This is a genomic window from Nonomuraea sp. NPDC047529, from assembly GCF_040642995.1.
Lineage (GTDB): Bacteria > Actinomycetota > Actinomycetes > Streptosporangiales > Streptosporangiaceae > Nonomuraea.
Genome location: NZ_JBEYTJ010000025.1, coordinates 70334 through 126133, shown reverse-complemented (window position 1 = coordinate 126133; position 55800 = coordinate 70334). Strand labels below are relative to the sequence as shown.

Here is a 55800-nt window from a genome sequence, read left to right as displayed (position 1 = left end):
ACGAACCGGTCGAGCTCGTTCAGGTCCTCGCTCTCGGTCGGCTCGATCATCAGCGTGCCGGCCACCGGGAACGACATGGTGGGCGCGTGGAAACCGTAGTCGATCAGGCGCTTGGCCACGTCGTCGACGGTGACGCCGGTCTCCTTGGTGATCTGGCGCAGGTCCACGATGCACTCGTGCGCCACCAGGCCGCCGCGGCCGGTGTAGAGCACCGGGTAGTGCGGGGCCAGCCGCCTGGCCAGGTAGTTGGCCGACAGGATGGCCTGCTCGGTGGCCGCCGTGAGGCCCTCGGCGCCCATCATGCGCACGTACGCCCACGAGATCGGCAGGATGCCCGCCGAGCCGTACGGGGCGGCCGAGACCGGGCCGACCGGGCCGCCGTCGCGCAGCGGGTGGCCGGGCAGGTAGGCCGCCAGGTGGCCGCGGACCGCGACCGGACCGACGCCGGGGCCGCCGCCGCCGTGCGGGATGCAGAACGTCTTGTGCAGGTTGAGGTGGGACACGTCGGCGCCGAACTCGCCGGGCTTGGCCAGGCCCACCAGGGCGTTGAGGTTGGCGCCGTCGACGTAGACCTGGCCGCCGGCCTCGTGCACCTTGGCGCAGACCTCGGTGATCGACTCCTCGTACACGCCGTGCGTGGACGGGTACGTCACCATGATCGCGGCCAGCCGCTCGCGGTGCTTGGCGATCTTGGCGTCGAGGTCGGCCAGGTCGACGTTCCCGTCGCTGTCGCAGGCCACGACCACGACCCGCATGCCCGCCATGACGGCGCTGGCCGCGTTCGTGCCGTGCGCCGAGGACGGGATCAGGCACACGTCGCGCTCGGTGTCGCCGTTGGCCTGGTGGTAGGCGCGGATGGCCAGCAGGCCGGCGAACTCGCCCTGGGAGCCCGCGTTCGGCTGGATGGAGACCGCGTCGTAGCCGGTCACCTCGGCCAGCCAGCCCTCCAGCGTGCCGATGAGGTCCCGGTAGCCCTCGGTCTGGGCCTCCGGCGCGTACGGGTGCACGCCCGCGAACTCCGGCCAGGTGATCGGCTCCATCTCGGTGGTCGCGTTCAGCTTCATCGTGCAGGAGCCGAGCGGGATCATCGAACGGTCGAGCGCGATGTCCTTGTCCTGGAGCCTGCGCAGGTAGCGCAGCATCGCGGTCTCGGAGCGGTGGCTGTGGAAGACCGGGTGGGTCAGGAAGTCCGACTCGCGCAGCAGGTCGGCCGGCAGCGCGTCGGCCGCCAGGTCCACGTCCGCGTCCGCGCGCTCGACGCCGAAGGCGGCCCACACCTTGACCAGCTCGGCCGCGCCGGTCTTCTCGTCACAGGCGACGGAGACGTGGTCGTCACCGGCCTGCCACAGGTTGACGCCCCGCTCGGCGGCGGCGGCGACCACCTCGGCGGCCCGGCCGGGCACGCGGACGAGCACGGTGTCGAAGAACTCTCCGTGCACGACCTCCAGGCCGGCCTCGCGCAGCCCGCCGGCCAGCGCGACGGCGTGCCGGTGCACCCGCCGGGCGATCCGGCGCAGGCCCTCGGGGCCGTGGTAGACGGCGTACATGCCGGCGATCACGGCCAGCAGGACCTGGGCGGTGCAGATGTTGCTGGTGGCCTTCTCGCGGCGGATGTGCTGCTCGCGGGTCTGCAGGGCCAGCCGGTAGGCGGGGTCGCCGTCGACGTCGACCGACACGCCGACCAGGCGGCCGGGCATCTGCCGCTGCAGGCCCTCGCGTACGGACATGTAGGCCGCGTGCGGCCCGCCGAAGCCGAAGGAGACGCCGAAGCGCTGGGAGGAGCCGACGGCGATGTCGGCGCCCAGCTCGCCGGGGGCGGCCACGAGCGTGAGGGCCAGCAGGTCGGCGGCGGCCACGACGAGCGCGCCCGCCTCGTGCGCCCTGGCGGCCACGTCGCGGAAGTCGCGCAGGCGGCCCGAGGCGCCCGGGTACTGCACCAGCACGCCGAAGCACTCGGGCAGGTCGCCGTCGAGGTCGTGCTCGACCAGCGTGATGCCGAGCGGCTCGGCGCGGGTGGCCAGCACGGCCTTGGTCTGGGGCAGCGTGTCGGCGTCGACGACGAACACGTCGCTCTTGGACCTGCCCGCCCGGCGGGCCAGCGTCATGGCCTCGGCCGCGGCGGTGCTCTCGTCCAGCAGGGAGGCGCCGGCGACGTCGAGGCCGGTCAGGTCGGAGACGACCGTCTGGAAGTTCAGCAGCGCCTCCAGGCGGCCCTGCGAGATCTCCGGCTGGTACGGCGTGTAGGCGGTGTACCAGCCCGGGTTCTCCAGCAGGTTGCGCCGGATGACGGCGGGCGTGACGGTGTCGTAGTAGCCCAGTCCGATCATGGACGTCAGCACCCGGTTGCGGGAGGCCAGCTCGCGCAGCTCGGCGATGGCCTCGGTCTCGCTCGCGGCGGGCGGGAGCTGGAGCCGGTCCTTGGCCCTGATGGCCTCGGGGACGGCCACGGCCACCAGATCGCCGACGGACTCGAAGCCCACGGCCTCGAGCATGCGCTGCTGCTCGGACTCCGATGGGCCGATGTGCCGGGACGAGAACGGCGGAGCGGACAGGTCGGTCATGGAGGTTGCCTCCTGAGGCGTGGAGACCGGCGCCGGGGCGCGGGCGAGTGCCGGATCTCCCCCTCTGTCAGCGCGACGTCATCGCGACCTGAGAGCTTCACCCCGCCGTGGGGCTTGCACCGTCGGTGAGGTGCGCCTGGCGGACGCACCTGCTTTCCAGAGTTGCCTCGCCCGAGCGGTACGGGATGCCTGAGAGATTCCGGGGAGGGTTGCTCCTTCGGCGCCCCAGGACCGAAGCCCAGGGACTCTCCCGCACGGGGTCGTCAGCCTTACTCTGTCCTAGATTACTACGGTGTGTTCAGCGGTTCAGCTCACCCCGTGCGGCGTGCGCGACGCCGCTTGGCGAGCTCGTCAGTGGGATGGTCGGCCGGGACGCTGTCCTCGACCGCCGCCCGTTCCCCCGGCAGCTCCGCGAGGGAGCCCTCGACCTCGCGCCAGACCCGACCGAGCGCGATGCCGAACACGCCCTGCCCGCCCTGGAGGAGATCGATCACCTCGTCGGCCGAGGTGCACTCGTAGACGCTGACTCCGTCGCTCATGAGCGTGATCTGCGCGAGGTCGGCGACCCCGCGGTCACGCAGGTGCTGCACCGCGGTGCGGATCTGCTGCAACGACACGCCCGTGTCGAGCAGCCGCTTGACGACCTTGAGCACCAGGATGTCGCGGAAGCTGTAGAGCCGCTGCGAACCCGAGCCGTGCGCGGCTCTTATCGTGGGCTCCACCAGGCCGGTACGCGCCCAGTAGTCGAGCTGCCTGTAGGTGATGCCGGCCGCCGAGCAGGCCGTGGGCCCGCGGTATCCGATGTCGGCGGGCAGCGTCGTGGGCTGCTCGTCGAAGAGCAGGCCCTGCTCTCCGGCACGCTGCCGCGCGCTCTCGCGCCGCACCGGATCTTCCTGGCCGGCCGTCTTTCCCTCGCCGCTGCTGACCGCCACGCGGACCTCCGGCTTTCTCTCATCCCGCGGCCTGATCTGGGGGTTCGTAAAGGGCGACCACGGGTTTCACTTGCACCGTAGGACCGTGACCATGCTCAGTCAACGATCCGGCTCGGCGCGTCGTGAAGCGTAAATGCACTGAAATACCTACCCCGCCCTGCCGAAGTCCTCGGGAGTGATCGTGTCAAGGAACTCCCTGAACTTCTCCACCTCGTCCTCCTGGTCGTCCGGGATGATCACACCGGCCTCCTGGACCACCTCTTCGCTGGCGAAGATGCGGGCGCCGGTGCGCAGGGCCAGGGCGATCGAGTCGGACGGCCTGGCGCTCACCTCCACGCCGTTGGAGAACACAAGGTCGGCGAAGAAGATACCGTCACGCAGGGCCACGATGTTGACCGCGCGCAGCCCGACGCCGAGCGCGCTCAGCACGTCCCTGAACAGGTCGTGGGTGAGCGGCCGGGGCGGCGGCTCCTCGGCCTGCGCCAGGGCGATCGCGGTCGCCTCGGTCATGCCGATCCAGATCGGAAGGAACCGTTCCCCGTGTGCCTCCTTGAGCAAGACGATCGGCTGATTTGTGGGCATCTCAACTCGAACGCCCACGACCTCCATCTGCAACACGGGCTGCTCCGTATTCGACCGGCCGGTCGCCCGGCACAGCTGTTGACTGGGTCGCTTCTGCTACACGCTTATGCATTTCAACGTAACACCCGGCAGGCCTGGAATGTGCCCCGGCCTTCCAGCTCTGTGCCCTCAGCGGCCCAGGACAGACCTGACCCCGCTGCGCACCAGAGAGGCGTGCAGGTCGAGCAGGAGCTGGGACAGCTCCCTGGCGGCCTCGTCGGCCTCGCCGATGGCTCCGGGGGCGCGCCGCTTGAGTATGGGCGCGACGGTCTGCTCGACCAGGCCGCACTCCCGCTCGGCGGCGGCCTTGACCGCGCGCAGGTGGCGGGCGTGCAGGCCGAAGCGGGCCAGGGCGCCGACGCTGCGCGCGACCTTCAGCGCCTCCTCGTCGTAGCGCCTGGCCACGGGGGCGAGCAGGCCGTAGTCCTCCAGCTCGGCGAGGGTCTCCTCGTCGATGCCGGCGGCCTCCAGCAGCTCGGCCCGGTCGAACCGGATCTCCTGCGTCTGCTGCACCGCGCGCGGAAGGCCGAAGCTCTCCGCCATCCTGTCCTTGATCACCCGCAGCGGCAGGTAGTGGTCACGCTGCTCGGTCAGGATGAAACGCAGTTGCTCGACGTGGAGGTGGGTGAACTTGCGGTAGCCCGAGGGGCTGCGCTCGGGCTCGATGAGCCCCTCACCCTCCAGGAAACGGATCTTGGACACGGTGACGTCGGGGAACTCGCCCTGCAGCAGGGCGAGCACCTCCCCGATGCTCATGTGCGAGCGTGCCGCCTGTGAGCTCATGCGCCGGCGTTGACCCTCATCAGGAAGACGAGGCGGAACTTGCCGATCTGCACCTCGTCTCCGGAGTGCAGGGGGACCTCCTCGATGCGCTCCCGGTTGACGTAGGTGCCGTTGAGGCTGCCGACGTCGCGCACGGAGAACTGGCCGCCGCGATGGCGGTAGAACTCGACGTGGCGGCGGGAGACGGTGATGTCGTCGAGGAAGATGTCGCTCTCCGGGTGGCGCCCGGTCGTGGTGAGGTCCTTGTCGAGCCGGAACCGGCTCCCCTGGTTGGGCCCCCTGGTCACCGAGAGCAACGCCGTGCCGGGCGGGAGCTGTTCGACCAGCGCCCGTTCGGCCAGGAGCATGTCGCCTGTCTCAGCCTCGTACGCCTCGATTCCCGCGACCGAGATCGTCGATGTGGTGTCCCCGGCGACCTCGGGTCTGGTCAGCGGTGACCCACAGCGGGAACAGAAACGGGCATCCTCGGGGTTGGCGTGCCCGCACTGCGTGCAGTAGACGCTCGGCATCGATCGGCTCGGCCTCCTACCGCGAAGACGCGGCGACGGTGCTGGGGACGCGCCTGCCTTCGCTCTTCAAGTTTGCGAATGCCGCAACTTACGCTGATCAGCGGCAAAGGTCAAGGCGGGGCGCTGGACTGTTGGTTCGGACGCTGACAAAGTTACCGCCGCCCCCACCCCGTGGTCCATGCCGCCGCGCGTTTCTACATTACGATCTTGCGGCACTCCGCGCGCACATCGCGTGCGAAGGGTTTTTCGCTACTCTACGTGATCAGACGGCTGCCTGTTCGACCACGCGGGCCCAGCGTTCGAGCAACGCCTGGGCGCCGTCCATGTCGGGGGCCTCGGCCCACAGGTCGGTGACGGGCTCGGCGGCGGCGGGCAGGATCAGCACCCACGAGCCGTCGTCGCGGGCGACCCGCACGCCGTCGGTGGTGTCCACGCGCCAGCCGCCGGGCTCGGCCTCGGCCGCCTCGATGACCGAGCGCATGACCGCGCCCTTGGCCGCCCACTGGGTGGGGACGCTCCGCCGGAGCAGTTTGACCTCGGGGATCCTGGCGTCGATCTGGCTGAGCGACAGCCGGGTGCGGGCCACCAGCCCCAGCAGGCGCATGAACGCGGCCAGGCCGTCGATGGCCGGGCTGAACTCCGGCACGACGAACCCGCCGCGCCCGTCCGCCGCGAAGATCATGTCGGGGCCCTGGGCGGCGGAGGTCAGGGCGTCCAGGGCGGTCGAGGTCCACTGCACCTGCACGCCGTGGAAGCGGCAGACCTGCTCGGCGACGCGCGTGGTGGTGACCGGCAGGGCCACCCGGCCGCCCCTGCGCTCGGCCGCCACCAGGTCCAGCACGACGAGCAGGGCACGTTCCTCGCTGATGAGCTGGCCGGTCTCGTCCACCAGCGCGATGCGTTCGCCGACCGGGTCGAAGCGCACGCCGAAGGCCGCCCGCGAGGAGCTGACCAGCTCCGACAGGCGTTGCAGGCCCCGTCGGCGCTCGGCCAGCGTCTCGGTGGGCGAGACGTCGTCCAGGCGGGCGTTGACGGTGAGCACCTCGACGCCGGCCCGGCTGAGCAGCGTGGGCATCACCAGGGAGGAGGTGCCGCCGGCGCAGTCGACCACGACCTTCATGTCCTTGACGCCGGTCACGCCGATGGCCCGCATCAGCTCGTGCGTGTAGCCCTCGACGGCCCTGGCCGGGTAGTGCAGCTCGGCGATCTCGCCGGGGAAGGCCCGCCGGTACTCCTGGCGGGAGAAGACGCGCTCCAGCTTGCGCTGGGCGGCCGGGGGCAGGTCGGCGCCGCGGTCGTCCATGATGACGATGTCGGCGCTCTGCGGGTCGCCCGGCGTGGTGCGCAGGGCGATGCCGCCGGCGGCCGACTCGCGGGCGGTGTGGAAGCGGGCCACCGGCAGCGGCGCGGCCTCCAGGTCCAGGACGTTGATCGCGGCGGCGGTCAGCGCGCCGATCACGGCCCGTTTGAGCGCCCTGGCGGCCAGGGAGCAGTCGCGGGAGGTGACGACGTAGGCACCCTTGCGCAGGGTGGTGGCGTAGGCGCCGGCCAGCCGGACGCACAGCTCGGCGGTGATCTCGACGTTCACCAGGCCGCTGACGCCGCGGGGGCCGAACAGGTTGCGCTGGCCGCGCGACTCCCAGATGACGCTGGTGTTGACGACCGCGCCGGCCTCGATGGTCTTGAACGGGTAGACCTTGACGCCGCTGGAGACGTACGCCTCGGCCTCGATGACGCATTCGTCGCCGATGACGGCGTCCTCCTCGACGCGGGCGCCGCCCATGACGTCGGTGCTCTTGCCGATCACACAGCCGCGCAGGTGGGCGCCGGGGCCGAGGTAGACGTTGTCGTGGACGACCGCGCGGTGCAGGAAGGCGCCCTCACGCACGACCGCGTTGTTGCCGAGCACGGTGAACTCGCGCAGTTCGGCGCCCGCCTCCACCTTGGCGTAGTCGCCGATCAGCAGCGGGCCCTTCAGGACGGCGTCGGGGTCGACCGTGGCGGAGTCGGCCACCCAGACGCCCGGGGAGAGCTCGAAGCCGCCGATGTCGAGGCGGACCCGGCCGGACAGGGCGTCGGCCTGGGCCTTGAGGTAGCTGGCGTGGGTGCCGACGTCCTCCCAGTAGCCGTCGGCGACGTAGCCGTAGATGGGGGCGCCGCGTTCCAGGAGGGCGGGGAAGACGTCTGATGACCAGTCGACCGGTTCGCCGTCGGCCACGGCGTCGAGGACCTCGGGCTCCATGACGTAGATGCCGGTGTTGACGGTGTCGGAGAAGACCTGGCCCCAGGTGGGCTTCTCCAGGAAACGCTGCACGCGCCCGTTCTCGTCGAGGATGATGATCCCGAATTCGAGCGGGTTGGGGACGCGTTTCAGGCCGATGGTGACAAGAGCCGAATTTTCGCGATGAAAACGGATCATGTCGGATAAGTCGATATCCGTGAGGGCGTCGCCGGAGATGACCAGGAAGCGGTCGTCGCGGAGGCGGTCGGCGGCGTTCTTGACGCTGCCCGCGGTGCCCAGGGGCAGGTCCTCGGTGGCGTACTGGAGGTTCATGCCCAGCTCGTCGCCGTCGCCGAAGTAGTTGCGCACGAGGGCGGCCAGGAACTGGAGGGTGACGACCGTCTCGGTGATGCCGTGCCGTTTGAGCAGGCGCAGGACGTGTTCCATGATCGGGCGGTTGACCACGGGAAGCAGGGGCTTGGGCTGGTTGGCAGTCATCGGACGCAGCCGAGTACCCTCCCCGCCCGCCATGACGACCGCCTTCACCCGATCACTCCTTCGTGGTCGCGGTTACGAGTTGGCGCACCTGCACCACGTACAGGATCCCTGCCCACCAATACAGGCCCGTGCCCCACAACGCGAAGGCCCACCCGGCAATTCGCGCTATTTCGGCATACCACCCGGTGTGGGAGGCGAGGAAGAGCAGCGGGAAGGCGTACATGAGGTTGAACATGGCGGCCTTGCCCAGGAAATGCACCTGAAGTGCCTTATAGCCGTGTTTGCGTAGTACGGGGAACGAACAGGCGACGAAGAGCTCCCGCGCCACGATGACGGCCACCAGCCACCACGGGATGACCTCCCGCAGCAGCAGCGCCAGGATGGTGGCGAAGACGTACAGCTTGTCGGCGGCCGGATCGATCACCCGGCCGAGCTTGCTGGTCTGGTTGAACGCGCGAGCGATCTTGCCGTCGAGCCAGTCGGTGAACCCGGCCACGACGAGGATGCCGATGGCCCACCCGTCCGCCCGGGGGCCCAGGACCAGCCAGAGGAACACGGGGACGCCCAGGAGGCGCAGGAAGCTCAGCAGGTTGGGAACCGTCCAGATCCGGTCCTCGGCGGAAGTTTCGCTCACGCAGAGACCCTACTGCGTGGAACTCCGGCACAGACGCCCCACCAGCGACCATTCCCCGCACGCGGGGAGGACGGGGCGGGAGGAGTGGGCGTTTCGCGGCTTGTGACGGCGGGAAAAGGCTGGGTGATCGATCCCCCCGCGGTGCCGGCCTGGCTTGGGGGGATCGGATGTGGCCCTGGGAGTCCGGCGTGCTGCGGGGCGCGCCGGAGATCGCCTTGTTCCTCTGCCTGGCCCTCGGGTTCGCCCTGGGCCGGATCAGGTTCCGCGGGGTGGCGCTCGGAGGCGTGGCCGGGACGCTGGCCGCGGCGCTGGCCGTCGGGCTGCTGACCGGCGGCGTCACGGTCCACCAGCAGGTGCGCGTGATCGCCTTCGCGATCTTCGCCTTCACCCTCGGCTACACCCTCGGGCCCGCCTTCTTCGCGGCGTTCGCCGGGCGCAACCTGCGGTACCTGTGGTTCACGGTCGCCGAGGTCGTGGGGGCGCTGGCGGTCACGGCGCTCGTGGCCGACGCGTTCGGGCTGGATCCGGGCACCACGGCCGGACTGATCGCGGGGGCGGCGGCCGGGCCGGTGGCGCTGGGGACGTCGGCCGACGCCCTGCAGGCCGCCGGGGTCGCGCAGGGCGCGCTCGGGCCCGCGTACGTCCTGTCCTATCTCTTCGCCCTGGTCACGATCGCGCTGCTGACCGGCCGGGCCGCGCCCGCGGTGCTGCGGTTCGACCCCGGCGAGGAGGCCGCGGCGCTGTGGCGGCGGCTGGACGGCGCGGAGGAGACGCCGCCGCCGGCGGTGCTGGGCAAGGCCCACCAGGTCACCACCGGCGAGGGCAGGACCGTCGGGCAGGCGGAGATCGCGATGGGCACCCGCGTCTCGGTGGAGCGGCTGCGCAGGAACGGCCGGCCGATCCCGTTCGGCCCGGACACGCTGCTGCAGCGGGACGACGAGGTCGTGGTCGTGGGCGTGCGGCAGGACGTCGTCAACGCGGGCGCGGTGGTCGGGCCCGAGGTGCCCGGCGGGCGGGAGCTCGACCTGGACCTGGAGGTGGCCGACGTGACGCTCGCGGGCCGGCCGCCGGCGACCGTGCGGGACCTGCGCGCCGGGCTGTCCGGCCAGGGGGTGCAGGACCTGCACGTGTGCGAGGTGACGCGGGTGGGGTGCCGGTTGCCGGTCCGGCCGGGCACGGAGCTGTGCGCCGGTGACGTGGTGCGGGTGACCGGGATGACACGGGACGTGGACCGGGCGGCCGCCTGGCTCGGGGCGCGGACGGACGCCGGACGCCGGGCCGACGTCGTCTACCTGGCCGCCGGGCTCGTCGCCGGGCTCGTGGCGGGGGTGGCGGGCGGCCTCACGGTGTCGATCGGCTGCCTGGTGGCCGGGCTGGTGTTCGGCCGGGCGCGGGCGGGACGGGCCCGCTTCGGGCAGTACGACGCGGGCGCGGCCCGGGTGGTGGGCGAGGTGTCGCTCGGCGTGTTCGTGGCGGCCCTCGGGCTGTCGGCGGGGCCGGCGGCGGTGGAGCTGGTGGGGCGGCACGCCTGGCAGGTGGCGCTCGGCGCGGTCGCCACGGCCGCGGTGCCCGTGGTGATCTCGCTGGCCATGGGGGCCAAGCTGATGATGTTGCCGCCGCCGCTGGTGCTCGGCGCGGTGACCGGGCAGCACGGCCTGACGACCGTCCTGGGCGCGGTGCGGCGGATGTCGGGGAACGGGACGCCGCTGCTGGCGTACACGGTCGTGCACGCGCTGTCGGGAGCCGTGCTGGCCCTGCTGGGCCCCGCCGCGGTGGCCCTGGCCCGCTCGGTGGGCGCCTGACCGGGCCGCCGGCTTCGCGGAAGGGTCAGGTGCGCAGGAAGGCGTGGGTGTGGCCCACGGGGACGAAGCCGAGCCGGCCGTAGAACTCGCGCGGCCAGTCGTCGGCGTCGGCGACCAGGAACGTCAGCTCGGCGCCGGCCGTGGCGGCGAGCAGCGCGGTCAGCAGCGTGCGGGCGAAGCCCCGGCCCCGGTGGCGCTCGCCGGTGTAGACGTTCTCGATCTGGGCGACGCCCTCGTGGACGTAGAGGTCGGCCCGGGCGGCGACCTGCCCGTCGGGGGCGCGTACGGCGTGGAACTCGACCAGGTCGGCGCCGGCCGGGCGGGCCGCAGCGCGCGCGGCGAGCCCTTCGACCACGCCCTCCTCCGCCTGCGGCAGCGACTCGCGCCACTCCTCGCGCAGCACGGGCACCAGCTCGGCCAGGTCGAGCCGCTCGGTGGCGGCGGCGGGCGCGGCGGGGCGGGGGCCGTGGAAGGCCATGACGACGTTCGTCTCGTGCTGGTAGCCGGCGGCGCCGAACGCGGGCCGGAACTCCTGCCCCTGCCGGTCGTCGTCGACGCACACCAGCCGGTGGCCGAGCCCGGCGAGCCGCTCGTCGGCCGCCGCGAGCACCGGCCCGGGGGCGCCGCTCCAGACGATCAGCCTGTTGTCGTCGTGCGACATCGGGTAACGCTCGTCGAGCACCGCGAACCCGCCCGGGACCGGCGTGACGACGGGCGCCTTGCGACGGGCGAAGTCGTGCACGAAGCCCAGGGCCCGCGACAGCTCGTCAGCCACCGCGGGCGGCCCGGAGGAAGGCCCTGATCAGGGCGGAGTCCTTGACCCCCGGCGCGGTCTCGACGCCGCTGGACACGTCGACCCCCCACGGGCCGGCGGCCTCGACGGCCTCGGCCACGTTCGACGGGTCGAGCCCGCCGGCCAGCATCCACCGGCCGGACGGGCGGCCGCGCACCGCCGCCCAGTCCCACGGCTCCCCCGAGCCGGGGCGCGGGGCGTCGACGATGAGCAGGTCTTCGTCGTGGGCGCCGCACCGCAGGTCGGCCGCGGCGTCGACGGCGCGCACGAGCGGACGGCCGAGGTCTTTCAGCGCGGTGAAGTCGGCGTGGGGGTGGTTGCCGTGCAGCTGGACGGCGCGCACGCCCGAGGCCAGCGCCGCGGCCCGGACCGTCTCGGGGTCCTCCCCCCGGAAGACGCCCACGGTGAGCACGTGGGCCGGGATCGCCGCGGCCAGCTCGGCCGCCCACTCCGGCGTCACCCTGCGCGGGCTCCGGGTGAGCACGAACCCGATGGCGTCGGCGCCGGCCTCGACGGCGGCCTCGACGTGCTCGGGCTCGCTCAACCCGCAGATCTTCACATACACACCACAGACCTTAGCGGCGCCGGGACGCCGACGGCGACCAGGACCAGATCAGCAGCGCACCGATGAGGCCGAACAGCAGCACCCCGTTGGGCACGTGGGCGCCCAGCCAGGACCAGGTGAAGTGCTGGAGGAGGCCGACGACGAGCAGTGCGACGCTGGCCCACACCGGCCAGCCGGCGCCGCGGCCCGGCCGCCAGACCAGGACGGCCAGCACGATCTGCACGAGCGCCACCAGGTGGACGACCATGCCCGCCATGACGTGCGTCTCGGACAGCGCGCCGCCGCCCGCCGCCACGGCCTGTCCGGCGAACGAGGCGGCCACGAGCAGCGCGGCGGCCTGGGCGATGATGACGACGCGCAGGCTGTACAGCAGCCCCGCCGGCACCTGTCGTGTCGTGCCGGGGCGCGGCATGACCTGAGTCTCCCCCATGATGTGCATCCTTTCTGCGAACGAAGGACCCACATCGTGTCGAGGGCGGCCCCACAAGGTCGTCAGCCTGCGGGATGACCCCCCGGTCCCCCACGTGGCGGACGGACCGGGCGGAAGGCGGCGTCCACCAGACCGGCGCGGTGGGCGACCACGGCGGCCTGGATGCGGTTGCGCAGGCCGAGCTTGTCCATGGCGGCGGCGATGTGCGTCTTGACGGTGGTGACGCCGACGTGCAGCTGCTCGGCGATCTCGGCGTTGGACAGGCCGGTGCCGACCAGGGCGAGCACCTCCAGCTCGCGTTCGGTCAGCCCGGACGGCGGCGGCACGGCGGCCTGCTCCTCGGAGGCGAGGAACCGTTCGACGACCCGGCGCAGCACCGAGGGGGCCAGCAGCTGCTCCCCCGCGGCGGCCCTGCGCACGGCGTCGACCATGCGTTCCGGCTCGTCGTCCTTGACCAGGAAGCCGACGGCCCCGGCGCGCAGGGCGGCGTGCACGTCGGCGTCCTCGGCGAACGTGGTGAGCACGACGACGCGGGCCGCCGGGCGGGCCGCCAGCACCCGCCTGGTCGCCTCCAGGCCGTCGACGCGGGGCATGCGCAGGTCCATGAGGATGACGTCGGGCACGTGGCGTTCGGCCAGGCGGACGGCCTCGGCGCCGTCCTCGGCCTCGCCCACGACCTCCATGTCGCCCGCGGCCTGCAGCAACATGCGCACGCCCGCGCGGACCAGCGCCTGGTCGTCGGCCACCAGCACGCGGATCACGCGGCGCTCCTGGCGGGCAGGCTGGCCAGCAGCAGCCAGCCGCCGTCGCCGTCCGGGCCCGCGCTGAGGGTGCCCCCGAGGGCGCGCACGCGCTCGCGCATGCCCGCCAGGCCGCGGCCGGAGGAGGGCAGGCGCTCGATGACGGTGGGCGGGCGGCCATTGCGGATCTCGATGGACAACCCTTCCTCGGCGGGGGCCACGATGACCCGGACCCGGGTGCCGGGTCCGGCGTGTTTGAGCACGTTGGTGAGACCTTCCTGGACGATGCGCGCGGCGGAGGCGCGGGCGATGAGCGGGGCGCGGTCGCTGGCCGGGTCGAGGTCGAGGTCGACGACGAGCCCGGCGGCGGCCATGCGTTCGGCGGATTCGCGGACCACGTCGGCGGGGTTGGCCAGCAAGTCGGGGCCGCGGTCGGGGTCGCGCAGCAGGTCGAGCAGGTCGCGCAGGTCCTGGAGCACCTGGTGGCCGGTCTCGCGGATGTCGGACAGCGCGTCGGCGACCGGCCCGTCGGGCGCGGTGAAACGGGCGGCGCTGGCGCGCAGCACCATGGCGCCGACGTGGTGGGCCACGATGTCGTGCACGTCGCGGGCGATGCGCTCGCGCTCGGCGAGCTGGTCGGCGCGCACCTGGGCGACCGCGAGCCGGGCCGACTCCTCGGCGCGCAGGCGTTCGGCGGCGGCGGCGGCACGCCGCATGCCCAGGTAGCGGCCGATCGCGATGGGCGTGGCCACCAGGGTCATCAGCACGCCGACGCGGACCGGGGTGATCTCGGTGCCGTCCCCGACGACGGCGATGGCCGACAGCAGGCAGCCGGTCAGGTACGCGGCCGCCGTCCAGGCCCAGGAGGCCACGCGCATCGCGAACACGCCGATGGCGATGAGCGTGAGGATCAGGCAGGTGTTGACGGCGTCGTTCAGATAGCTGTCGGCAGCGATCAGCAGCACGGCCTGCAGCAGGAGGACCAGGCCGGGCAGGCGCCTGGCCACGCCCAGCGACAGCCCGCCGACCACGGCGAGCAGGCCGATCACCCACACCGGAAGGGCTCCGCTGTGCCAGGAGGTCCAGGTGCTGAGCACGGTGATCGCCACGCCGCCGGCGGCCAGCAGCGCGTCGGGCGTGACGTCGCGCTCCTCCAGCCGCTCGGCCGAGCCGCGCAGGTAGGCGCCGAGCACGGTGGGGAAGACGGGCAGCAGCACCGAGTAGATCCAGGTGTTGCCGGTCAGCGCGATGCCGGGGTCGGCGATGTTGACCGCGGTGGCCAGGACGGTGGCGCCCACGCCGAGCAGGGCGGGCTTCCAGGCGACGCGGAAGCCGACCACGCCGAGCGCGACGCAGATGAGGATCTGCGCGGTGTTGGAGGTGTAGGAGCCGAGCTGGTCGCTGAGGACGAGGAAGACGGCCAGGTAGAGGGTGACGGGCAGCGGCCATCGCCGTACCATCCCCATGGGCAGGCCCACCAGGAAGGCCATGGGGATGTTCATCGCCGCCGGCAGGTACGCGGTGTCGCCCGCGTGGGCCGTCGTCAACAGGTCCAGGCCCACACCTGATACCGCGAGCAGGACATCGAGCGGCACACCACGCCAACGCATGGGCTCACGCTATCCACCCTCGACCGTTAGCTGATCCTCCGCGCGGAGGACCCCGTCTCCTCCTAATGGCCGCCGGTTCGTCCAAAGGAGGGAGCACAGGGGGTGATCTTCCCTATACGTTCGGGGCCATGTCCAACGACACCGCAATGTTCCTCGGCCAGTTCCTGCGCGCCCCCGCCGTGATCGGCGCCGTCGCCCCGAGTTCGCGCCGACTGGCCTCGGCCGTCTGCGCGCCGGTCCCGGAGCGCGGCGAGCCGACCGTGGTGGAGCTCGGCCCCGGCACCGGCCCGTTCACCGCGGAGATCCAGCAGCGGCTCGGCGGGCGTGGCCACCACCTGGCCGTCGAGGTGAACGGGCGGCTCGCGGCGCTGCTCGCCGAGCGTTTCCCCGGCGTGGACGTGGCCCACGCCGACGCGGCGCGCCTGGGTGAGCTGCTGAGCGGGCGCGGGCTGAGCCACGCCGACGTGGTGGTGAGCGGGCTGCCGTGGGCGGCCTTCCCCACGGGGCTGCAGCACGAGCTGCTGGACGCGGTGACGTCGGTGATGAGCCCCGGCGCGGCCTTCACCACCTTCTCCTACATCCACGCCATCCCGCTCAGCTCGGCCCGCCGGTTCCGGGCGTTGCTGGCCGAGCGGTTCGAGGAGGTCGTGCCCGGACGTACGGTGTGGCGCAACACCCCGCCGGCCTTCGTCTTCCACGCCCGCAGACCTCGACCCTGAACAGAACGAACTTCTACGATGGCGTGATGGATTTCACCCTTCCCGAGAGCGCCCAGGCCGTCCAGCGCGGTGTCGCCGAGATCTGCGCCCGCTACGACCTCGACTACTGGCAGCGGTGCGAGAGCGACAAACGCTGGCCGGAGGAGGTCTGGGCCGACCTCGCCAAGGGCGGCTGGCTGGGCCTGGCCGTGCCGGAGGAGCACGGCGGGGGCGGGCAGGGGCTGCTGGAGCTCGCGGTGGCCACCGAGACGCTGGCGAGCTCGGGCGCGGCGGGCGGCTCGGCCTTCACGTACGTGCTGACCCCCGGTTTCGGCGCGCTCACCCTGGCCCGGCACGGCACCGCCGAGCAGCGGGCCGAGCTGCTGCCCCGGCTGGCCACGGGCGAGATCGAGACGTGCTTCGCCCTGACCGAGCCGGACGCCGGCTCCAACTCCCTGGCGATCACCACCTCGGCCCGCCGCGACGGCGGCGACTACGTGCTCAACGGCCAGAAGATCTGGATCACCGGCGTGCAGCGGGCCACCTGGATGTTGCTGGTGACCAGGACGGTCCCGGCGTCGGACGCCAAACCGCGCACCCACGGGCTGACGGTGTTCCTGGTGAACGTGCCCGAGGCGGTCGCCGCCGGGCAGCTCTCCTACCGGCCGATCCCCAAGATGGGCGCGAACACCACGCCGTCCAACATGGTCTTCCTCGACGACCTGCGGGTGCCCGCCGCGAACGTGGTCGGCGAGGTGGACGGCGGCGCGGCCGTGCTGTGGGACATCCTCAACCCCGAACGGGTGCTGCTGGCCGCCTCCGCGCTCGGCGGCGCCGAGGTGGCGCTGCGGGTGGCGGTCGGCTACGCCAAGGAACGCGAGGTGTTCGGCCGCCCGATCGGCGCCAACCAGGCCATCGCGTTCCCGCTGGCGCAGGTCAAGGCCAAGATCGAGCTGGCGCGGCTGATGCTGTACAAGGCGGCCTGGTCCTTCGACCGGCGGCTGCCGTGCGGCACCGAGGCCAACATCGCCAAGCTGACCGCCTCCCAGGCCGCGTGGGAGGCGGCCGACGCCGCGTTCCAGACGCACGGCGGCATGGCGTACTCGCTGGAGTACCCGGTGGCCAGGTTGCTGGCCGACGCCCGTATCGGAAGGGTGGCACCCGTGACGGAGGAGCTTCTGCTCAACTTCCTCGCGACACAGGTGCTCGGGTTGCCCCGGAGTTTCTGACGGCTCTCAGGCCCTGCCCGTCGCCTTGCGGATCACGTCGCGGGCCCTGTCCATGATCGCGGCGGGCGGGCCCGCCAGCAGGTTCTCCGGCGCGGTCTCGACGCCGGCGTGCGGGTGCGTGGGCGCGATCGCCTCGGCGGCCTTGACCCCGATCGCCATCGCGCGCAGCTCCTTCTCGCCGGCGGCCTGCCTCAGCCTGGGGAACTCCTCGCGTTCCTCGGCCTCGGCGTGCTCGACGACGGCCTTGCGCAGCGTGGCCAGGTCGGCCGCGAACTGCGGGTCGTCGACGCCCGCCCGCTCCATCTGGGTGAGCATGTCCTTGGCCGCGTTCTCCTCGGCCAGGCGCTCGTCCACCAGGTCGTCGCCGTCGTCGACGTGGCGGCGCGCATACGGGTGGACGATCTCCTCCTCCGCTGTCTCGTGGACGGCCAGCAGGCGCACCAGCCTCTGGAAAGCCGCTGCTTTGTCCTCGGGGGCAGCGTTCTCGACCTCCGTGAACTGGCTCCTGATCTGCTCGTGCTGGCGCACCAGCAGGTCGACCACATCGTTGTCCGTCATGAGGGTGCGCCTACCCGAGGCCCGGACAAGCACACGCGCCCGCTCAGCCGAACGACGGCGGCCGCTTCTCGCGCACCGCGCGCACGCCCTCGACCACGTCGGGGCCGGTGAAGCCGAGGAACTCCATCGCCAACGAGGCGTCGAAGGACGGGCCGGCCAGGCGCAGCCAGTTGTTGAGCGAGTACTTGGTCAGCCGGATGGCCTCCTGGGAGCCCTGGGCCAGGCGGACCGCGATCTCCATCGCCTTGTCGTACACCTGGTCGTCGTCGACGCACAGGCTGACCAGGCCCATGCGCTCGGCCTGCTCGCCGGTGACGGGCTCGCACAGCAGCAGGTGGTACTTGGCCTTGGCCATGCCGCACAGCAGCGGCCAGATGATCGCGGCGTGGTCGCCGGCGGCGACGCCGAGCCGGGTGTGGCCGTCGATGATCCGGGCGGTGCGGCCGGCGACCGAGACGTCGGCCAGCAGCGCCACCGCGAGCCCGGCGCCCACGGCGGGGCCCTGGACGGCCGAGACGATCGGCTTGGAGCAGTTGAGCACGTTGTAGACGATGTCGCGGGCCTCGGCGAACACCCGCATGCGGGTGGCGTGGTCGCGGGTCATCTCCTCGATCATCGACAGGTCGCCGCCGGCCGAGAACGCGGTGCCCTCGCCCCGGACGACGATCGCCCTGACGGAGTCGTCGCGGTCGGCCTCGCGCCAGATCTCGCTCAGCTCGCGGTGGCCGGTCATGTCGACGGCGTTGAGCCGGCCGGGCTCGCTGATCGTGACGCGCAGCACGCCCTCGGCCGGGGTGTCGAGCTTGAGCTTGTCGAAGGTCACAGGTGCTCCCGCAGACGGTCGGCGATGTACTGCCTGGCCTCGGTCGCCTGGTCGAACAGGCCGGGCAGGCCGAAGAAGCCGTGGACGGCGCCGTCGAACCTGCGCGCCTCCACCGGCACGCCGGCGTCGGCCAGGCGGCGGGCGTAGTGCTCGCCCTCGTCCCTGAGCACGTCGCACTCGGCGGTCAGGACGGTCGCGGGCGGCAGGCCGGTCAGGTCGGCGATGCGCAGCGGGCTCAGCAGCGGGTCGGCCGGGTCGGCGCCGGAGGCGTAGCGCTCGGCGAACCAGGCCATCTCGGCGGCGTCGAGCCCGAAGCCCTTGGCGTAGGCGTGGTAGCTCGGGGTGTCCATGGCGGCGTCGAGCACCGGGTAGACCAGCGCCTGGTGGGCCAGCCGGATGCCGGACCCGGCGGCCCGCCAGGCGGCGACGGCGGCCAGGTTGCCGCCCGCGCTGTCGCCGACGACGGCCACGCTGCCGTTGCTCTGGTAGAAGGCGGGCCTGGCGAAGACGTCGCGGACGACGGTCCAGGCGTCGTCGGCGGCGGCCGGGAAGGCGTGTTCGGGGGCCAGCCGGTAGTCGGCGGAGACGACCACGGCGCCGGTGCGCAGGGCCAGGTCGCGGCCGAGGGCGTCGTTGCGCCTGACGCTGCCGAAGACCCAGCCGCCGCCGTGGAAGTAGACCACGACGGGCAGCAGGCCGTCGCCGGGGTCGGCGCGGTAGATGCGGATCGGCACGTCGCCGGCGAGCTCGTCGCGGACGAACGGGAGCGTGGTCAGGGGGCCCCGCTGGGCCGCGAAGCCGTCGTGCGCGCGCATCTCCTGGATGGTGGCCAGGTCGAGCGTGGCCAGGTCGGCGTTGAGGTCCGACGGGTAGAGGGCGACGTAATCCCGCGCCTGGGGGTGCAGCGGCATGAGCGCAGCCTAGCGGGCCGCCTCGACGAACGCAGCGAAGAGCCGATTGTCCCCGCCGCGTTCGGGATGCCACTGGAGGCCGACGGCGAACCGGTGGCCCTGCAGCTCGACGCCCTCGACGATCTGGTCCTCGGCCCAGGCCACCGCGAGCAGGCCGCCGCCCAGCCGGCGGACGGACTGCCGGTGCGGCGCGACGGTCCTGACGTGCTCGCCGACGGCCTTGCCCAGCCTGCTGGACACGCTCACCCGGAGGTCGTGGACCCCGCCGGGCTCGCCGTGCCGGTCGTGGCCGAGCACCTCGGGCAGCCACGGGATCAGCGTGCCGCCCTGGGCGACGTTCAGGACGTGCATGCCGCGCGCGATCGCCAGGATCGGCAGGTCGGCCCGGATCGCGGCCCCGGCCAGGGCCAGCTCGAACCGGTCGCGGTGGGCCTGCGGCTCGGGGGCGCGTTCGTCCGGCTCGCCGCCGTAGGTGCCGGCGCCGAGGTCGACGCCCCCGGCCAGCAGGACGCCGGACAGGCCGCCGACGTAGTCGCCGATGCCTCGGGGGCCCAGCGGCGGCAGCACCACGGGCGCGCCGCCGGCCCGCTCGATCGCCTTGGCGTAGGAGGGCGGTGACAGCACGGCCTCGCGTACCCAGTCGCCCCAGCGGGCGGCCTCCAGGTAGGCGGTGATGCCGATCAGCGGTCGGGACATGCGGATCTCCAGGGGCGAGGTCAGGGCCGGCGGGTGCGCGCGCCTTCCCAGGTCACCCGCCTGGGGTGGAGGACCGCCATGGCGGGATGCTACGCCTCCGTCGCGCGGCGGGAAACAGCGGAAACAAAATGCGAAAATCACTTTTATTCGTTTTCTTCGCCAGAAAACCCCATACCGCATTTCGGGTGAATCGGTTGCGACGCATCAGAGGTGGTGTAAGGCTCATTTTCGAGCGCGCCGGAAGTGCCGGGGCACGCCGCGCGTTCACGACCCGGAGCTGCCAGGAGGTGGAGGAGGCGGCCGGAATCGAGTGTCCGGCCCAATAGCGTGGGGTTGAGTGCATGTCGTTGAATCCGCGACTGGTGAAGGAGAGCTTCTCACTCGTCGAGCCCGTGGCCGACAAGGCGACCGCGTACTTCTACGGACGGCTGTTCGCCGCGAGCCCGCACCTGCGAGGGATGTTCCCGCCCGCGATGGACGTCCAGCGCGACCGGCTGTTCGGCGCGCTGACCCGGATCGTGTGGAGCCTGGACAGCCCGGACGGCCTGGCCGCCTATCTGGGGCAGCTCGGCAGGGACCACCGCAAGTACGGCGTGGTCGCCGAGCACTACACGGCCGTCGGCAACGCCCTGCTGGCCACGATCCGGCGCTTCGCCGCCGAGGTGTGGAACGACGAGATCGAGGCGGCCTGGGTGTCGGCGTACACGGCGGCGGCCAATCTGATGATCGAGGCGGCCGACTCCGAGGCGGGGGTCTCCCCGGCCTGGTGGCCGGCCGAGGTCGTCGACCACGAGCTGCGGCGTCCCGACATCGCGGTGGTCACGCTGCTGCCCGCGCAGCCGCTGCCGTACACGGCCGGTCAGTACGTCACCGTGCAGACCGCGCGGTGGCCGCGGGTGTGGCGCACGTTCTCGATCGCCAACGCGCCGCGCCCGGACAACACGGTCAGGCTGCACGTGCGCTCGGTGCCGGGCGGCTGGGTGTCCACGGCGCTGACCAGGCACACCAGGATCGGCGACACGGTCATGCTCGGGCCGCCGATGGGCACGATGACACCGCGCGAGCACAGCGCCCGCGACCTGCTGTGCGTGGCCGGCGGCACCGGGCTGGCGCCGCTGAAGGCGATCGTCGAGCACGTCATCGCCTCGGGCCTACGTCCGCGGATCCACCTGCTGCACGGCGCGCACACCGTGGACGAGCTGTACGACCTGCCCGACCTGCTGGCGATGCAGGCGTCCTTCCCCTGGTTGCAGGTGCTGCCGGTGGTCTCCGGCGACCCCTCCTACACCGGGATGCGCGGCCGGCTGTCGGAGGTGATGGGACGCTTCCACTCCTGGTCCGAGCACGACGCCTACGTCTGCGGCCCGAGTGGCATGGTGGACGCGACCGTGCGCCGCCTCCAGGCCGACGGCGTGCCGCTGTCGCGCATCCACCGCGACGTCGTCCCCGGTGAGCGCTAGGAGGCCGCCGGGTCGCGGCGGAAGGCGGCGGCGGTCTCCTCGTCGGCCGGCCAGAACGTCTCGATGGCCAGCTCCGAGACCGTCACGTCCATGGGCGTGCCGAAGGTGGCGATGGTGGTGAACATCGACAGCACGCGGTCGCCGTCGGCGATGCGCAGCGGCAGCAGGATGTCGCCGGGGCCGGGCACGTGGGCCACGTTGAGGTTGACGCCGGGGTAGGTGTAGGCGGCCAGCTCGTCGTGCAGCTCGGCCAGGCGGCCGTCGGCCGACGCCTCGGCCTGCCTGCGCAGCTGGTGCAGGAGGTAGGCGCGGACCTCGGCCAGGTTCAGCAGCCTGCCGCCCATCGCGTCGGGGTGCAGCGACAGCCGCATCACGTTGACCGGCTCGGCCAGCAGCTCGGCGGGCACGCCGGCCATGAACATGGCGGCCGCCGAGTTGGCCGCCACCAGGTTCCACGCCGCGTCCACGACCAGCGCCGGGTACGGCTCGTGCCCGGCCAGGATCTTGTCCAGCGCCTGGCGTACGACGGCCATCTCCGGGGCGCGCACCTCACGCTCGGGGAAGACCGGCGCGAACCCGGCCGCGACCAGCATCCTGTTGCGGTGGCGCAGCGGCACGTCCAGCTCCTCGGCCAGTCTCATCACCATCTCGCGGCTCGGCCGGGCGCGGCCGGTCTCCAGGAAGCTGACGTGCCGGGAGGAGACGTCCGCCTCGATGGCCAGGTCGAGCTGGCTCACCCGCCGCCGCTGCCGCCACGAACGCAACAAATCACCAAATGTCTCTTCTTGTATCGCAAGTGCTCCCATGCCGGAAAACCTACCGGTGACAGGGAAGCGTCACGATTACCTGCCGGGTAATGCCCGCCCTGTTCCCGTCGTCCACTGGCGGCGGGACGGTCGGCGTGCGGCAAATCTCCCAGTGCTCGGCACCGCCGCCGCCCGCGTGGCACGATGGCGGGAAGCGAACATGGGAGCGATGCTATGACTGACGCAGTCCTCGCGATCGGCACCCGCAAGGGCCTGTTCCTCGCCCGCTCGGCGGGCGGCGGCCCGTTCGAGATCGAGCCGATCCGGTTCTCCACGGTCGCGGTGCCCTCGGTGGCCATCGACACCCGGGGGCCCGCACCCCGGCTGCTGGCCGGCATCGAATACGGCCATTTCGGTCCGTCCGTGATGTATTCCGATGATCTCGGCGAGTCCTGGGGCGAGGCGCCTCAGCCGCCCATCGCCTTCCCCGACAAGACCGACACGACGCTGGCCCGGGTGTGGCAGCTCACGCCCTCGCCGTCGGAGCCGGGCGTGGTGTGGGCCGGCGTCGAGCCGGCCGCGCTGTTCCGCTCGGAGGACCACGGCGTCACCTACCGCCTGGTCGAGGGCCTGTGGGACCACCCGCACCGGCCGCAGTGGCAGCCGGGCGGCGGCGGGCTGTGCCTGCACACGATCGTCCCCCACCCCACCGACCCCGAGGTCATGGGCATCGCGGTCTCGGCGGCCGGCTTCTACCGCACCCGCGACGGCGGCATGTCGTGGGAGGCGGCCAACCAGGGCATCCGCGCGCCGTTCCTGCCGGAGGGGCAGCAGTACCCCGAGTTCGGGCAGTGCGTGCACAAGGTCTGCCTCGACCCCGCCCGGCCCGACCGGCTCTACCTGCAGCACCACTTCGGCGTCTACCGCAGCGACGACTTCGGCGGGAGCTGGCACGACATCGGCTCGGCCCTGCCCTCCGACTTCGGCTTCCCCATCGTGGTCCACCCCACCCGCCCCGACACGATCTTCGTGCTGCCGCTGACGGCCGACATCGACCGCACCCCGGTCGGCCACCGCTACCGGGTCTGCCGCAGCCAGGACGCCGGCGCCACCTGGCAGGAGCTGGGCGACGGTCTGCCCGAGGGCCCGGTCCACGCCACCGTGCTGCGCGACGCGATGACCGCCTCCCCCGCCGGGCTGTTCTTCGGCACCCGCGACGGCGAGGTCTACTGCTCGCGCGACGACGGCGAGAGCTGGTCGCAGGTCGCCCGCCACCTGCCCGACGTGCTGAGCGTGCGTGCGGCGGTGCTCTGACCGATGGCCAGGTCATTCACCAAGCCCGTGACGATGGTCGTGTTCGTGCTGCCCAGCTCGCTGCGGCGGTGGGTGAGCGGGCGCACCGAGGTGAAGGTGTTCGCGGTCGGCGCCGACCGCGACTCCCCGCCCACGCTCGGCTCGGCGCTCGACATGCTCCGGCGCACCCATCCGCTGCTGGAGGAGCGGCTGCGCGACGACTACGGCCGCATCCGCCGGCACATCAGCATGATCGTGTGCGGGGAGAACGCCCGCGGGCTCGGCGGCCTGGACTGTGCCCTGCCGCCGGGCGCCGAGGTCTACGTGCTGCCCGCCCTCGCCTGACGCCTCAGACCTTGCGCCACCCCGGGACCCAGGCCCCGTCCTCGACGACGTAGTCGCCGAACAGGGCGGGCGCCTCCTTGCGCATCAGCTCGCCGATGCGCTGGAACAGCAGGCGGATCTCCTCCTCCGCGCCGACGGCGGTGCGGGCCTCGATCGTGTGCCGCAGCGTGCGCACGTTGGCCGTCCAGACCAGGCCGGTGGCCAGCCCCTCGGGGGCGAACCTGCGCATGAACGAGGTGCGGTGCTTCTTCTCCGAGAACGGCACGCCCTCCTCGTCGAGCCCGAAGTGCCCGGCCATCCAGAGCTGGAACTGCTCCAGCTGCTCCAGCACGGCCGTGGCCCGCTTCATCAGCTCGGGGTCCTGCTGGGCCCACTCGGGGAACCAGAACGGCAGCTCGTCGAGCCGGACGAAGCGCAGCGACTCCTGGGAGATGGCCACGCCGGGCCGGTGGCGCACCAGCTCGTGCGTCAGGACGCGGCTGACGTTGTGCAGCACGAAGCTGAAGCTGACGTGTTCGAGGACCGAGCCGTGCGCGCTGGCCAGGATGTTGCGCAGGTAGTCGTCCTGGTTCTCCCTGATGCGCACCACGTTGGGGTTGAGGCCGGGCTCGAAGGACCGGTAGCAGAGCCGGCCGGCGAACTCGGCGAGGTTCTGGGCGTCGAGGTCGCCGCGGTCGAGCCGCTCCAGCCAGCTCTCGCCGCCGACCTCGCCCAGGTAACGGGCCAGCTCGTCGTAGTCAAGCTCGGGACGGGCGACGATGAAGACCTCGGGTTCGACACTGCGCATATGGGAGCCCCCCGCTCGGGTTCTGTGGTTTGTGACGGGCTCAAGCAAACCAGCTCGCGGGGCTGCGCGCGACTCGGCGCCCGCCGTCCCCCTCCGGAGGCACGGCGGGCGCCGAGCGGACACCCGTGGCAGGTCAGCAGCGGTGTGCGGGCCTGTCGCGAGTCACGAGGTCGGTGTCGCCGGCGGTCCCGTCGATCCACAGGACGCGGCCCGCCGAGCCGGCGGCGAACAGCGACTGCTCACCCCGGTTGCAGGAGTAGCGCTCCAGGGCTCCGCCGGTGACCGCCACCTGGTAGATCTTGGGCAGGTTCGCGTTCTCCAGCGTGGTCCCGCCCGGCTGCACGCCGACGGTCACCCGCGACTCGCTCGCGTCGAGCCAGTTCGGATACGGCGCCTGCGGCCCGTCCGCCACGACCGGCGTGCTGCCGGTGCCGTCCAGGGCGGCGCGCATGATGCCCATGCGGCCGTCGCGGTCGGCGTCGTAGAGCCAGACGACGTGCTTGGCGGTCAGCGCCGGGTAGATCGACATCGACGGGATCGTGCGGGTCGGCGGCACCTCGGGCACCACGACCTCGTTGCCGGTCGCCAGGTCGTGCACGACGGGCGTGCTGTGCGTGCCGCCGGTGCCGAAGCTCACCCGGACGTAGACGAGCCTGCCGCCGCTGACGGACGGCATGTACCCGCCCACGCCCTTGTCCGCGGTGAGGTTGACCGGGGCGGCGTTCCCGCGCTTGAGCCACAGCTCGGTCTCGCCGGTCGCCGGGTCCTCGCCGGACCAGGCCACGGCGTCACCGGAGACCACGACGGAGTAGACGTAGCCGGTGCTCTCGTGCAGGACGGTGGAGGGCGCCGAGGCGTCCAGCGGGCGGCTGCGGATCTGCATGACGCCCGCCGCGGGGTCGAGGGCGACCCAGACCGCGCGCCTGCCGTCGGTGGTGGGCGTCCAGTCCCAGCGGCCGTCGTCGGACACGACGGTGGCGCGGCCGCCGCTGACGCGTCCGGTCCGGATGGAGGTCGGGCCGCTCGCCTCGGGGGTGTTGTCGGTGACGACGTACCGGTCGCCGGCCAGGGCGGGCGGGTCGATGGCGTCGGTGAGCCCGTCGATGACGACGCGGCTGTCGGTGCGGATCAGCCGCTCCCAGCCGGGCCTGATGCCGTGCCGCTCGAAGGCCAGCGCGATCGCGAGCCGGTCACGCGCGGGCAGCCCGGCGGCGCGGGCGGCCGACTCGACGGCGCGGCGGCCGTCGGCGAAGTCGTCGAGCGGGGTCATGTACTCGGTCAGCGCCTTGTAGACGACCTTGTCGAAGCCGGCGCCGAGCTTCTCCCTGGCGTCCCACAGCGCGCCGGAGAAGATCGTGGAGTTGAGGTGCACGCCGCCGGCGTCACCGGCGACGGTGACGCCGAGGTAGTCCTCGGCGGCGTTCCGGTCGTCGTCGAGGTCGCGGGTGGCGCACTGGACGGGCGGGAGGCTCTTGCACAGGTCCTCGCCGAGCAGGCTGGCGTCCGGGTCGCTCATGGGGATGCCGAGCGCGCTCGTCTGGATGGCGTTGCCGAAGTAGTCGGCCAGGCCCTCGTTCATCGCGCCCGACTGGCCCTGGTAGACCAGGTCGGCGCTGTGGGTGATGACGCCGTGGGTCATCTCGTGGCCGACGACGTCGAGGCTGGCGGCGAAGGAGTGCAGGTCGGCGCCGCCGCCGCCGTAGACCATCTTGGTGCCGTCCCAGAAGGCGTTCTCGAACGGGCCGCCGTAGTAGGTGACGTTCACCACCGAGTACATGGTGCCGCCCTTGCCGTCGAGCCCGTCACGGCCGAGCGACTTGTAGAACTCGTAGACCTTGCCCGCGCCCCACTGGGCGTCCACGGCGCCGCTCTCGGTGTGCTCGGGGCCGAAGGCGGGCGTGGGCGACTTGGCGAGCTCGGTGCCCGCCGGCACGCCGGGGTCGAGGAAGTCCTGGACGTCGGCGCCGGCGGCGTCGTAGGTGAGGATCTCGCCGGTGGTGCCGTTCCACATCGGGCGGGCGCGGTCGCGCAGCTCGTAGGCGCCGTCGGCCCGCTGGTAGGCGTTGAGCGGGACGTTCTTGCCGTGCGCGGTCTGCCCGCTGCCGGCCGCCGGGCCCTCCATGCGCAGCCGGTCCAGGGCGAACAGCGGCTGCCCCGAGTGGGCGTCCACGTACGCGTCCAGCAGGACGGGCCGCTTCTTGACCGCGTCGGCGCCGGAGAGCGTGACGTGCCAGGCCAGCACGCCCTTGCCGCGCGGGACCACGAGCAGTTCGCCGGGCGTGGCCTTGATCGTGCCGCGCACCTGGTCGTCGCGGACGAGCCGGGAGCGGGCCAGCTTGGCCGCCAGCGCGGGGGTGACCGTGGGCGTGGGGTTCACGTCGAGCTCGGTGAGGAAGCGGCCGCCGGCGCCGGTCACCTCGCGGCTTGCGCCGTCCGTGCGGAAGCGCACCAGGTACTGGGCGCCGAGGACGGGCAGGTTCCGGTAGCGCTGGGCGAACCTGACGGTCTCGTCCTGGCCGTTCACGACCGTGCGCAGCGGCACCAGGTCGGCGGGGTCGAGGTGGTAGCGCGGGTCGGCCAGGTGGGTCTTGGCCGCGGCGACGGGGTCTCCGGCGGCGGCGGGCTCGGCCAGCCCGCTCACCTCGGCGGGGGCCCGGGTGCCGGCCCGGGACTCGACCTGCGGCTGCGGCGGATCATCGGCCGCCGCGACACCGGGGACGGCCAGCGCGAGCGACAGAGCCGCGGCCGTGAGAACGAAGGGACGCCAGGACACGACACCTCCAGGTGTGGCGTAGGGGGTCTGGCGTCCTCGATCATCACAGCAATATTGACAAACAGACAAATCACAATTTGATTACCGGAAATGTAAATTTCCGATTAGCGAAGGAAATATTGTGAATTAATGACTTTTTGTGTCGGCGTCGGCGTGCCGGCCCATTCCGCTGTGAGCGAGGTCAGAGCCGGTACACCCGGCGGGCGTTGCCCGAGCCGATCATGTGGGCGACCCTGGCCGCGTCGGACGGGCTCCACTCCCCCGCCTCCAGCCTCGCCAGCAGGGCCGCGCCCAGCGCCTGCCGGTAGTACAGCGCGCCGAGGTAGCCGGTCTCGGCCACGCCGTGGCAGTCGGAGCTGAACAACTGCTTGTGGAAGGGCGCCAGCTCCAGCAGCTCGTCCATGACGCGGGCCGAGGCGGCGGCCGTGTGCGGCAGGGCCAGGCCGACGTCGACGTAGACGTGCGGGTAGACGCCCGCCAGGTAGGCGGCGGTGCGGTGGTAGGGGTAGCAGTGGAGCAGGATGACCGGCACGCCGAGGGGTTGCAGCGCGTCCATGAGGGCGCTGAGCCTGGCCGGGTCCGTACGGTGCAGGCCGGGGCCGCGCCCGCCGAACCCGGCCTGGAACTGCACCGGCAGCCCCCGCTCGCGGGCCACGTCGATCGCGCTCCACAGCAGGTGGCGCAGCAGCACCGGGTCGGTCAGCGTGCGCTTGGGGTCCGACAGGCGGCGGTTGGCGGCGGCGATGACCGAGCCGGTGCTCGGCCTGGCCGGGTCGAGGTCGAGCCCGCAGCGCGCGGCGATGACCGTCTTGAGCCCGACCGCCCTTGCGGCCCTGGCCGACAGCTCCTCGGCCAGGCCGTCGAGATAGTCGACGGCGATCTGCGCCGACTCGGCGACGTCCTGCTCGATCTGCTCGATCCGCACGATCTCGTCGGCGGCGGCGCCGCCGTGGCGGCCCATCTCGGCCGCCGACAGCAGATCCATGTCCTCGTCGCCGGTGTCCACCAGGAACGCCACCACGCCGGCCCCGGCCAGCAGGCGCCGGTTGACCTCGCCGGCGCCCAGCTCGGCCCGGCGGGCGAGGTAGACCGCCGGGGGCGCGTGCGGCTCCAGGTCGAGCAGCGGCGCGCACCAGCGGCGCAGGCCCATGCCGAACGGCGAGTCGAAGTGCGTGGTGCCGGGCGGGGCCGCCGCGCCGCCGGCGTTGATCAGCGGCTCGAACCGGGCGCGGGTCAGGTCGTCCCGGTGCACCCCGTGGCAGTGGTGGTCGACGAGCGGGGCGAGCAGCGCGTCACGCACCGTGTCGGGCAGGGCTACGGGGAGCATGCGGAGACTCTAGGGGAGCTCCGCACGCCCCCGTGGACGTTTTAACCTACGACAGGAACACCCTGCCCGTTCCCAGACGAACCGGCCGGGTCAGCGCCGGGTGAGGCGCAGCACGTTCGCGATGATCTTCGCGCCCGCGCCGCCCTCCTGGGTGAGGATCGACTCCGGGTGGAACTGCACGGCGAAGCGCCGCCGCTCGACGTCCTCGATGGCCATGACGTTGCCGTCGGGCGTGAGCGCGGTCGGGGTGAAGCCGACCACGCCGGGCCGCTTGGCGTGCAGCGAGTGGTAGCGGGCCGCGGTGAACTCGTCGGGCAGCCCGTCCAGCAGCGCGCTGCCGCCGAGCCGGGTGACCTGGCCGCGCTTGCCGTGCTCGGGGTAGTCGAGCAGCTCCAGCGCGCCGCCGGCGTGCTCGACCATGGCCTGCAGGCCCAGGCACACGCCGAAGACGGGCAGGTCGCGGGCGTAGATCTCGTCGATGAGCGCCGCCATGCCGAAGTCGGACGGCCAGCCGGGGCCGGGCGAGAGCACGACCAGGTCGGGCGCCACGTCGTCGATGGTCTGGGCCGGGAAGCCGTGGCGCAGCGTCACCACGTCGGCCCCCTCCTGGCGGAAGTAGTCGGCCAGGGTGTTGACGAAGGAGTCCTCGTGGTCGACGAGCAGCACCTTCATGCCCGCGCCCGGCTGCTCCCTGACCACGGTGGGCGGGACGGCGTCGGGCTGGTTGACCGCGGCCAGGGCGCCGAGCAGGGCACTGGCCTTGAGCTCGGTCTCGCGCTCCTCGGCCTCGGGGTCGGAGTCGAACAGCAGGGTCGCCCCGGCCCTGACGGTGGCCACGCCGTTCTTGATCTGGGCGGTGCGCAGGGTCAGGCCGGTGTTCATGGAGCCGTCGAAGCCGATGAAGCCGATGGCGCCGCCGTACCAGCGGCGGGTGGTGGCCTCGTGGTCCTCGATGAACTGCATGGCCCACGTCTTGGGGGCGCCGGTGACGGTGACGGCCCACATGTGGGTGAGGAAGGCGTCGAGGGCGTCGAACTCGGGGCGCAGGCGGCCCTCGATGTGGTCGACGGTGTGGATCAGGCGCGAGTAGAGCTCGATCTGGCGGCGGCCGATGACCCTGACCGTGCCGGGGACGCAGATGCGCGACTTGTCGTTGCGGTCGACGTCGGTGCACATGGTCAGCTCCGACTCCTCCTTGACGCTGCTCAGGAGGGTGCGGATGGCCTCGGCGTCCTCGACCGGGTTGCTGCCGCGGGCGATGGTGCCGGAGATGGGGCAGGTCTCGACGCGGTCGCCGTTGACCCGGACGTACATCTCCGGCGAGGCGCCCACCAGGTGCTCGCCGTCGCCGAGGCTGATGATGAACTCGTACGGCGCCGGGTTGCTGTTGCGCAGGCCGCGGTAGAAGGCCGACGGGTCGGTGCAGACGGCGTGGAAGACCTGGCCGGGCACGACCTCGAACAGGTCGCCGCGCTTGAACCGCTCCTTGGCCGCGGCCACGACCTTGGCGTACTCGCCGCGCTCGGGGTCCTTCGGCAGCTCGCCGGGGACGACCTGCGGGACGGAGGAGCCGGTGCGCTCAAGGCCGCGGGTGGTGGCGCCGTCGACGGTGAACTCGTAGCGGTATTCGACGCTGGTCTCGCGCTGCCGGTCGATGACGACGATCCGGTCGGGCAGGTGGAGCACCAGGTCGCGCTGGTCGTCGGGACGGGCCAGCTCCTGCCGGATGGGCTCGAACTGGAAGGCCAGGTCGTAGCCGAAGGAGCCGTAGAGGCCCAGGTGGGGGTCGTCGCCGGCGAAGGCGGCGATGACCTCGCGGATCGCGGTGAAGACGGTGGGCCGGCGGCTGCGCATCTCCTCCGGCAGCAGGTCCTCCGACTCCGGGACGTGCACCTCGACGCGGTCGGGCGTCGGCTCGCTGACCGGCTTGCCCGCGGCGAGCAGGCAGGAGGCCACGGCGGGCAGCACGACCCTGCCGCGCTCGTTGAGCGCCGTCGCCGAGATGACCCGGCCCTTGGCGACCAGTTCCAGGCAGGGGTCGACGTAGCCGAAGGCCCATCGGCTGTAGCGGCCCGGGTAGTCCATGCCCGACGAGAAGGCGCCGCCGCGCCGCTCGCCGAGCGCGGTCACGATCTCTTCCAGCGCCTCCTCGGAGACATCGCGTGCCTCACGCTCGACGCCGACGCCCCCGGCGGTGGTATATCCGCTGCTCTCCACTTGCTGCCCCTTACCACGTCACATCATGAGGCCCCGGGGGCGGACACGAGAAAGGCCGCCATCCGGGGCGGCCGTCCTTTGAGAGGAATGCGAAAAACGCGCCGCCTAGGAGCGGCGCCACCACTGGATCTGAGGGCGATTTCGCATGCCCACAGGTTAACCGCCTGACCAAGATCGCGCAACGCGACATCCCGCTCGGGCAGTGACAGATCGAGAGGAAGGACCTAGCCTCTGCGTTCATGGAGCGGCCCTGGGCGTGGCGTCCGGTGACGGTGACCGCGGTGCTGACCGCCGGGGCGGCGCTCGCGCTGAGCCCGTGGTACGGCTACCACCGCGACGAGCTGTACTTCCGGATCCTGGCCGGCCATCCGGCCTGGGGGTACGTCGACCAGCCGCCGCTGACGCCGATGCTGGCCAAGGCCGCGCTCGGGCTGTTCGGCGACACGGTGACGGCGCTGCGGGTGTTCCCCGCGCTGGCCGCGGCGGTCGTGGTCGTGCTGGTGGCCCTGGTGGCGCGGGAACTGGGCGGCGACCGGCTCGCCCAGACGATGGCCGCCGTGGGCGCGGCGACCGGGGCGTACACGCTGATCGCGGCGCACACGCTGCTGACGGTCAGCTTCGACCTGCCGCTGTGGACGGCGGCGATCCTGTTCGCGCTCAGGGCGTTGCTGCGCGGGCAGCCGCGCTGGTGGCTCGCGGCGGGCGCGGTGATCGGGCTGGCCACCTACAACAAGCACCTCATCGTGCTGCTGGTGCTGGGCCTGGCGGCGGGCCTGCTGATCGCCGGGCCGCGGCGGGCGCTGGGGAGCCCGTGGTTGTGGGCCGGGGCGCTGGTGGCCGCCGTGCTGGCCGCGCCGAACCTGCTCTACCAGGCCACGCACGGCTGGCCGCAGCTCACGATGGCCGCCGCGCTCAGCGCGGACAAGGGCGCCGAGATGCGGGTGATGTTCGTGCCGATGCAGCTCACGCTGTTCGGGCCGGTGGTGTCGGTGATCGCGGCGCTGGGGTTCGTCCGGCTGTGGCGCGACCGGCGGGGGCGGGCGGTGGCGGTGGCCTATCCGGTGACGGCGGTGCTGACGCTGGTCAGCGGCGGCCGCTTCGACTACACCGCGGGGCTGATCGTGGCGCTGTTCGCGGCCGGGTGCGTGAGCGTGTCGCGGGCGCGGGCCGGGTGGGTGCGCGCGGCGTGGGGTTTCCTCGCGGTCAACGCGCTGGCCTCGGCGGTGCTGGCGCTGCCGCTCGTGCCGGTGGGCGAGCTCGCCGGCACGCCGGTGCCGGCGATCAACGAGGTGGCCCGCGAGTCGGTCGGCTGGCCGGGCTTCGCCGCCGCCGTCGGCGGCGTGCTGCGGGCGCTGCCGCCGGACGAACGGGCCCGCGCGGTGGTCGTCACGGGCAACTACGGCGAGTACGGCGCTCTCGACCGGGCGGGCCTGACCCGCGTGTACTCCGGCCAGAACCAGCTCTGGGAGTACGGCCCGCCGCCGGACGACGGGACCGTGGCGATCCTGGTGAACGCGGGCGGCCGGGCCCGCGCGCTGTTCGGCTCCTGCGAGGAGCCCGCGCGCTGTTCGGCTCCTGCGAGGAGAAGGCGCGCGTGGACAACGGCGTGGACGTCGACAACGAGGAGCAGGGCATGCCGGTGTGGTTGTGCCGCGACCCCCGGCAGCCGTGGTCCACCACCTGGCCGATGTGGCGACACTTCAGCTGACCACATTACATTTCGGGATTTTTCCGAGCTTGTTAGGATCAGCGCCCTTGCTTTCCCGACAGGATCTCTTCACCCTTCTCGACAGAGGCGGAAAGATCACCTCTTCCTCACCGTCGTGAACGTCGTGAAGGAGAGCACGTGCGCAACACCCTCACCTGGCGTGCGATCCTGACCGGGATCGTCACCGCCGCCGCCCTGGCCGTCCCCCAGGCCCCGGCGCACGCGGCGCCCGAACCCGGCAAGATCTCCCAGGCCGTCCGGGCCGACCTGGACCAGGACGGCAAGGCCACCTTCTGGGTCCGGATGAAGGGCAGCGCCGACCTGGCCGCCGCCCGCCGGGCCGCCACCAAGCGGGCCAAGGCCGAGCTGGTCTACGAGGCCAAGACCGAGCGGGCGAAGACCTCGCAGGCCGGACTGGTCAAGCTGCTGGACTCCCAGAAGGCCGACTACACCTCGTACTGGATCGTCGACGCCGTACGGGTGACCGCGGACGCCAAGCTGGCCGCGGCGATCAGCGAACTGCCCGAGGTGGACCGGATCGACCCGGTCACCGTCGTCTCGCTGCCCAAGCCCGCGCCCGGCCGGGCCGAGGCCAAGGCGGGCGCGGTCGAGTGGAACATCGACCGGATCGGTGCCCCGCGCGTGTGGAGCGAGCTGGGCGACCGGGGCGAGGGCATCGTGGTCGCCTCTATCGACTCCGGCGTCCAGTACGACCACCCGGACCTGGCCGCGAGCTACCGGGGCAGGAACCCCGACGGCTCCTACACCCACGACTACAACTGGTTCGACCCGGCGCGCATCTGCCCGTCGGCCGCGCCCTGCGACAACAACGGCCACGGCACGCACGTCATGGGCACGATGGCGGGCGCGAACGGCATCGGCGTGGCGCCCGGCGTGCGCTGGATCGCCGCCAAGGGCTGCGAGGTCAACACCTGCACGGACGCCTCGCTGCTGGCCGCGGGCCAGTGGGTGCTGGCCCCGACCGACCTCGCCGGCGGCAACCCGCGGCCCGACCTCGCGCCGGACATCGTCAACAACTCCTGGGGCGGCAACGGGTTCGACCCCTGGTACGTCGAGACCGTCCAGGCATGGGTGGCCGCCGGCATCTTCCCCGCCTTCGCCAACGGCAACGAGGGCCCGGCCTGCCGGACCAGCGGCTCGCCCGGCCAGTACGCGATCAGCTACAGCGCGGGCGGCTTCGACGTCAACAACGCGCTGTACAGCAGGTCGAGCAAGGGCGAGGGCCAGGACGGCGAGATCAAGCCGAACATCGCGGCCCCGGCGGTGAACGTGCGCTCCTCGGTCCCGGGCGGCGGCTACGACTCCTACACCGGCACCTCGATGGCCTCGCCGCACGTGGCGGCCACGGTGGCGCTGATCTGGTCGGCCGCGCCCCGATTGCAGGGCGACGTGGCCGCCACCCGGCCGCTGCTGGACCGCACGGCGATCGACGTGGCCGACACGAGCTGCGGCGGCACCGCGGCCGACAACAACGTCTGGGGCGAGGGCCGGCTGGACGCCTACGCCGCCGTCCAGGCCGCCCCGGACGAGGGGCTGGGCGAGCTGCGCGGCACGGTCACGGCGGCCGGCGAGCCGGTGCCGGGCGTGACGCTCCAGGTCACCGGGCCGCTCGCGCGCACGGTCGTCACCGGCCAGGACGGCACGTACACGATCCCGCGCCTGCTGCCCGGCGAGTACACGATCACGGCCGCGAAGTTCGGCTACGACCGCGGGACCGCCACCGCGACCGTCACCGCCGAGCAGGTCACCACCGGGGACGTGACGCTCACCCGGCAGCCGTCCGGCACACTGTCCGGCACGGTCACCACGGCCGGCGCCCCCGAGCCCGGCGCGACCGTGACCGCCGGCGGCACGCCGGTGAGCGCGGTCACCGACACCTCCGGCCGGTACACGATGACGCTGCCGCGCGGGACGTACACGCTGACGGTCACGCCGGTCTCGCGCTGCTCCAGCGGGGCGAGCGCGCAGGTGGCCGTGGACGGCGACGTGGTCAGGGACGTCGAGCTGCCGCTGCGCGGCGACGGCTTCGGCTACACCTGCCGGGCGGCGGCGCAGCCGTACGTGGCCGGGACCGAGAAGCTGGCGCTGACCGGCGACGACGAGGCCGTGCAGGTGACGCTGCCGTTCGCGATCCCGTTCTACGGCGCCGGGCAGGCCAGGGCGTGGATCAGCACGAACGGGTTCGTCACCTTCGCCGCCGACCGGGTTACCACGGGCAGCAACAGCCGCCTGCCGGGCACCGGCACGCCGAACCACGCGGTCTACCCGTACTGGGACGACCTGAAGGTGGACGCCGAGGCGGGCGTCTACACCGGCGTGGTGGGCACGTCCCCGCACCGCCAGTACGTCGTGGAGTGGCGCAACGTCACCTTCTACAGCGAGGCCGGCGAGCGGGTGTCGTTCGCGGCGCTGCTCGGCGAGGACGGGTCGGTCTCCTTCCGGTACAAGGACATCGAGAGCGAGCGCGACCAGGGCTCCAGCGCCACGGTCGGCATCGAGAACGCCGCCGGCACCGACGCGCTGCTGTACTCCTACGAGGAGGCCGCGCTGTCCACCGGCCGGGGCGTGACGTTCACCGCGAGCCGGCACGGCCTGGTGACCGGCGTGGTCACCGACGCCAACGACGGCGAGCCGCTGGCCGGGGCGTCGGTGAAGCTGGGCGACGCGGCGTCGTTCACGACCGGCGCGGACGGGTCGTTCTTCGGGCAGGTCCCGGCGGGCGACCACGACGTGGTGGTGGCCAAGGAGAACTACGGGACCTTCACCAAGCCCGTCACGGTCACGCCCGGCACGCTGACCAGGATCGACACCGCTCTGGTCACCGGACGGGTGAGCGCCTCGGCCGCCGAGGTGACCGCGGTCATGCCGGCCGGGGCGACCCGGACGCGGACGCTGGAGCTGACGAACCTGGGCTCGCCCACCGCCTACACGGTGACCGGCGACGCCGCCTGGATGTCGGTCACGCCGCAGGCGGGCGAGCTGGCCAAGGGCCAGAAGGCGACGCTGAAGGTGACGGTCTCCGGCGCCGGGGTGACGCCCGGCGGGACGCGTACCGGCAAGCTGGTCGTCAAGTCCGCCAGCGGGCGGCAGCCGGCCATCGAGATCAAGGTGACCGTGGTGGTGCCCAAGTTCCAGGTGGCCGTCGACGCCGGCGGCTCGAAGGCGCTGACCGACGCCGACGGCGACGCCTGGACGCCCGACCGCCGCTACGCCCAGGGCGGGTACGGCTACGTGGCGACCTCGACCAAGACGGCGAGCACGTCCAGGACCATCGCGGGCACCGCCGACCAGGAGCTGTTCAGGACGGCCAGGGAGGGCATGCTGGAGTACCGGTTCGACGGCGTGCCCGCCGGGACGTACACGGTGGAGCTGGACTTCGCCGAGGTGAAGAGCACGCAGATGGGCAAGCGGGTCTTCGACGTGCTGGTCGAGGGGCAGCTCGCGATCCCGGCGCTGGACCTGGCGCTGGAGGCGGGCACGTACACGGCGGTGGCCAGGCAGTACACGGTGAAGGTGACCGACGGTCAGCTCAACGTGCGCTTCGCCGCCCGGCAGGGGGCCACGCTGGTCAGCGGCGTGCGCGTCTCCGAGCGCCCGGACAAGGCGCTCCCGTGACCGCCCGGGGTCCCGCCGTCCCTGGTGCGGCGGGTCCCCGGGTCTCCGCGCTCAGGCGGCTCGGCCGGGCGTCCCTGATCAGTGGTCAGTGGTCGGCGGTCGTCAGTGGGGCGAGGTCGGGGCGCTTGGGGAGGACCCCGTCGCCCGAGGAGCGCCGGTTGATGCGCCTGCCGATCCACGGGCCGAGGTAGGTCCTGGCCCAGCGCAGGTCCTCGCGGCGGGCGGCCGTCCAGACCGGCGGCCGCCTGACCGGGTACGCCTCGCGCCAGTCCTCGCCCACCGGCACGCCGAGCACCTCGGCGGCCCGCAGCGCCACCCGGCGGTGGCCGTCGGGGCTGAGGTGCAGGCGGTCGGCGTTCCAGGCGCGCGGGTCGCGCAGGACCGGCATCGGCCACAGGTCGACCAGCAGCGCGTCGTAGCGGCGGGCGATGTCGTGGATGTGCAGGTTGTAGACCTCGATCTTGGAGTGCGCCAGCCGCATCACCGGCACGTGCCGCAGGTCGAAGCCGGTGAACATGAGCACCCGGCTGCCCGCCTCGGTGAGCGTCCTGACGCCCTGTTCCAGCCGCCTGGCCACGGACGCGGGCCCGCTGCCCGGCCGCAGGATGTCGTTGCCCCCGGCGCACAGCGAGACCAGGTCGGCGCCCAGCTCGACCGCCTTCGGCACCTGCTCCGCCACGATCTGGTCGATCAGCCGGCCGCGGACGGCGAGGTTGGCGTACCGCAGGCCGGGCTGCCGGGCCCCGAGGTTGCCGGACTCTGCGTTGTCGGCCGCGATGTGCTCGGCCAGCCGGTCGGCCCAGCCGCGGAAGCCGTACTCGGCCGGGTCTTCCAGTCCTTCGGTGAAGCTGTCCCCTAGGGCGACATACGAGGTGATTCGTCCCATGACCGGATAGTTTGCCAAGGAGATTCTCCTTACGCGACCGTAACCCCCGGCTACCGCCTATCCGGCCCCATCTGTTACTGGTTATGACATGAGACGCGTGCGGCTCCGGCGGGACATCCCCGTCCCGATGCCCGACGGTGTGACGCTGCTGGCCGACCACTACGCCCCGGCTCACGGCCGGCCGGCCCCGGCGGTGCTGATCCGCTCGCCCTACGGCCGGCGCGGCCTGTTCGGCTGGATGTACGGCCGCGGCTTCGCCAGGAACGGCTTCCACGTGCTGATCCAGAGCTGCCGGGGCGGCTTCGGCTCCGGCGGCAGCCTCGACCCGCTCGGCGACGAGCACGACGACGGCCTGGCCACCATCTCCTGGCTGCGCGAGCAGCCCTGGTACGGCGGCTCGTTCGCCATGTTCGGCCCCTCCTACCTCGGTTACGCCCAGTGGGCCGTCGCCGCCGAGGCCGGGCCCGAGCTCAAGGCCATGGCCACGCAGATCACCGCCTCCCAGTTCAGGGACGCCGCGTACGTGGGCGGCGCGTTCGCGCTGGAGTCGACGCTGAGCTGGACCACGCTGACCGACACCATGACGCGCCGCTTCGTCGGCGGGGCCGCGATGCTGACCGCCCCCAGGGTGACCCGCCGGGCCGTGTTGTCGGGGCGGCCGGTGGCCGAGCTGGACGTGGCCTCGGCGGGCCGGCCGCTGCGGTTCTTCCAGGACCTGCTGGCCCACCACGCCGATCCGGCCGTGCCGTACTGGCACAAGCGGGACTTCTCCCCCAAGGTCGGCGAGGTGGAGGCGGCGGTCACCATGCTCGGCGGCTGGTACGACGTCTTCCTGCCCTGGCAGCTCAAGGACTACGCGGCGATGCGGGCGGCCGGGCGGCGGCCGTACCTGACGATCGGGCCCTGGTACCACGTCGACTCCCGGCACGGGCGGCCCTCGAAGGCCGAGGCGCTGGCCTGGTTCCGCGCGCACCTGATGGGTGACCCGTCCGGTCTGCGCCCGGACCCGGTGCGGCTCTTCGTCACCGGGGCCGGCGAGTGGCGCGACTACCCCGACTGGCCGGTGCCGGGCATGCGGGAGCAGCGCTGGCACCTGCGGTCCGGCGGTGGGCTGGCCACGCGGGAGCCGGAGGAGGCCGGGACCGACCGGTTCCGCTACCACCCCGCCCATCCCACGCCGGCGATCGGCGGGCCCGTGCTGCTGGCCGACTCCAGGCCGCGCGACCAGCGGCGTCTGGAGGCCCGGCGCGACGTGCTGGTCTACAGCTCGGCGGCGCTGGAGTCGGACGTGGAGATGATCGGCCCGGTGCACGCCGACGTGTACGTCCGCTCCAGCACGCCGTACGTGGACGTGGTGGTCCGGGTGTGCGACGTGCACCCCGACGGCCGCTCGCTCAACCTGTGCGAGGGGGTGCGGCGGCTGGGCCCGCGGGCAACCGGCGACGGGGACGGCGACGGCGTGCGCCGCGTACGGGTGGAGTTGTGGCCGATCGGGCACCGGTTCCGCCGCGACCACCGGATCCGGGTGCACGTGGCGGCCGGCGCGTACCCGACGATCGCCCGCAACCCGGGCACCGGCGAGCCGGTGGGCGCGGCGGGCGGCCCGATGACGCCCGCCGACGTCGAGGTGTTCCACTCCCCCGCCCGTCCCTCGGCCGTGGTGCTGCCGCTGTGCGCGCCGCGCGGCTGATGTCGCTGGTCCTGCTGTTGCAGGCCAGGGGCGGGATGACGGCGGCCGAGCTGGCCAAGGAGCTGGAGGTCTCCGAGCGCACGGTGCACCGGGACGTGCTGGCGCTGTCGGAGGCGGGCGTGCCGGTCTACGCCGACCGGGGGCGCGGCGGCGGCTACCGGCTGCTGGACGGCTACCGCACCCGGCTGACCGGGCTGGACCGGGCCGAGGCCGAGGCGCTGTTCCTGTCGGGGGTGCCCGCGGCGCTGCGCGAGATGGGGTTGCAGGAGGTGGCCGCGACGGCCCGGCTCAAGGCCGCCGCGGCGCTGTCCCCCTCGCTGCGCGACGCGCCCGCCACGGCCGCGCAGCGTTTCCACCTGGACGCGCCCGGCTGGTACGCCGCCGACGTGCCGCCGCCCCCGGCCCTGGCGCCGCTGGCCAGGGCCGTGTGGAACGACCTGCCGGTCACGGTGGTCTACAAGGAGCGCACGCGGGAGCTGGACCCGTACGGGCTGGTGCTGAAGGCGGGCGCCTGGTACCTGGTGGCCCGTCTGGGCGAGCGGTTCCTGATCTTCCGGGTGGACCGGATGGGCGACGTCCGGGCGCGCGAGCCGCGCTTCGAGCGGGCGGCCGGCTTCGACCTGGCCGCGTTCTGGGCCGGGCAGGCGGCCGAGTTCAGCCGCTCCCTGCTGAGGGACGTGATCACGTTGCGGCTGACCCCGGCGGGCCGGCGCATGCTGCGGTACGTCGCCGACCCCGCCGCCCTGGACGACGCGCTGGCCTCGCTCCGGCCCGACGGGACCGTGCGGCTGGCCGTGGAGTCGGTGGAGGTGGCCTACACGCAGGTGCTGCGCTTCGGCCCGGAGGCCGAGGTACTGGCGCCCGCCGAGCTGCGCGCCCTGGTCGCCGACGCCGCCGCCCGCACGGCCGCGCTCTACGAACGCTGACCGGCGGGCGCCGCCCCCCGGGCGCTCGACCGTGGGCGCCGAGGGGGATCGCCGTCCGGGGGCGCCGTGCGCGTCAGCGGTAGTTCTCCCAGCTGCCGTCGCCGCCCTTCTCGCCGACCTCGTCGAGGTAGCGCCACACCTGCGGCCGGCTGCCGTCCACGTCGGTGATCCCGTACGCCTCGGCCAGCTCGCCGCTGGTGACCGACGATCCCGACCACCGCCGCCGGTCGGGGTCCTGGGCCAGGGCGGCCACGCCGCGGCCGGCGTAGGCGGGGGTCTCGGAGACCATCCACGCGCCGTCCGCCTTGGCCTCGCGCCAGTTCTCCTCGGTGACGCCGAAGCCCTCCAGCATCGCCTCCGAACGCAGGAAGCCCGGCGTGACCGCCACCGCCGTCCCGCCGTACGCGCGTAGTTCGTGGGACCAGGCGAAGGCCAGCCGGTTGACCGACACCTTGGCCAGGTCGTAGTAGACGTTCCCGCGGTAACGGGTCCGGTTGAACTCCCAGGTGCCGTCGGTGATCTCCACGACCAGGCCGCCCTCGTGCCGGATCAGCAGCGGCAACAGGTGCCGGGCGCTGACGAGATGGGTGTCGACGGCCAGCCTGAGCAGGCGCAGGCCGTCGTCCTGGTCCTGCTTCCAGACGGGGGTCTCCCACTGCCACAGGTGGTCGCCGCCCCACACGTCGTTGACCAGCACGTCCAGCCGGCCCTGCTCGCGCTCGACGCGGGCGGCCAGCTCCGCCACCTGCGCCGGGTCCAGGAAGTCGACGGGGACGGCGATGCCCGTCCCGCCCGCCGCGCTCACCAGCTCGGCGGTCTCCTCGATCGTCTCCGGACGGTTCATCTCCGAACGCCGCTCCCGCGTACTGCGTCCGGCGCAGTAGACCGTCGCCCCGGCCGCCCCGAGGGCGACCGCCATTCCTCGTCCCGTTCCGCGGGTCGCGCCCGCCACCACAACAATCACGCTGACGATCGTGTCCCGGATACCCGCCATCCCCTGTCATGTTTTACGCAAGAACGCTGTGATAAGTAGTTGATTACTATGAACAGCGAATTCGAGCTCCGCGGGGTCAACCACATCGCCCTGGTCTGCTCGGACATGAAGCAGACCGTCGACTTCTACTCCGGCGTGCTGGGCATGCCGCTGATCAAGACGATCGAGCTGCCCCTGGGCTGGGGCCAGCACTTCTTCTTCGACTGCGGCGGCGCCAACGCGCTGGCCTTCTTCTGGTTCCCCGACGCCCCCGAGGGCGTGCCCGGGGTCTCCGCGCCCAGGAACCTGCCGGACCGGGGCGAGCTGCTGTCGGCGGTCGGCTCGATGAACCACATCGCCTTCGACGTGCCGCCCGAACGCATCGAGGAGTACCGCGACCGGCTGGTGGCCAAGGGCATCGACGTGGGCGTGCTGCTCAACCACGACGACAGCGAGTTCGGCGTGGCGGCCGAGATGCACGAGGGCGTGTTCGTCCGGTCCATCTACTTCAAGGACCCCGACGGGATCCTGGTGGAGTTCGCCGCCTGGACCCACCCGGACGGACGGCCGGACGGGCGGCCCGGCGACGTCCGGCACGAGCCCAAGACGGCCGCCGACAGGACCGTCTGATGCCGCGCCTGCGCCGGGTGCCGCCCGAGGAGGTGACCGACCCCGTCGTCCGGTTCTTCCACGACCGGCTGCTGTCCCCCGACGGCACGGGGACCGCGACCGGCTCGCCGGGCGACTGGTGGACGGTGTTCGCCCTCGACCCCAAGATCTTCCGCCACTGCGTCAAGGGCTTCCAGATCTACCGCGAGTCACGGCTCGACCCGGTGCTGCGCGAGCTGGGGCAGACCAGGGCGGGCTGGGCGCGGCAGAGCCAGTTCGTCTACTCCCAGCACTGCAAGCAGCTCAGGGCGCTCGGCGTACCGGAGGAAAAGGTGCGGGCGGTCGCCTCCTGGCAGGTCAGCGACCGGTTCGGCGAGCTGGAACGGGCGGTGCTGGCCTACACCGACGGGCTGGTGCTGGACGGCGGCCGGGTGCACGACGAGGTGTTCGCCGTGCTGCGCGCCCACCTGCCCGACGAGCAGATCCTGGAGCTGACCTACATCGTCTGCCTGTACGAGATGCACGCCACCATGGCCCGGGCGCTGCGGCTGGAGTTCGACGACCGCCCCGACCCGATCACCGAGGTGCCCGCCCCCGAGGGCTACGGGACGCGCGACATCGCCGACGAAGTGACCGTTCATCGCGAGTAGCCGACCATTCGCCGATCGCCCGGTTCCGCGCGACGCGGTGGCGACTTAACGTGCCGGGTGCGAGGGGTGGGCTTTGGTCTCGCCTGCCGAGAGTTGATCTCGACATTTAGGCCAAACTGTGATGTTCCGGACATTGGGTTTAATACCACCGGAAAGCTAATCTCCCTCCATTGACTACGTTGTCAGGGGCCGGTCAACAAGCCGCCCCTGATCCCCCCAATCGGAGGGTCGATGACTACCGGGGAATCCGGGCAGCCGCCGCGTACCGACCGCAGCCCATGGAACTGGCTGCTGGTCGTGCCGATCGTGCTGCCGCTGCTGACGTTCCTGTTCAACTCCGACGAGCCGCGCCTGCTCGGCTTCCCGCTGTTCTACTGGCTGCAGCTCGCCTTTATCGTGATCGGCGTCGGCTGCACCACCATCGTCTACAGGATGACCAAATGAGCGGGCACGTGACCGAGCTGGTCGTCTTCGCGCTGCTGTTCGTCCTGGTCAGCGGCATGGGCTTCGTCGCGGCCCGCTGGCGGCGGCCCACCGACCTGGCCAGCCTCAACGAGTGGGGCCTGGGCGGCCGCAGCTTCGGCTCCTGGGTCACCTGGTTCCTGGTCGGCGGCGACCTCTACACCGCCTACACGTTCGTGGCCGTGCCCGCGCTGGTGTTCAGCTCCGGCGCGCTCGGCTTCTACGCGCTGCCCTACACCGTGGTGGTCTACCCGCTGGTGTTCCTGGTGCTGGCGCGGATGTGGTCGGTCTCGCACGTGCACGGGTTCGTCACGCCCGCCGACTTCGTCCGGGCGCGCTTCGGGTCGCCGACGCTGGCGCTGCTGATCGCCATCACCGGGCTGGTGGCCACGATGCCGTACATCGCGCTGCAGCTCGTCGGCATCGAGGCGGTGCTGAAGTCGATGGGCATCACCGGGCACCTGCCGATCATCATCGCGTTCGCGATCCTGGCGGCCTACACCTACCAGTCGGGCCTGCGCGCGCCGGCGCTGATCGCCTTCGTCAAGGACGCGCTGATCTACATCGTGATCCTGGCCGCGGTCATCTACATCCCGGCCAAGCTGGGCGGCTGGGGCAACATCTTCGACATGGCCCAGGCCAAGTTCGACAAGACCCCCGCCCCGGGCGACGGCATCCTGCTCAACGGCGCCAACCAGCTCCAGTACGTCACGCTGGCCTTCGGCTCGGCCCTGGCGCTGTTCCTCTACCCGCACAGCCTCACCGGCGTGCTGGCCTCCAAGAACCGCAACGTCATCAAGCGCAACATGTCGGCGCTGCCGGCCTACAGCTTCGTGCTCGGCCTGATCGCGCTGCTGGGCTTCATGGCCATCGCGGCCGGCACCAAGCCGGTCGACGGCGACCCGAACACGATCGTGCCGAACCTGTTCGACCAGCTCTTCCCCGACTGGTTCGCCGGCGTGGCGTTCGCGGCCATCGGCATCGGCGCGCTGGTGCCGGCGGCGATCATGTCGATCGCGGCGGCGAACCTGTTCACCCGCAACATCTACCGCGAGTACATCAACAAGCAGGCCACCGACGCCCAGGAGGCCAAGGTCTCCAAGGTCGTCTCGCTCGTGGTCAAGGTCGGCGCGGTGCTGTGCATCCTGCTGCTGGACCCGCAGTTCTCGATCGACCTCCAGCTCATCGGCGGCGTGATCATCCTGCAGACGCTGCCGTCGGTGGCGCTCGGCCTGTACACGCGCTGGTTCCACAAGGGCGGCCTGATGGCGGGCTGGGCCCTGGGCCTGGCGGCGGGCATGTGGATGCTCTACCTCATCCCCAACCCGGCCAAGGGCAAGGAGCACTTCGGCGGCTCGGCCTTCAGCATGGCGAACCTGGGCCTGGACACCAAGATGACGATCTACGCGGGCTTCCTCGCGCTCATCGTCAACCTGGTCGTGGCCGCGCTCGCCACGCTGATCTTCCGGGCGGCCAAGGTGGCCGACGGCACGGACACCACCCGGCGCGGCGACTACTTCGCCGACGAGGGCGACCCGGACGTCAAGGACCTGGACCTGGCCGGGTCGCACTGACGCTCACGGCCGCTGGAGGTAGCCGGGATCGGCCACCTCCAGCTTGGCCCGTACGGCCTGGACCAGCGCGGCGGTGAGCGCGTCGTCGCCGTCGAAGCGGCCCGCGCGGACGGCGGCGGCCAGCTCGGCGTCGTCGGCCACGCCCAGGGCCGCCAGCCGCGCGGCGTGCTCGGCGGCCTGGTCCGGGCCCAGCTCGATCTCCCGCTCCACCATGGCCAGCACGTTGATCGCCACCCGCGTGTGGAAGCGCACCCGCCCCTCGGCCGCGGGCAGCACGTCGTCGCGCAGGAACTCGCGCACGGCCGCGACGAGCTGCGCGGCGGTGGGCACGTCATGGGGCTGCGCCATCGGCGGCACTCCCGTCACCTCGCTCCGGAGCCGTACGCCCGCGCACGGCCTGTCATGAGCCCAGGCATAAAGATCACCGCCCTCCCTGTCAAGGCCCCGGCGCCCGGATGACCTTTCTCCACCCCCGGGACGACAGACCTCCCCCCGCGATCGGCGTGTCTCTACCGGACCGCCGACACCCCCGGTGGCGGGCCCGCGCGCGACGATGACACGCTTCTCGAGCGGCCCGGCCCTCCGGGGTCACGCGGACGGCCCGGACGGCTGGGAAAGTCGCCCGGCGCAGCTCCCAGGCCCCCGGACCCCCGGGCCGCTCAGCCGCAGTCAACCCGAGGGAGCGCAGCATGAACGACGACGTACGCGTCAAGGCCTGCCGCATCAACGACCACGTGGAGCTCATCCACGACTCCTCCCCTGACGTGGTCCTGGAGATCCCGCGCCGCGACTGGCTGCACTTCCTGGAGGCGGTCAGGTCGGGGGCGTTCGAGCTGGAGGTCCTGCCCCGCAAGGCCGAGGAGAACGCGGCCTGACCCCCGTCCCCTCCGAAGGGCCCGGCGGCCGCTGCCGGGCCCTTTCCCGTCCCGCGCGCCGGCCGTTGACCGCGCAACGGATTTCGGTTGAGATCACCCCATGAGCTTCGCCGTACCCGGGCATGTCCGGCCGATCCGCGACGCCGTGCGCGCGTTCATGACCGAGCGCGTCGAACCGGCCGAGGAGGTCCTGCACGAGGGCGGCCCCCGAGCCGCCGCCACCCTGGCCGGGCTGCGGGACGAGGCCAGGAAGGAGGGCCTGTGGGCCCTCGGCCACCCGCGCGAACTGGGCGGCGGCGGGCTGCCGTTCCTCGACTACGTCTACGTCAACGAGGTCCAGGGCCGCAGCGAGTACGGGCAGCTCGCCCTCGGCTCGTTCACCCTGCAGGACTCGCTCATGCTGCACGAGCACGCCTCCCCCGAGCAGCGCGAACGCTACCTGGAGCCGCTGGTGCGCGGCGACATCTCGCCCAGCTTCGCGATGACCGAGCCGGAGGCCGCCGGCAGCGACCCCACCCGGATCACCACCTCTGCCGTGCTCGACGGCGACACCTGGGTGATCAACGGGCACAAGTGGTTCACCACGGGCGCGTCGGCGGCGGCGTACACGACCGTGATGTGCCGGACCGAGCCGGACGCGCCGCCCCACTGGGCCTTCTCCATGATCCTCGTGCCGACGGACACGCCCGGCTACACGATCGTGCGCGAGACCCCGGTGCTCGGGCTCGGCGGCGCCCACTGCGAGGTGCGCTACGAGGACGTGCGGGTGCCCGCCGCGAACCTGCTGGGCGAGCGCGGGCGCGGCTTCGTCATCGCCCAGCAGCGCCTCGGGCCCGGCCGGATCTTCCACTGCATGCGCTGGCTCGGGCAGGCGCAGCGGGCCTTCGACCTGATGTGCCGGCGGCTGCACGCGCGCACCGCGTCCGGCGAGCCGCTGGCGGCCAAGCAGCTCATGCGGCAGCACGTGTTCGACTCCTACACCGAGATCCAGGCCGCCCGCCTGCTCACCCTCCAGGCCGCCGAGGCCGTGGACGCCGGCTCGCAGGCCCGCGTCGAGATCGGCGCGATCAAGGTGGTGGGGGCGCGCATGCTGCACAACGTCATCGACCGGGCCGTCCAGGTGTACGGCGCGGCCGGCCTGACCCCCGACACCCCGCTGGACCGCATGTACCGGCACGCCCGCGCCGCACGCGTCTACGACGGCCCCGACGAGGTGCACGTGGACGCGGTCGGCCGCCGCCTCCTGGGCGAGTACGCGGCCGGCGGCAACTGGGAGTTCGGCCTGCGATGAACCGTGCCGAGACGATCGCCCGCCAGGTGTACGGCCCCGGCGCGGCCGTCCCGTACGCGGTCCGGCTGCCCGGCGGGGCCTCCAGGGAGACCTGGGCCCTGGACGTGGTCACCCCCGGCGGCGACCGGCACGAGCTGGTGCTCCGGCTCGACGGGCCGGGGGCCGTCCTGGAGGTGGGCGCCGGGCTGGCCGCCGAGGCGCGGCTGATGCGGGCGGCGGCCGACGCCGGAGTGCCCGTGCCGCACGTCGTGGCAGCCGCCGATCCGCCCGCCGATCCGTACATCCTGATGACCCGGGTCCCCGGCGAGACCATCCCGCGCAGGATCCTGCGGGACGAGGAGTACCGGGAGGCCAGGGCCGGGCTGGCCGCCGAGTGCGGCCGGACGCTGGCGGCGATCCACCGCATGCCGCTGTCCTGCCTGCCCGCGACCGACGCGGAGACCGGAGCCGGAGCGGAAGCCGGGGCCGGGCCCGGCCACCCGCTGCGGCGCTGGCGCGACGTGCTGGACCTGACCGGCGAGCCGCACCCGGTGTTCGAGCTGGCCCTGCGCAGGCTCGCAGCCGACCGGCCGCCCGCCGCCCCCACGGGCGTCGTGCACGGCGACTTCCGCAACGGCAACCTGATCGTCGGCCCGGAGGGCATCAGGGCCGTGCTCGACTGGGAGCTGGCCCACGCCGGCGACCCGCTGGAGGACCTGGGCTGGCTGTGCGTCAAGGCGTGGCGGTTCGGCTCGCCGCTGCCCGTGGGCGGGTTCGGCGGCTACGCCGAGCTGATCGCCGCCTACGAGGAGGCCGGCGGGCGGCACGTCGACCTGGACGCGCTGCGCTGGTGGGAGACGTTCGGGGTGCTGAAGTGGGGGATCATCTGCGTCATGCAGACCATGCGGCACCTGCGCGGCGGCGCGGCGTCGGTGGAGCTGGCCGCCCTCGGCCGCCGCGTCTGCCAGACCGAGTGGGACCTGCTCGGCCTGCTGGCCTGACCGCGGCGCTCAGCCCCCGGCGACGGCCGCGCCCCGGCGGCCGGGGGCCATGGCCGCCGCGATCACGTCGACCAGCCCCTCCACCACCTGCGAGCGGTCGACCTCCGGATGCTCCAGCCACCAGTCGCCCGTCGCCTGCACCATGCCGACGAACGCGTGGCCGAGCACCTGCGCCCGCACCGGGTCGGGCACCACCCGCTCGGCCGCCAGCACCTGGCCCAGCTCCTCGCCCAGGCCGCGCACGAGCGAGGTCATGTGGGAGCGGATGCGGGTGTCCTCGGCGCCGGCCCGGTGGAACAGGAAGCGGTAGAGGTCGAGGTTGGCCGAGATCAGGTCGAGGTAGACGCCGATGGCGGCCCGTGCGCGGGCCCGCGGGTCGGCGCCGGGCCCGGCGAACTGGGGGCGGAGCCGGGCGATCACCGTGCGCACGTGGCGGTCGGCCAGCGCCTGGTAGAGACCGCTCTTGTCGCCGAAGTGGCGGTAGAGGATGGGCTTGGTGACGCCGGCCTCGGCGGCGATGGCCGCCATCGACACCTCGGGGCCCTCGGCCAGGATGGCCCGGTCGGCGGCGTCGAGCAGCGCCCTGCGCCGGTCGGGGTCCCGTCTGCTCATCTGCTCAGGATAGATCGCAGGCGACGCGGCAGCAGCGCCGAGAAGACCAGTAACGCGCCGGTGTAGGCGTACAGGCCGGTCGCCCCGGCGAGGGTGCCGGGCGGCTCGGCCCACGGCGGCTCCCACAGCCCGGGGAGCACGCCCGCCAGGCCGATCGCGGCCCGCAGGTCGAGGGCGAACAGCACGCCCGCCACGGCCAGCGGCAGCCCGCAGGCCAGCGCCGCCGCGGGCCAGGCGGCCAGCACGGCGACGATCAGCGCCGCGGCCGCCAGGAAGCCGAGCCCGGCGGGGGCCGGGGCGAAGGCCGCCTGGCCGGTCCGCAGGGCTCTGGCGCCCGCCTCGGTCAGGTAGTAGACGGGGGGAACGGCGGTCAGGCCCGCGCCGACGCCGATCAGAGCTCGTACCTCACCGGTCACAGAGCCCATCGTCCCCCGCCTGCGCGCGGCTCACTCGGCGGTTAGGTTTTTCGTCATGAAGAACAGTGGCACAGGCCCAGGCGCCATCACCCCCGACGGATCCCCTGTCGACTTCTACACCCTCCTCCGGCCCGGCCGGGACGCCGACCTCGTGATCCAGGAGACCCCGCCCGGCGGGTCCGTCCTGGAGCTCGGGGCCGGCGTCGGCAGGGTCACCCACGCCCTCGTCGAGGCCGGGTTACAGGTCGTGGCCGTGGACGAGTCCGCCGAGATGCTGGCGCACGTGCGCGGGGCCGGGACCGTGCACGCGCGACTCCAGGAGCTGCGGCTCGACCGCCGCTTCGACACCGTCACGCTGGCCTCCCAGCTCGTCAACGTCGTCGACGGGGAGGTCAGGCGCGCCTTCCTGGCCGCGTGCGCGCGGCACGTCGAGCCGGGCGGGGCGGTGCTCGTCCAGTGGATGCCGGCCGAGCGGCACGACTCCTGGCGGGCCGGCTCGGGCAGGGCCGACGGCGACGTCACGATCACGCTGGCCGAGGTCGAGGAGATCTCCCCCGGCGTGTTCGCGGCGACCATGCGCTACGAGCACGGCGACCGGGTGTGGACGCAGTCGTTCACCTCGCGGCGGATGACGGACGACGACCTGGCCGCCGACCTGGCCGCCGAGGGGTTGCGGCTGGAGCGGTTCCTCACCGAGGACCGCACGTGGTTCCTGGCCCGGCCCTTTACAAAGTAGATTTCAGTGTAAATACTGGGAAATACTGGAACTGTTGATACCCTCGCGCCATGAGTGACCGGCTGGACGAGCTGGAGCGGCGGATCGACGGGCTCCGGGCCGGCGTGCGCAAGGCCATGCGCGTCAAGGACGGCGCGACGGCCCGCGTCCTGCGCGCCGAGCTGCGCACCGCCGAGCGTGCCTGGGACGCCCTGGTGAGCGGCGAGCAGCCGCGCGGCAGGGCGGAGGGGCCCCGGCTGGTCACCGTGCGCGAGCAGGTGCACCAGGCGCTCGCGCTGCTCGGGGCCGCCGCGCAGCCGCGCCTGGTGGTGGCGGTCAGCGGCGCGTTCTTCGCCGGCACCATCCGCAGCGCCCAGCTCACCAGCCTGCGCCGCGACGAGGAACGCTCGTTCCGGTCCACACCGCACGGGCGGCCGTACTACCTGTGCGCGGCGCTGACCGACCGCCTCTCCCCCGCCCGCGGCCTGCTGACGCTCAGCACCTGGCCGCTGGAGCGGCGCGTCGTCGGCCCGCTCAGCCCCCGCGTCGACTTCCTGACCTGCGCCATCGCCGTGGCCTCGCACGAATGCGAGGACGAGCGGGCGCTGCGCTTACTGGCGCGGATGGCCAGGAACGTCCCCGGCGCCACGGCCGCCGACCTCGGCCCGCCCGACCGCCGGCGGATCGCCGAGGCGGCCGGGGCCGAGCTGGCCGTGCACGCGGAACGCGACACGCGCGACCGCGCCGAGCTGGCACGACGCGCCACATCCCAGCTCGGTGACGTGGCCAGGCTGTTCGGCGCCGCTACGCTGGGCACGATCAAGGAGGAGACAGCGACGTGAGCGGCTTGAGACGCGAGGACGGCCCGGCCCACCGGCTCGACGCCCTGCGCGGCACGACCCCGCCCAAGCCGCACGACGCCCGGGCGATCGCGGCCCTGGCCGCCAACCCCGGCTGCGCCCGCCGGGCCCTCATGGACGGCGCGGGCGTCGACAAGGACGCCGCCGCCCGCCATCTGGGCTTCCCCGCGCCGTTCGGCCAGTCGCCGTTCGCGATCACCCGCGGGAACGCGTTCGAGGCGCTGGTCAAGGCCGACGGCTGCGCCGAGCTGCTGCGCCTGCTGAGGGAGGTGCTCGGCCTGCCGGTCGCCGAGGTGGCCTACCACGACGTGGAGAACGTCGGCGCCCACCTGCGCCACACCCACACCCGGGCCCTGTTCGACCGGGCGGCGCGCGGCGACCAGGACGCCGGCACGCTGTTCGACCACCCGCTGCTCAGCCTGGAGATCGCCGGCCACACCGCCTTCCTCGAACCCGACGTGGTGGCCTTCCAGCTCGGCGGCCGCTTCCACGTGGTCGAGATCAAGTCGTTCGCGGTGGTGGACGGGCAGGCCGACCCCGGCGCGGTGGCCGCCGCCGCCCGCCAGGCCGCGGTCTACGTGCTGGCGCTGCGCACGATGCTGGAGGAGCTCGGGCACGACCCGCGTACCGTCTCCCACGACGTGGTGCTGGTGTGCCCCGAGAACTTCGCCAACCGGCCCGTGGCGACCCTGGTCGACGTGCGCAGGCAGCTCGCCGTGCTGCGCCGTCAGCTCACCCGGATGACCGGCCTCGACCGGCTGCTCGCGGCGCTGCCCGACGACCTCAGCTTCGACCTGCGGCCCGGCGAGGACGGCCGGCCCACCCGCCCGGTCGCCGAGCTGACCGACGCGCTGCACAGGACGACCGCCCGCTACGCCCCCGACTGCCTGTCCACGTGCGACCTGTGCTACTTCTGCCGCGACGAGGCCCGCCAGGAGGGCGCCTCCGACCTGCTCGGCCGCCAGGTGCGCGACGAGCTGGGCGGGGTCGCCTCGGTGGCCGAGGCGCTGGGCCTGGCCGACGGCCTGCGCGACCCGGCCGACGGCCAGGAGGAGATCGCCGGCCTGCTCCGCAACGCCGAACGCCTGCGCAGGGAGTGCCTCAGTTGAGCCTGCTCACCTCGCTCGCCCGGCTGCGCGCTCTGCAGGAGGGCATCGCCCAGCCCGTCGCCACGGTCCGCCACTGTCACGTGGGCGCTCGGCCGATGGTGTTCGTCCCGCTCAAGCTGTCGGGCGAGGCCGCCGCGCCGCTGGCCGCCATGCTCGGCACCGACCGCGACCGGCCGCGCCTGCTCGTCGTCACCCAGCCGCGCAACCGCGACCTGCGCTTCGCCTGGGCCGCCGAGCTGGCCGGGGTGCTGCTGCCGTACATCGAGTCGTTCACCGCCGACACCGAGACGGTGGAGCGCAAGAACGCCGACCCCTACGAGCGGGCCCTCGACGCGCCGCAGCTCGTCGTGCCGAACCAGGCGGGGGTCGCCTTCGCCAGGCTGCTCGGCCGCTCCACGCGCTTCCGCAGGCCCGACGGGCCCTACCCGGTGCCGCCGGAGGTGCCGCTGCTGGGGCGGTGGCTGACGTACTTCGGCGAGCGGGCCGCCTACCCGGGCTCGTCGCTGACGCCGGCCGTGACCGAGGAGCTGGGCCGCCACTGGGCCAGCGGGCAGAGCGCGCTGGAGGACGCCAACCTGGCCGCGCTGCTGTCCTGGATCACCCAGGGGCCCTCCGACGACGCCGAGGATCCGCTGATCTGGCCGCCCGCCGGGCCCGCGACCGATCCCGGCTTCGACGCCGAGGTGCTCGCCCCGGCCATCGAGAGCGAGTCGCCCGAACGGGTCGCCGAGGCGCTGCGCACCCAGCTCGAACCCACCTGGCGGCTGATGTGGCAGGCGCTCGACCTGCTGTCCGGGCTGGAGCCGGGCGCGAGCGTGGCCCAGCGCTGGGAGCAGGACCGCGGCTCGTTCAGCGCCATGGCCGCCCACATCGCCGAGGGCGCGCCGCCGCAGGCCAGACGCGACGGCGCGGTGGCCGCCGCGGCCAAGCTGGCCCGCATGGAACGTGCCCAGGCCGCCTACGACGTGCAGCGCGCCTACGACGACCCGCTGGTGATGGCCGAGTACCGGCTGACCGGTGAGGCGTTCGCCGGCGAGGTGGTCGAGACCGTGCCCGACAACGTCGAGGGCGAGGGCCGCTCGCGCAAGCTGCGTCCGCTGGTGGTGCTCAAGACCGACGACCCGGTGCGCCTGGCGCCCGGCGCCTCGCTCGGCACCCCGGAGCGCCGCGGCCAGGGCGCCGAGCTGGTGGAGGCCCGCGACGGCCTGGTCACCCTGAAGATCACCAAGGGCATGGGCCGGGGGAAGACGCCCGTCCCCGGCGCCGTGCCGGAGGTCGGCGAGCGCGTCTGCTACACCTCGCTGACCGACGACTTCCAGGGCTCGCCGACGCTGCCCGAGGCCGAGGCCACGCCGTGGACGCACGGCGGGCCGCCGCAGGAGTACATCCCCGACGACGAGGACGCGCAGGAGGAATGGTCGTGAGCGAGAGCCCGGAGCAGGTGATCGCGAACGTCCTGGCCGACCTGCCCAGGAACCGCGGCGTCGTGGTCGACTCCCCGCCGGGCGCGGGCAAGTCCACCCTGGTCGTGCGCGCCGCCGCGCACATCGCCGCCACCGGCGAGCCGCTGATGATCGTCGCCCAGACCAACGAGCAGGTCGACGACCTGGTGGCCCGCATCTCCGACAAGCACCCGCACCTGAAGGTCGGACGGCTGTCGGCCGGCGGGTACGTGCCTCACCCGCGCATGCTGGAGCTGGCGGGCGTCACGATCGGCACCAGGATCCAGGACCTGGGCGACCCCGACATCGTCATCGCCACGGCCGACAAGTGGGCGTGGATCTCCGGCCGGGTGTGGCCGTGGGCGATCGTGGACGAGGCGTACCAGATGCGCTCGGACAAGCTGCTGCGCATCGCGGGGCTGTTCGAGCGGGCGCTGTTCGTGGGCGATCCCGGGCAGCTCGACCCGTTCTCGATCGTCGACGGCGACCGCTGGTCGGGGCTGTCGTGGGACCCGTTGCAGAGCGCGGTGGCGGTGCTGCTGCGGCACAACCCCGGCCTGCCGGTCCACCGGCTGCCGGTGTCCTGGCGGCTGCCGGCCTCGGCCGCGCCGGTGGTGTCGCAGGCGTTCTACCCGTTCACCGGGTTCCGGTCGGGCACCTCCGAGGGCGACCGGCGGCTGGACCTGACCGCCGGCGGCATGGGCACCGTGCACGACCGGGCGCTGGAGGAGGCCGCCCGGTCGGGCTGGGCGCTGCTGGAGCTGCCCAACCGGCACACCGTGCGCACCGACGGCGAGGCCGTGCAGGCCGTGGCGCTGCTGGCGGCGCGGCTGCTCCAGCGCGGGGCCGTGGCCACCTCCGAGCAGGGCGAGCGGCCGGTGACCGCCGACCGGATCGCGGTCGGCGCGGCCCACCGCGACCAGGTCGCGGCGATCAGGAACGCCGGGCTGCCGCCGGAGATCACCGTGGACACCGCCAACCGCCTCCAGGGCCGCGAGTACGACGTGACGATCGTGCTGCACCCGCTGTCGGGCCGCCGCGACGCCACCGCCTTCCACCTGGAGTCCGGGCGGCTGTGCGTGCTGGCCTCGCGCCACCGGCACGCCTGCGTGATGGTGGCGCGGGCGGGCATCGCCGAGCTGCTGGACGCCCACCCGTCGGCCGAGCCGGTGCAGCTCGGGGTGCCGGTGAAGTTCCCCGACGGCTGGGAGGCCAACCAGTCGGTGCTGGAGCACCTGGCCCGCCACCGGGTCTGACCCCGGAGCCGCGCACGGGTCAGAGGCGGCGCCGCCACACGTCGATGGCCAGCACGCGGCGCATGCCCGCCGACTCGTACAGGCCCAGCGCGGGGGTGGTGTTGTTGCTGTCGACGTGCAGGATCGTGCCCTTGCGGCCCCTGGCGGCGTCGGCGGCGAAGGCGTGGCGGAGCAGGAAGCGGCCCAGGCCCCGGCCGCGGAAGCGCGGGTGCACGGCGAGCGTGGCGACGTAGCCGCAGTCCTCGTCGGAGACGAACTGGTTGCTGCCGATCAGCACGCCGGCGGGCTGCCCGTCGATCCTGGCCAGGGTGAGCTGGCTCCAGTCGGTGACACTCTGGGCCTGGCGGCGCTCGTACCAGTGGTCGTAGTCGACCGGGACGAAGCCGAAGTGCTCGGCGAAGCCGAGCTGGTGCACCTGGTGCGCCGCGCGGCGCGTCTCCTCGCTCTCGCCCGTGTGCAGGGTGAGGCCGGGCAGCGGGACGGGCGGCTCGACGGGGGCCGCGTGGTCGACGCGCATGCGGTGGAAGCTGGTGCCGGGCTCGAAGCCCTGCTCCTTGGCGTAGGACTGCTTGTCCTGGTCGTCGCGGTAGATGCCGATGTCGATGGTGACGCCGTCGTGGCCGCGTTCGCCGCCCAGCTCGAGGGCGCGGTCGGTGACCGTACGCCACAGCTCCTCCCGCAGGCCCGTCAGGCCGGCGCGGGTGATGACCTCGATGTTGACCAGGTCGCTGTCGCCCACCCGGCACGCCCAGGCCCACCCGGTCAGCAGGCCGGTCTCGTCGCGGGCCAGCCAGCCGTCCCTGTCGAGGTCGAAGCCCGGCTCGACCAGCTCGTCGGCGACGTCGTCGAGGGTCATGTCGGGCGACCCGATGACCTCGGTGTCGTAGGACGCGACCAGCTCGTGGATGGCCGCGGCGTCGTCCACCCGGGGGCGGCTGAAGGTGTGCATGGGGCCGATTGTGCACATATGCCCGCCCCCGCGCCTCCCATTTTTCCGGTGGTGGCTAAGCTGGGCGGGTGGTCGACAGAAAGCCGCTGCACATCGAGGTCGCCACGCCGGGCGCGACGACCGTCTCGCTCGCGCTCAGCGGCGACCTCGACTACGAGTCCGTGAGCCGGCTGGCCGAGCTCTCCGTCCCCGCGGGCTGCACCGCGATCGACGTCGACCTGTCCCGGCTGACCTTCGTCGACTCCTCCGGCCTGGCCGGGCTCGTCCGCCTCCAGTTGCAGGCCGCGGACGCCGGCGCCGTCGTACGGGTGGTGGCGCTGACGCCCTATCTGCGCAGCCTGTTCCTGCTGACGGCGATCGACCGGCTGTTCACCTTGCCGCCGGACTGACCGCCTCCGCCTTCAGCTGATCTTGCTTACTTGCCGACCGGCAAGCCTAGAATGGGCGGGACATCAACTTGCCGACCGTCAAGTCGAAACAGGTGCGAAGTGCGGGAAGACACGCGGGCGCGGATCCAGGAGATCGCGCTGAGGCTCTTCACGGAGCAGGGTTACGAGGCGACCTCGCTGCGCGAGATCGCGGAAGAGCTGGGCGTGACCAAGGCCGCGCTTTACTACCACTTCAAGACCAAGGACGACATCGTCGGCAGCCTGGTCGACCTCCGGGTGGCCGAGCTCCAGGAGCTGCTCGACTGGGCCAGGAGCATGCCCAAGACCCCCGAGACCCGCCGCGAGCTGCTGGCGCGTTACGCCGAACGCCTCCGTCAGCCCCGCTACCTGGCCGTCGCCCGCTTCCTGGACAGCAACCAGACGGCCATGCGCAGCCATCCCAAGCTCGCCAAGATGCGCGACACGATGATGGAGCTCACCGCCGAGATGAGCGGGCCCGGCGCCACGCCCACCGAGCGCGTCAGCCGGTCGCTGGCGCTGTTCGCGCTGCACGCGGGCAAGTGGCTGACCATGGCCGGCGAGGGGCTCACCGACGAGGAGATCGACAAGGCGTGCATGGAGGTGGCGCTGCGGCTTCTGGAGCAGTAGCCGCCCTCCCGGGCTCCTGATGCCACAACGGACGATTGGCGCCCGGGATCCGGGGAAGAAGGCTCGCACGCATCCAGACGGGAGGAGACGCAGTGGAGGCGACGATAGCGCTCCGACTGCCCAGGGATGCGGCGAGCGTCCCGCTGATCAGGAAGATGCTGGACGGCACGCTGCGGTCGCTCGGCGTCGAGGCCCAGGTACGCGACGACATCGAGCTGATGCTGACCGAGGCGTGCGCCAACGTGGTCAAGCACGCGGCTCCCAGTGACGACTACACCGTCAGCGCCTGCGTGCGCGACGATCTGTGCGTCATCAAGGTCGTCGACACCGGGGGCGGTTTCGACCCGCACAAGGTGCTCGAACCCGGCCCGGGGGCCGAGCACGGCAGAGGACTGCAGATCATGCGCGCGCTCGCCGACGACATCCGGTTCACCAACGTCCGCGAGAACGGCGCGATGGTCTGCCTGGAGAAGAGGCTGCGCTTCACCCCAGGGGCGGCGGGGCAGCATCTCATCGCCAGGTGACCCGCACGAAAGGGGCCGGGGGGGCCCCGCCTGGCCGGGGGGCCCCCCCCCCGTATAC

At 72.7% G+C, this 55800-nt stretch carries 52 protein-coding genes and 1 riboswitch (1 of these 53 running past the window's edge); of the genes, 25 read left to right on the top strand and 27 right to left on the bottom strand.

Translation table 11 applies throughout. The features are described 5' to 3' along the window. The 7 genes from gcvP to ABZ815_RS32965 all read right to left on the bottom strand — a co-directional run. A protein-coding gene (gcvP, locus tag ABZ815_RS32995) for an aminomethyl-transferring glycine dehydrogenase (protein WP_357704865.1) crosses the window boundary here: on the bottom strand, positions 1-2561 show its 5' portion. It extends 271 nt beyond the left edge of the window; 2561 of the gene's 2832 nt are visible here — the first part of the coding sequence; it begins with the start codon at positions 2559-2561; the stop codon falls past the left edge of the window. Positions 2562-2727: 166 nt separating this feature from the next. Continuing rightward, positions 2728-2824, bottom strand: a riboswitch (glycine riboswitch). 48 nt (positions 2825-2872) lie between these two features. Beyond that, positions 2873-3493, bottom strand: coding sequence for a MerR family transcriptional regulator (locus ABZ815_RS32990; protein ID WP_357704863.1), 621 nt, complete (start codon positions 3491-3493; stop codon positions 2873-2875). A 147-nt stretch (positions 3494-3640) separates the two neighbouring features. Continuing rightward, the gene (locus ABZ815_RS32985) at positions 3641-4111 is read right to left on the bottom strand and encodes a bifunctional nuclease family protein (protein ID WP_090771501.1); all 471 of its coding nucleotides are present in this window, start codon (positions 4109-4111) and stop codon (positions 3641-3643) included. A gap of 132 nt (positions 4112-4243) precedes the next feature. After that, complete coding sequence (locus tag ABZ815_RS32980; protein ID WP_357704861.1) at positions 4244-4870, bottom strand: MerR family transcriptional regulator; 627 nt, start codon at positions 4868-4870, stop codon at positions 4244-4246. Between the two features lie 23 nt (positions 4871-4893). Beyond that, a complete protein-coding gene (locus tag ABZ815_RS32975) occupies positions 4894-5406 on the bottom strand; it encodes an FHA domain-containing protein (RefSeq protein WP_357704859.1) in 513 nt (170 codons plus the stop codon). Positions 5407-5668: 262 nt separating this feature from the next. Next, positions 5669-8173, bottom strand: coding sequence for a mannose-1-phosphate guanyltransferase (locus ABZ815_RS32970; RefSeq protein ID WP_357704857.1), 2505 nt, complete (start codon positions 8171-8173; stop codon positions 5669-5671). Between the two features lie 4 nt (positions 8174-8177). Then, positions 8178-8759 (bottom strand): CDP-alcohol phosphatidyltransferase family protein, encoded by a 582-nt coding sequence (locus tag ABZ815_RS32965; RefSeq protein WP_357704855.1) that lies wholly within the window; start codon positions 8757-8759, stop codon positions 8178-8180. A gap of 167 nt (positions 8760-8926) precedes the next feature. On the opposite strand from ABZ815_RS32965, the gene ABZ815_RS32960 reads away from it, so the two are divergent. After that, entirely contained in the window at positions 8927-10561 is a 1635-nt protein-coding gene (locus ABZ815_RS32960; RefSeq protein WP_357704853.1) for a hypothetical protein, read from the top strand. A gap of 25 nt (positions 10562-10586) precedes the next feature. Here the strand turns inward: ABZ815_RS32960 and ABZ815_RS32955 are convergent, their stop codons facing one another. From ABZ815_RS32955 to ABZ815_RS32935, 5 genes are all read right to left on the bottom strand, one after another. Further along, the gene (locus ABZ815_RS32955; RefSeq protein WP_357704851.1) at positions 10587-11336 is read right to left on the bottom strand and encodes a GNAT family N-acetyltransferase; all 750 of its coding nucleotides are present in this window, start codon (positions 11334-11336) and stop codon (positions 10587-10589) included. Further along, the gene (locus ABZ815_RS32950; RefSeq protein ID WP_357704849.1) at positions 11329-11919 is read right to left on the bottom strand and encodes a phosphoribosylanthranilate isomerase; all 591 of its coding nucleotides are present in this window, start codon (positions 11917-11919) and stop codon (positions 11329-11331) included. The genes ABZ815_RS32955 and ABZ815_RS32950 overlap by 8 nt, the downstream gene beginning before the upstream one ends. Positions 11920-11929: 10 nt before the next feature. Continuing rightward, entirely contained in the window at positions 11930-12349 is a 420-nt protein-coding gene (locus ABZ815_RS32945; RefSeq protein WP_357704847.1) for a hypothetical protein, read from the bottom strand. 62 nt (positions 12350-12411) lie between these two features. Then, entirely contained in the window at positions 12412-13110 is a 699-nt protein-coding gene (locus tag ABZ815_RS32940; RefSeq protein WP_357704845.1) for a response regulator transcription factor, read from the bottom strand. Next, a complete protein-coding gene (locus ABZ815_RS32935; protein ID WP_357704843.1) occupies positions 13107-14699 on the bottom strand; it encodes a histidine kinase in 1593 nt (530 codons plus the stop codon). The genes ABZ815_RS32940 and ABZ815_RS32935 overlap by 4 nt, the downstream gene beginning before the upstream one ends. A gap of 128 nt (positions 14700-14827) precedes the next feature. Here ABZ815_RS32935 and ABZ815_RS32930 point away from each other — a divergent pair, with 128 nt between their 5' ends. Together ABZ815_RS32930 and ABZ815_RS32925 are read left to right on the top strand one after the other, a co-directional pair. Continuing rightward, entirely contained in the window at positions 14828-15418 is a 591-nt protein-coding gene (locus tag ABZ815_RS32930) for an SAM-dependent methyltransferase (RefSeq protein WP_357704841.1), read from the top strand. 26 nt (positions 15419-15444) lie between these two features. After that, positions 15445-16626 (top strand): acyl-CoA dehydrogenase family protein, encoded by a 1182-nt coding sequence (locus ABZ815_RS32925; protein WP_357704839.1) that lies wholly within the window; start codon positions 15445-15447, stop codon positions 16624-16626. A 6-nt stretch (positions 16627-16632) separates the two neighbouring features. Here ABZ815_RS32925 and ABZ815_RS32920 read toward each other — a convergent pair whose 3' ends face one another. Genes ABZ815_RS32920 through ABZ815_RS32905 form a run of 4 tightly spaced genes read right to left on the bottom strand, consistent with a single transcriptional unit; the run spans position 16633 to position 19614 of the window. Then, positions 16633-17184, bottom strand: a complete 552-nt coding sequence (locus ABZ815_RS32920) for a hemerythrin domain-containing protein (protein WP_357704837.1) — start codon at positions 17182-17184, stop codon at positions 16633-16635. 43 nt (positions 17185-17227) lie between these two features. Further along, positions 17228-18007: an enoyl-CoA hydratase/isomerase family protein gene (locus ABZ815_RS32915; protein WP_357704835.1), complete on the bottom strand. Its 780-nt coding sequence runs from the start codon at positions 18005-18007 to the stop codon at positions 17228-17230. Continuing rightward, positions 18004-18918: an alpha/beta hydrolase gene (locus ABZ815_RS32910; protein WP_357704833.1), complete on the bottom strand. Its 915-nt coding sequence runs from the start codon at positions 18916-18918 to the stop codon at positions 18004-18006. Before ABZ815_RS32910 ends, ABZ815_RS32915 begins: the two co-directional genes overlap by 4 nt. Positions 18919-18927: 9 nt before the next feature. Beyond that, positions 18928-19614 (bottom strand): gamma-glutamyl-gamma-aminobutyrate hydrolase family protein, encoded by a 687-nt coding sequence (locus tag ABZ815_RS32905; protein ID WP_357704831.1) that lies wholly within the window; start codon positions 19612-19614, stop codon positions 18928-18930. 341 nt (positions 19615-19955) lie between these two features. Between ABZ815_RS32905 and ABZ815_RS32900 the strand changes: the two genes are divergently transcribed. After that, complete coding sequence (locus tag ABZ815_RS32900; protein ID WP_357704829.1) at positions 19956-21074, top strand: globin domain-containing protein; 1119 nt, start codon at positions 19956-19958, stop codon at positions 21072-21074. Here the strand turns inward: ABZ815_RS32900 and ABZ815_RS32895 are convergent. Then, the gene (locus ABZ815_RS32895) at positions 21071-21880 is read right to left on the bottom strand and encodes a helix-turn-helix transcriptional regulator (RefSeq protein WP_357704827.1); all 810 of its coding nucleotides are present in this window, start codon (positions 21878-21880) and stop codon (positions 21071-21073) included. The two genes, ABZ815_RS32900 and ABZ815_RS32895, sit on opposite strands and share 4 nt — an antisense overlap. 174 nt (positions 21881-22054) lie before the next feature. Here ABZ815_RS32895 and ABZ815_RS32890 point away from each other — a divergent pair, with 174 nt between their 5' ends. Together ABZ815_RS32890 and ABZ815_RS32885 are read left to right on the top strand one after the other, a co-directional pair. Beyond that, positions 22055-23134, top strand: a complete 1080-nt coding sequence (locus tag ABZ815_RS32890; protein ID WP_357704825.1) for an exo-alpha-sialidase — start codon at positions 22055-22057, stop codon at positions 23132-23134. A gap of 3 nt (positions 23135-23137) precedes the next feature. Beyond that, complete coding sequence (locus ABZ815_RS32885; protein ID WP_352330107.1) at positions 23138-23458, top strand: hypothetical protein; 321 nt, start codon at positions 23138-23140, stop codon at positions 23456-23458. A gap of 4 nt (positions 23459-23462) precedes the next feature. Here ABZ815_RS32885 and thyX read toward each other — a convergent pair whose 3' ends face one another. The 4 genes from thyX to ABZ815_RS32865 form a co-directional block, all read right to left on the bottom strand. Further along, a complete protein-coding gene (gene thyX / locus ABZ815_RS32880) occupies positions 23463-24245 on the bottom strand; it encodes an FAD-dependent thymidylate synthase (RefSeq protein WP_352350875.1) in 783 nt (260 codons plus the stop codon). Positions 24246-24378: 133 nt separating this feature from the next. Beyond that, positions 24379-27018: a M4 family metallopeptidase gene (locus tag ABZ815_RS32875; RefSeq protein WP_357704822.1), complete on the bottom strand. Its 2640-nt coding sequence runs from the start codon at positions 27016-27018 to the stop codon at positions 24379-24381. Between the two features lie 181 nt (positions 27019-27199). Next, on the bottom strand, positions 27200-28345 hold the full coding sequence (locus ABZ815_RS32870; RefSeq protein ID WP_357704820.1) for an amidohydrolase family protein: 1146 nt from the start codon (positions 28343-28345) through the stop codon (positions 27200-27202). 90 nt (positions 28346-28435) lie between these two features. Next, on the bottom strand, positions 28436-30562 hold the full coding sequence (locus tag ABZ815_RS32865; RefSeq protein ID WP_357704818.1) for an anthranilate synthase component I: 2127 nt from the start codon (positions 30560-30562) through the stop codon (positions 28436-28438). A 239-nt stretch (positions 30563-30801) separates the two neighbouring features. On the opposite strand from ABZ815_RS32865, the gene ABZ815_RS32860 reads away from it, so the two are divergent. Both ABZ815_RS32860 and ABZ815_RS32855 read left to right on the top strand, forming a co-directional pair. Next, on the top strand, positions 30802-32442 hold the full coding sequence (locus ABZ815_RS32860; RefSeq protein WP_357704816.1) for a glycosyltransferase family 39 protein: 1641 nt from the start codon (positions 30802-30804) through the stop codon (positions 32440-32442). Further along, the gene (locus tag ABZ815_RS32855; RefSeq protein WP_357704814.1) at positions 32409-35906 is read left to right on the top strand and encodes a S8 family serine peptidase; all 3498 of its coding nucleotides are present in this window, start codon (positions 32409-32411) and stop codon (positions 35904-35906) included. The genes ABZ815_RS32860 and ABZ815_RS32855 overlap by 34 nt, the downstream gene beginning before the upstream one ends. An 85-nt stretch (positions 35907-35991) precedes the next feature. Here the strand turns inward: ABZ815_RS32855 and ABZ815_RS32850 are convergent, their stop codons facing one another. Continuing rightward, positions 35992-36792, bottom strand: coding sequence for an SGNH/GDSL hydrolase family protein (locus ABZ815_RS32850; RefSeq protein WP_357704812.1), 801 nt, complete (start codon positions 36790-36792; stop codon positions 35992-35994). Positions 36793-36880: 88 nt separating this feature from the next. Here ABZ815_RS32850 and ABZ815_RS32845 point away from each other — a divergent pair, with 88 nt between their 5' ends. Further along, a complete protein-coding gene (locus tag ABZ815_RS32845) occupies positions 36881-38482 on the top strand; it encodes a CocE/NonD family hydrolase (protein ID WP_357704810.1) in 1602 nt (533 codons plus the stop codon). Further along, entirely contained in the window at positions 38464-39408 is a 945-nt protein-coding gene (locus tag ABZ815_RS32840; protein ID WP_357704808.1) for a WYL domain-containing protein, read from the top strand. The genes ABZ815_RS32845 and ABZ815_RS32840 overlap by 19 nt, the downstream gene beginning before the upstream one ends. Before the next feature lie 73 nt (positions 39409-39481). On the opposite strand, the gene ABZ815_RS32835 is transcribed toward ABZ815_RS32840, so the two are convergent. Then, positions 39482-40402 carry an SDR family oxidoreductase gene (locus tag ABZ815_RS32835; protein WP_357704806.1) on the bottom strand — a complete coding sequence of 307 codons (921 nt, stop codon included), beginning with the start codon at positions 40400-40402 and terminating at the stop codon, positions 39482-39484. 48 nt (positions 40403-40450) lie between these two features. Here ABZ815_RS32835 and ABZ815_RS32830 point away from each other — a divergent pair, with 48 nt between their 5' ends. The 4 genes from ABZ815_RS32830 to mctP all read left to right on the top strand — a co-directional run bounded on the left by ABZ815_RS32830 (position 40451) and on the right by mctP (position 43676). Beyond that, the gene (locus ABZ815_RS32830) at positions 40451-41011 is read left to right on the top strand and encodes a VOC family protein (RefSeq protein WP_357704804.1); all 561 of its coding nucleotides are present in this window, start codon (positions 40451-40453) and stop codon (positions 41009-41011) included. Continuing rightward, the gene (locus tag ABZ815_RS32825) at positions 41011-41640 is read left to right on the top strand and encodes a carboxymuconolactone decarboxylase family protein (RefSeq protein WP_357704802.1); all 630 of its coding nucleotides are present in this window, start codon (positions 41011-41013) and stop codon (positions 41638-41640) included. The genes ABZ815_RS32830 and ABZ815_RS32825 overlap by 1 nt, the downstream gene beginning before the upstream one ends. 231 nt (positions 41641-41871) lie before the next feature. Continuing rightward, positions 41872-42084, top strand: coding sequence for a DUF3311 domain-containing protein (locus ABZ815_RS32820; RefSeq protein ID WP_357704800.1), 213 nt, complete (start codon positions 41872-41874; stop codon positions 42082-42084). Further along, positions 42081-43676 carry a monocarboxylate uptake permease MctP gene (gene mctP, locus ABZ815_RS32815; protein WP_357704798.1) on the top strand — a complete coding sequence of 532 codons (1596 nt, stop codon included), beginning with the start codon at positions 42081-42083 and terminating at the stop codon, positions 43674-43676. The genes ABZ815_RS32820 and mctP overlap by 4 nt, the downstream gene beginning before the upstream one ends. Before the next feature lie 3 nt (positions 43677-43679). On the opposite strand, the gene ABZ815_RS32810 is transcribed toward mctP, so the two are convergent. After that, positions 43680-44024 carry a DUF6285 domain-containing protein gene (locus ABZ815_RS32810; RefSeq protein WP_357704796.1) on the bottom strand — a complete coding sequence of 115 codons (345 nt, stop codon included), beginning with the start codon at positions 44022-44024 and terminating at the stop codon, positions 43680-43682. Positions 44025-44365: 341 nt separating this feature from the next. Here ABZ815_RS32810 and ABZ815_RS32805 point away from each other — a divergent pair, with 341 nt between their 5' ends. The 3 genes from ABZ815_RS32805 to ABZ815_RS32795 all read left to right on the top strand — a co-directional run bounded on the left by ABZ815_RS32805 (position 44366) and on the right by ABZ815_RS32795 (position 46822). Beyond that, complete coding sequence (locus ABZ815_RS32805; protein WP_357704794.1) at positions 44366-44551, top strand: hypothetical protein; 186 nt, start codon at positions 44366-44368, stop codon at positions 44549-44551. A gap of 100 nt (positions 44552-44651) precedes the next feature. Further along, positions 44652-45842: an acyl-CoA dehydrogenase family protein gene (locus ABZ815_RS32800; protein WP_357704792.1), complete on the top strand. Its 1191-nt coding sequence runs from the start codon at positions 44652-44654 to the stop codon at positions 45840-45842. Continuing rightward, positions 45839-46822: a phosphotransferase family protein gene (locus ABZ815_RS32795; protein WP_357704790.1), complete on the top strand. Its 984-nt coding sequence runs from the start codon at positions 45839-45841 to the stop codon at positions 46820-46822. Before ABZ815_RS32800 ends, ABZ815_RS32795 begins: the two co-directional genes overlap by 4 nt. Before the next feature lie 9 nt (positions 46823-46831). Here ABZ815_RS32795 and ABZ815_RS32790 read toward each other — a convergent pair whose 3' ends face one another. Together ABZ815_RS32790 and ABZ815_RS32785 are read right to left on the bottom strand one after the other, a co-directional pair. Further along, positions 46832-47434 carry a TetR/AcrR family transcriptional regulator gene (locus ABZ815_RS32790; RefSeq protein ID WP_357704788.1) on the bottom strand — a complete coding sequence of 201 codons (603 nt, stop codon included), beginning with the start codon at positions 47432-47434 and terminating at the stop codon, positions 46832-46834. Next, the gene (locus ABZ815_RS32785; protein ID WP_357704786.1) at positions 47431-47850 is read right to left on the bottom strand and encodes a hypothetical protein; all 420 of its coding nucleotides are present in this window, start codon (positions 47848-47850) and stop codon (positions 47431-47433) included. Before ABZ815_RS32785 ends, ABZ815_RS32790 begins: the two co-directional genes overlap by 4 nt. Before the next feature lie 55 nt (positions 47851-47905). On the opposite strand from ABZ815_RS32785, the gene ABZ815_RS32780 reads away from it, so the two are divergent. From ABZ815_RS32780 to ABZ815_RS32760, 5 genes are read left to right on the top strand one after another with little or no spacing between them, the layout of a single operon-like run. Further along, positions 47906-48586, top strand: a complete 681-nt coding sequence (locus ABZ815_RS32780) for a class I SAM-dependent methyltransferase (RefSeq protein WP_357704784.1) — start codon at positions 47906-47908, stop codon at positions 48584-48586. A 50-nt stretch (positions 48587-48636) separates the two neighbouring features. Further along, complete coding sequence (locus ABZ815_RS32775; RefSeq protein WP_357704782.1) at positions 48637-49407, top strand: hypothetical protein; 771 nt, start codon at positions 48637-48639, stop codon at positions 49405-49407. Next, positions 49404-50534 (top strand): hypothetical protein, encoded by a 1131-nt coding sequence (locus ABZ815_RS32770; RefSeq protein ID WP_357704780.1) that lies wholly within the window; start codon positions 49404-49406, stop codon positions 50532-50534. Before ABZ815_RS32775 ends, ABZ815_RS32770 begins: the two co-directional genes overlap by 4 nt. Then, entirely contained in the window at positions 50531-51958 is a 1428-nt protein-coding gene (locus ABZ815_RS32765; RefSeq protein WP_357704778.1) for a hypothetical protein, read from the top strand. The genes ABZ815_RS32770 and ABZ815_RS32765 overlap by 4 nt, the downstream gene beginning before the upstream one ends. Then, positions 51949-53232, top strand: coding sequence for an AAA family ATPase (locus ABZ815_RS32760; protein WP_357704776.1), 1284 nt, complete (start codon positions 51949-51951; stop codon positions 53230-53232). The genes ABZ815_RS32765 and ABZ815_RS32760 overlap by 10 nt, the downstream gene beginning before the upstream one ends. Before the next feature lie 19 nt (positions 53233-53251). Here ABZ815_RS32760 and ABZ815_RS32755 read toward each other — a convergent pair whose 3' ends face one another. Beyond that, positions 53252-54181, bottom strand: coding sequence for a GNAT family N-acetyltransferase (locus tag ABZ815_RS32755; protein ID WP_357704774.1), 930 nt, complete (start codon positions 54179-54181; stop codon positions 53252-53254). 68 nt (positions 54182-54249) lie between these two features. On the opposite strand from ABZ815_RS32755, the gene ABZ815_RS32750 reads away from it, so the two are divergent. From ABZ815_RS32750 to ABZ815_RS32740, 3 genes are all read left to right on the top strand, one after another. After that, positions 54250-54570, top strand: coding sequence for an STAS domain-containing protein (locus ABZ815_RS32750; protein WP_357704772.1), 321 nt, complete (start codon positions 54250-54252; stop codon positions 54568-54570). A gap of 99 nt (positions 54571-54669) precedes the next feature. Next, on the top strand, positions 54670-55218 hold the full coding sequence (locus tag ABZ815_RS32745) for a helix-turn-helix domain-containing protein (RefSeq protein ID WP_357704770.1): 549 nt from the start codon (positions 54670-54672) through the stop codon (positions 55216-55218). 92 nt (positions 55219-55310) lie between these two features. Further along, positions 55311-55742, top strand: a complete 432-nt coding sequence (locus tag ABZ815_RS32740; RefSeq protein ID WP_357704768.1) for an ATP-binding protein — start codon at positions 55311-55313, stop codon at positions 55740-55742. Positions 55743-55800 lie beyond the last annotated feature (58 nt).

What these genes read in the sequence shown, in the direction of transcription:
- mctP (WP_357704798.1), top strand. Translation starts at nt 42,081, where the DNA reads ATGAGCGGGCACGTGACCGAGCTGGTCGTCTTCGCGCTGCTGTTCGTC.
- ABZ815_RS32790 (WP_357704788.1), bottom strand. Translation starts at nt 47,434, where the DNA reads ATGAGCAGACGGGACCCCGACCGGCGCAGGGCGCTGCTCGACGCCGCC.
- ABZ815_RS32845 (WP_357704810.1), top strand. Translation starts at nt 36,881, where the DNA reads ATGAGACGCGTGCGGCTCCGGCGGGACATCCCCGTCCCGATGCCCGAC.
- ABZ815_RS32795 (WP_357704790.1), top strand. Translation starts at nt 45,839, where the DNA reads ATGAACCGTGCCGAGACGATCGCCCGCCAGGTGTACGGCCCCGGCGCG.
- ABZ815_RS32830 (WP_357704804.1), top strand. Translation starts at nt 40,451, where the DNA reads ATGAACAGCGAATTCGAGCTCCGCGGGGTCAACCACATCGCCCTGGTC.
- ABZ815_RS32775 (WP_357704782.1), top strand. Translation starts at nt 48,637, where the DNA reads ATGAGTGACCGGCTGGACGAGCTGGAGCGGCGGATCGACGGGCTCCGG.
- ABZ815_RS32930 (WP_357704841.1), top strand. Translation starts at nt 14,828, where the DNA reads ATGTCCAACGACACCGCAATGTTCCTCGGCCAGTTCCTGCGCGCCCCC.
- ABZ815_RS32960 (WP_357704853.1), top strand. Translation starts at nt 8,927, where the DNA reads ATGTGGCCCTGGGAGTCCGGCGTGCTGCGGGGCGCGCCGGAGATCGCC.
- ABZ815_RS32860 (WP_357704816.1), top strand. Translation starts at nt 30,802, where the DNA reads ATGGAGCGGCCCTGGGCGTGGCGTCCGGTGACGGTGACCGCGGTGCTG.
- ABZ815_RS32920 (WP_357704837.1), bottom strand. Translation starts at nt 17,184, where the DNA reads ATGACGGACAACGATGTGGTCGACCTGCTGGTGCGCCAGCACGAGCAG.
- ABZ815_RS32905 (WP_357704831.1), bottom strand. Translation starts at nt 19,614, where the DNA reads ATGTCCCGACCGCTGATCGGCATCACCGCCTACCTGGAGGCCGCCCGC.
- ABZ815_RS32885 (WP_352330107.1), top strand. Translation starts at nt 23,138, where the DNA reads ATGGCCAGGTCATTCACCAAGCCCGTGACGATGGTCGTGTTCGTGCTG.
- ABZ815_RS32780 (WP_357704784.1), top strand. Translation starts at nt 47,906, where the DNA reads ATGAAGAACAGTGGCACAGGCCCAGGCGCCATCACCCCCGACGGATCC.
- ABZ815_RS32850 (WP_357704812.1), bottom strand. Translation starts at nt 36,792, where the DNA reads ATGGGACGAATCACCTCGTATGTCGCCCTAGGGGACAGCTTCACCGAA.
- thyX (WP_352350875.1), bottom strand. Translation starts at nt 24,245, where the DNA reads ATGCGCAGTGTCGAACCCGAGGTCTTCATCGTCGCCCGTCCCGAGCTT.
- ABZ815_RS32900 (WP_357704829.1), top strand. Translation starts at nt 19,956, where the DNA reads ATGTCGTTGAATCCGCGACTGGTGAAGGAGAGCTTCTCACTCGTCGAG.
- ABZ815_RS32810 (WP_357704796.1), bottom strand. Translation starts at nt 44,024, where the DNA reads ATGGCGCAGCCCCATGACGTGCCCACCGCCGCGCAGCTCGTCGCGGCC.
- ABZ815_RS32935 (WP_357704843.1), bottom strand. Translation starts at nt 14,699, where the DNA reads ATGCGTTGGCGTGGTGTGCCGCTCGATGTCCTGCTCGCGGTATCAGGT.
- ABZ815_RS32755 (WP_357704774.1), bottom strand. Translation starts at nt 54,181, where the DNA reads ATGCACACCTTCAGCCGCCCCCGGGTGGACGACGCCGCGGCCATCCAC.
- ABZ815_RS32980 (WP_357704861.1), bottom strand. Translation starts at nt 4,870, where the DNA reads ATGAGCATCGGGGAGGTGCTCGCCCTGCTGCAGGGCGAGTTCCCCGAC.
- ABZ815_RS32870 (WP_357704820.1), bottom strand. Translation starts at nt 28,345, where the DNA reads ATGCTCCCCGTAGCCCTGCCCGACACGGTGCGTGACGCGCTGCTCGCC.
- ABZ815_RS32945 (WP_357704847.1), bottom strand. Translation starts at nt 12,349, where the DNA reads ATGGGGGAGACTCAGGTCATGCCGCGCCCCGGCACGACACGACAGGTG.
- ABZ815_RS32895 (WP_357704827.1), bottom strand. Translation starts at nt 21,880, where the DNA reads ATGGGAGCACTTGCGATACAAGAAGAGACATTTGGTGATTTGTTGCGT.
- ABZ815_RS32760 (WP_357704776.1), top strand. Translation starts at nt 51,949, where the DNA reads ATGGTCGTGAGCGAGAGCCCGGAGCAGGTGATCGCGAACGTCCTGGCC.
- ABZ815_RS32820 (WP_357704800.1), top strand. Translation starts at nt 41,872, where the DNA reads ATGACTACCGGGGAATCCGGGCAGCCGCCGCGTACCGACCGCAGCCCA.
- ABZ815_RS32925 (WP_357704839.1), top strand. Translation starts at nt 15,445, where the DNA reads ATGGATTTCACCCTTCCCGAGAGCGCCCAGGCCGTCCAGCGCGGTGTC.
- ABZ815_RS32835 (WP_357704806.1), bottom strand. Translation starts at nt 40,402, where the DNA reads ATGGCGGGTATCCGGGACACGATCGTCAGCGTGATTGTTGTGGTGGCG.
- ABZ815_RS32975 (WP_357704859.1), bottom strand. Translation starts at nt 5,406, where the DNA reads ATGCCGAGCGTCTACTGCACGCAGTGCGGGCACGCCAACCCCGAGGAT.
- ABZ815_RS32825 (WP_357704802.1), top strand. Translation starts at nt 41,011, where the DNA reads ATGCCGCGCCTGCGCCGGGTGCCGCCCGAGGAGGTGACCGACCCCGTC.
- ABZ815_RS32805 (WP_357704794.1), top strand. Translation starts at nt 44,366, where the DNA reads ATGAACGACGACGTACGCGTCAAGGCCTGCCGCATCAACGACCACGTG.
- ABZ815_RS32800 (WP_357704792.1), top strand. Translation starts at nt 44,652, where the DNA reads ATGAGCTTCGCCGTACCCGGGCATGTCCGGCCGATCCGCGACGCCGTG.
- ABZ815_RS32910 (WP_357704833.1), bottom strand. Translation starts at nt 18,918, where the DNA reads ATGCCGCTGCACCCCCAGGCGCGGGATTACGTCGCCCTCTACCCGTCG.
- ABZ815_RS32890 (WP_357704825.1), top strand. Translation starts at nt 22,055, where the DNA reads ATGACTGACGCAGTCCTCGCGATCGGCACCCGCAAGGGCCTGTTCCTC.